General features: G+C 75.6%; 29 protein-coding genes, 3 pseudogenes and 1 riboswitch (2 of these 33 cut by a window edge). Of the genes and pseudogenes, 19 read left to right on the top strand and 13 right to left on the bottom strand.

Annotated features, from left to right (window positions below):
- Together ACFCY1_RS17940 and ACFCY1_RS17945 are read right to left on the bottom strand one after the other, a co-directional pair.
- Positions 1 to 4, bottom strand: partial view of an AAA family ATPase gene (locus ACFCY1_RS17940; RefSeq protein ID WP_375875159.1) — the beginning only. 2,720 nt of this gene lie to the left of the window's left edge; the window shows 4 of its 2,724 coding nt (coding positions 1-4); it begins with the start codon at positions 2 to 4; its stop codon lies off the left edge, out of view.
- 394 nt (positions 5 to 398) lie between these two features.
- Entirely contained in the window at positions 399 to 758 is a 360-nt protein-coding gene (locus ACFCY1_RS17945; protein ID WP_375875160.1) for a hypothetical protein, read from the bottom strand.
- Positions 759 to 1,178: 420 nt separating this feature from the next.
- Between ACFCY1_RS17945 and ACFCY1_RS17950 the strand changes: the two genes are divergently transcribed.
- The 3 genes from ACFCY1_RS17950 (at position 1,179) to ACFCY1_RS17960 (ending at position 4,247) form a co-directional block, all read left to right on the top strand.
- Positions 1,179 to 2,159, top strand: a complete 981-nt coding sequence (locus tag ACFCY1_RS17950) for a hypothetical protein (RefSeq protein ID WP_375875161.1) — start codon at positions 1,179 to 1,181, stop codon at positions 2,157 to 2,159.
- Between the two features lie 11 nt (positions 2,160 to 2,170).
- The gene (locus tag ACFCY1_RS17955) at positions 2,171 to 3,418 is read left to right on the top strand and encodes an ATP-grasp domain-containing protein (protein WP_375875162.1); all 1,248 of its coding nucleotides are present in this window, start codon (positions 2,171 to 2,173) and stop codon (positions 3,416 to 3,418) included.
- 250 nt (positions 3,419 to 3,668) lie between these two features.
- Positions 3,669 to 4,247: a hypothetical protein gene (locus ACFCY1_RS17960; RefSeq protein ID WP_375875163.1), complete on the top strand. Its 579-nt coding sequence runs from the start codon at positions 3,669 to 3,671 to the stop codon at positions 4,245 to 4,247.
- Positions 4,248 to 4,447: 200 nt separating this feature from the next.
- On the opposite strand, the gene ACFCY1_RS17965 is transcribed toward ACFCY1_RS17960, so the two are convergent.
- A complete protein-coding gene (locus tag ACFCY1_RS17965) occupies positions 4,448 to 4,882 on the bottom strand; it encodes a helix-turn-helix domain-containing protein (RefSeq protein WP_082345177.1) in 435 nt (144 codons plus the stop codon).
- A 125-nt stretch (positions 4,883 to 5,007) separates the two neighbouring features.
- Between ACFCY1_RS17965 and ACFCY1_RS17970 the strand changes: the two genes are divergently transcribed.
- The 7 genes from ACFCY1_RS17970 (at position 5,008) to ACFCY1_RS18000 (ending at position 14,440) form a co-directional block, all read left to right on the top strand.
- Positions 5,008 to 6,492: an MFS transporter gene (locus ACFCY1_RS17970; RefSeq protein WP_375875164.1), complete on the top strand. Its 1,485-nt coding sequence runs from the start codon at positions 5,008 to 5,010 to the stop codon at positions 6,490 to 6,492.
- A 371-nt stretch (positions 6,493 to 6,863) separates the two neighbouring features.
- The gene (locus tag ACFCY1_RS17975; protein WP_375875165.1) at positions 6,864 to 8,513 is read left to right on the top strand and encodes an ABC transporter substrate-binding protein; all 1,650 of its coding nucleotides are present in this window, start codon (positions 6,864 to 6,866) and stop codon (positions 8,511 to 8,513) included.
- A gap of 1 nt (position 8,514) precedes the next feature.
- Complete coding sequence (locus ACFCY1_RS17980; RefSeq protein ID WP_241852957.1) at positions 8,515 to 9,477, top strand: ABC transporter permease; 963 nt, start codon at positions 8,515 to 8,517, stop codon at positions 9,475 to 9,477.
- Complete coding sequence (locus ACFCY1_RS17985; RefSeq protein WP_375875166.1) at positions 9,474 to 10,331, top strand: ABC transporter permease; 858 nt, start codon at positions 9,474 to 9,476, stop codon at positions 10,329 to 10,331. Before ACFCY1_RS17980 ends, ACFCY1_RS17985 begins: the two co-directional genes overlap by 4 nt.
- Positions 10,328 to 12,190, top strand: a complete 1,863-nt coding sequence (locus ACFCY1_RS17990; protein WP_375875167.1) for a dipeptide ABC transporter ATP-binding protein — start codon at positions 10,328 to 10,330, stop codon at positions 12,188 to 12,190. Before ACFCY1_RS17985 ends, ACFCY1_RS17990 begins: the two co-directional genes overlap by 4 nt.
- Positions 12,187 to 13,377, top strand: a complete 1,191-nt coding sequence (locus ACFCY1_RS17995; RefSeq protein WP_375875168.1) for an acyl-CoA dehydrogenase family protein — start codon at positions 12,187 to 12,189, stop codon at positions 13,375 to 13,377. The genes ACFCY1_RS17990 and ACFCY1_RS17995 overlap by 4 nt, the downstream gene beginning before the upstream one ends.
- A gap of 25 nt (positions 13,378 to 13,402) precedes the next feature.
- Entirely contained in the window at positions 13,403 to 14,440 is a 1,038-nt protein-coding gene (locus tag ACFCY1_RS18000) for an LLM class flavin-dependent oxidoreductase (protein WP_074003437.1), read from the top strand.
- Here the strand turns inward: ACFCY1_RS18000 and ACFCY1_RS18005 are convergent.
- Together ACFCY1_RS18005 and ACFCY1_RS18010 are read right to left on the bottom strand one after the other, a co-directional pair.
- Positions 14,430 to 16,454: an AAA family ATPase gene (locus tag ACFCY1_RS18005; RefSeq protein ID WP_375875169.1), complete on the bottom strand. Its 2,025-nt coding sequence runs from the start codon at positions 16,452 to 16,454 to the stop codon at positions 14,430 to 14,432. The genes ACFCY1_RS18000 and ACFCY1_RS18005 overlap by 11 nt on opposite strands.
- A gap of 274 nt (positions 16,455 to 16,728) precedes the next feature.
- Positions 16,729 to 17,724, bottom strand: a pseudogene (locus ACFCY1_RS18010) (BTAD domain-containing putative transcriptional regulator); the annotation flags it as partial.
- Between the two features lie 459 nt (positions 17,725 to 18,183).
- Between ACFCY1_RS18010 and ACFCY1_RS18015 the strand changes: the two are divergent.
- Both ACFCY1_RS18015 and ACFCY1_RS18020 read left to right on the top strand, forming a co-directional pair.
- Positions 18,184 to 21,057, top strand: coding sequence for an AAA family ATPase (locus ACFCY1_RS18015; RefSeq protein WP_375875170.1), 2,874 nt, complete (start codon positions 18,184 to 18,186; stop codon positions 21,055 to 21,057).
- Positions 21,054 to 22,295 carry a 3-deoxy-7-phosphoheptulonate synthase gene (locus ACFCY1_RS18020; RefSeq protein ID WP_375875171.1) on the top strand — a complete coding sequence of 414 codons (1,242 nt, stop codon included), beginning with the start codon at positions 21,054 to 21,056 and terminating at the stop codon, positions 22,293 to 22,295. The genes ACFCY1_RS18015 and ACFCY1_RS18020 overlap by 4 nt, the downstream gene beginning before the upstream one ends.
- A 122-nt stretch (positions 22,296 to 22,417) precedes the next feature.
- Here ACFCY1_RS18020 and ACFCY1_RS18025 read toward each other — a convergent pair whose 3' ends face one another.
- The 8 genes and pseudogenes from ACFCY1_RS18025 to ACFCY1_RS18060 form a co-directional block, all read right to left on the bottom strand.
- Positions 22,418 to 24,043 carry a bifunctional 3-(3-hydroxy-phenyl)propionate/3-hydroxycinnamic acid hydroxylase gene (locus ACFCY1_RS18025; RefSeq protein ID WP_375875172.1) on the bottom strand — a complete coding sequence of 542 codons (1,626 nt, stop codon included), beginning with the start codon at positions 24,041 to 24,043 and terminating at the stop codon, positions 22,418 to 22,420.
- Positions 24,040 to 24,828, bottom strand: coding sequence for an arylamine N-acetyltransferase (locus ACFCY1_RS18030; RefSeq protein WP_375875173.1), 789 nt, complete (start codon positions 24,826 to 24,828; stop codon positions 24,040 to 24,042). Before ACFCY1_RS18030 ends, ACFCY1_RS18025 begins: the two co-directional genes overlap by 4 nt.
- A gap of 5 nt (positions 24,829 to 24,833) precedes the next feature.
- A pseudogene (locus tag ACFCY1_RS18035) lies at positions 24,834 to 28,169 on the bottom strand (type I polyketide synthase); the annotation flags it as partial.
- A gap of 30 nt (positions 28,170 to 28,199) precedes the next feature.
- A pseudogene (locus ACFCY1_RS18040) lies at positions 28,200 to 33,515 on the bottom strand (type I polyketide synthase); the annotation flags it as partial.
- A 35-nt stretch (positions 33,516 to 33,550) separates the two neighbouring features.
- Positions 33,551 to 47,260 (bottom strand): SDR family NAD(P)-dependent oxidoreductase, encoded by a 13,710-nt coding sequence (locus tag ACFCY1_RS18045; RefSeq protein ID WP_375875174.1) that lies wholly within the window; start codon positions 47,258 to 47,260, stop codon positions 33,551 to 33,553.
- Between the two features lie 447 nt (positions 47,261 to 47,707).
- Positions 47,708 to 48,424, bottom strand: coding sequence for an HAD-IA family hydrolase (locus ACFCY1_RS18050; RefSeq protein ID WP_375875175.1), 717 nt, complete (start codon positions 48,422 to 48,424; stop codon positions 47,708 to 47,710).
- Positions 48,425 to 48,595: 171 nt separating this feature from the next.
- Positions 48,596 to 49,702 (bottom strand): Gfo/Idh/MocA family protein, encoded by a 1,107-nt coding sequence (locus ACFCY1_RS18055; RefSeq protein ID WP_375875176.1) that lies wholly within the window; start codon positions 49,700 to 49,702, stop codon positions 48,596 to 48,598.
- Positions 49,703 to 49,710: 8 nt separating this feature from the next.
- Positions 49,711 to 50,877 (bottom strand): DegT/DnrJ/EryC1/StrS family aminotransferase, encoded by a 1,167-nt coding sequence (locus ACFCY1_RS18060; RefSeq protein WP_117486384.1) that lies wholly within the window; start codon positions 50,875 to 50,877, stop codon positions 49,711 to 49,713.
- Between the two features lie 162 nt (positions 50,878 to 51,039).
- Between ACFCY1_RS18060 and ACFCY1_RS18065 the strand changes: the two genes are divergently transcribed.
- The 7 genes from ACFCY1_RS18065 to ACFCY1_RS18095 form a co-directional block, all read left to right on the top strand.
- Positions 51,040 to 51,480 (top strand): type II 3-dehydroquinate dehydratase, encoded by a 441-nt coding sequence (locus ACFCY1_RS18065; RefSeq protein ID WP_074003444.1) that lies wholly within the window; start codon positions 51,040 to 51,042, stop codon positions 51,478 to 51,480.
- Positions 51,481 to 51,641: 161 nt separating this feature from the next.
- Positions 51,642 to 52,547, top strand: a complete 906-nt coding sequence (locus tag ACFCY1_RS18070) for an ROK family protein (protein WP_375875177.1) — start codon at positions 51,642 to 51,644, stop codon at positions 52,545 to 52,547.
- Between the two features lie 74 nt (positions 52,548 to 52,621).
- Complete coding sequence (locus ACFCY1_RS18075; protein WP_375875178.1) at positions 52,622 to 53,686, top strand: 3-dehydroquinate synthase family protein; 1,065 nt, start codon at positions 52,622 to 52,624, stop codon at positions 53,684 to 53,686.
- Position 53,687: 1 nt separating this feature from the next.
- A complete protein-coding gene (locus tag ACFCY1_RS18080; protein WP_375875179.1) occupies positions 53,688 to 54,557 on the top strand; it encodes a shikimate dehydrogenase family protein in 870 nt (289 codons plus the stop codon).
- Positions 54,558 to 54,669: 112 nt separating this feature from the next.
- Positions 54,670 to 54,876: riboswitch (cobalamin riboswitch) on the top strand.
- Between the two features lie 229 nt (positions 54,877 to 55,105).
- On the top strand, positions 55,106 to 55,975 hold the full coding sequence (locus tag ACFCY1_RS18085) for an ABC transporter substrate-binding protein (protein ID WP_375875180.1): 870 nt from the start codon (positions 55,106 to 55,108) through the stop codon (positions 55,973 to 55,975).
- Positions 55,972 to 57,051 (top strand): iron ABC transporter permease, encoded by a 1,080-nt coding sequence (locus tag ACFCY1_RS18090; RefSeq protein ID WP_074003446.1) that lies wholly within the window; start codon positions 55,972 to 55,974, stop codon positions 57,049 to 57,051. Before ACFCY1_RS18085 ends, ACFCY1_RS18090 begins: the two co-directional genes overlap by 4 nt.
- Positions 57,048 to 57,671 carry the 5' portion of an ABC transporter ATP-binding protein gene (locus ACFCY1_RS18095; protein ID WP_375875181.1) on the top strand. 192 nt of this gene lie beyond the right edge of the window, so only the first 624 of its 816 coding nucleotides appear in the window; its start codon is at positions 57,048 to 57,050; its stop codon lies beyond the right edge, outside the window. The genes ACFCY1_RS18090 and ACFCY1_RS18095 overlap by 4 nt, the downstream gene beginning before the upstream one ends.

Below are 57,671 nucleotides of genomic sequence, written 5' to 3' on the forward strand. Positions count from 1 at the left end.
GCATGGCACCTCCGGGGAGAGTTCCTCCCGGAGGAGCTGCACCCATCCTACGAAGGGCGGGGCCGGCCGAGTCGCACGGGTTCCGTCACGACCGGCGCGCGGCGGTCAGCCGGTGGCACGCGCGGTGGTGCGGGGCCCGGCACCACCGCGCCGTGTCACCTCAGCGTCCTGAAGGCGGCGCGGAGTTCTTCGGCCAGGAGCCGCGGCTGCTCCCGGGCGGCGAAGTGGCCGCCCCTGTCGACCTCGTTCCAGTGGACTCCTTGTGTCGGAACGGGATGTGAGGTGTTCCGCCCGCCGTCGGGCGTCACCGGCCTACCCCGGCGCCCCTCGTGACAGGGGGTTCGAGGCCTCCGTGCGAAGAGGTCGCCGAGGGCCGTACCGCCCTGGTCCGGGTGGCGTCAGGCCGGGACCACCCGGTAGCTCAGCACCGGCCACGGCAGGTTGAACTGGGCCAGCGAGCCGGTGGCCCACGGGGTGGCGCCGGAGCAGCCCGCGCCGGAGTACAGCACCACGGACGCGGAGCCGGAGGCGACCTGGACCGATCGGGCGGGTGCCGCCAGCGTGTGGCACGTGCCGAAGTCGTCGAGGTCGACCGCGGTCACCGCGCCGCTCCCGCCGGTGCCCGAGTAGAGGCGGGCGCCCGGCTGCAACGGAGGCCAGCCGGCGGCGTGCGCCGTTCCGGCACCGAGGCCGGTCAGGGCGGCGACGACCATCGCCGTGGCGGCCGAGCCGCGGAGCATGGCCCTGGGTGTGAACATGTGAATCACCTTTCCGTGTGTGATGGTGCCGCCGGAAGGACCGGGCCCGGTTCTGCGCCCGGAACACCCGGCCACTGCCGGCGACCGCTCCGGCGCTGTCGGACAGCGGGCTGCTGATGACGGGAGGCACAGACGGGGCGCCGCCTTCGGGGCGGGCGTGTGCTCTCCATCATCGGCTCGGTACTTCTGTTCCACATCGGTCATTTGACGGTACGTCCGCTCTGCCCCGGACTCCTCGCCCAGCCCGAACCAGGACCGCTCACCCCGGTCACGGCTCACCGCCCGACGCGGTCAACCGGTCGGCCCCCGCCGTCAGATGACCGATGTGCCGACGCGTGGCGGTGAAGCACGCTTGGACCCGCGGGCAACACCAACCCCAGCGCCGTCACGGCCCGTCGCGGCGGCCGGCAAGGAGAAGACGTGAACAGCAGCCAGCTCTTCGACGGTGTCGCACACCCCCGGCAGCACACCTCTCCCGCCCCCGGTCGCTCGGGCTCACCGCTGCGCGACTACGTCCTGCGCAGCCTTCCCGCCGCCCTCGACGACCTTTCGGCAGGGCACCTGACGTACCATCAACTTGCGGACTCCCAGGCGCAGATGCTCCGGAACATCACTCCGCAGTGCCTATCCGAGGACGACGAGCGGACCGCGCGTCTCCTCCAGCTCGATCTGCTCTTCCTGCTCAGCGGCTACGCGCCCGCGGGGCCGCAGGCCGCACCCCGCGCCCTGGCCGAGCTGATATCCGCCCAGTGCGGCAGGTTCCCCGCCCTGGATCCCCATCTGAGCTATGAGCTCCTGATCGACGTCAACTGCGAGGAACACCGGCGCAGCGGGGACATCCGGGTGTTCTCCGCGGGCCGGGACGCCCTTCTCGAACGGGACTTCTACCTCGGCCACCACCTCTCCGAACCATGGGCCAAGTCGGCCGCCTACGGCCTGCGCTCGCTGGTCCTGCCGACGGCCGCCGCCCGACCGGCCGCGGTCCTGGACGACGTCGTCGAGTACCTGTCCTACTTCCCCTCGTGGTCGCGGCCCGCCATCGCGCGGTGGCGCGGCGATTCCATCCGCGGGGCGAACGTGTCCCAGCGGCTGCGGGAGGGACGGCTGGTGCTCGACCGCGCGGGGCGCGCCCGGCTGGTCAGGGTGATCGACAAGTTCGTGGACTTCCGGATGGCGCACCTGGGCGTCACCCGGCACGCGCTCCCCGAGGCGTTCCGGGAGCGGACCGGGCTGACCCGTCGCGGTATCCGCGAGCAGGGCGGCGAACACGACATCCTGGACGGCCGGGACCCCGGCACGTCGGGGTTCAGCGTCCGGCACGTGCTCACCAATGCGGTGTACCGGCTCCTCGCGCTTCGCGCCTATCTCATCCACCCCGGCTCCGCTCCGGCCAACCAGTAGGCAGGCAACCGATGTCAGCATTCCGTGTCGCCGTCGTCGACGCGTTCGGCACGTCCTCCGGGTTCACCGGCGCCTTCGGCGCACTGGGCGGCGAGGTGATCCAGGTCCGGAGCACTCCCGCCCCTCCGGTCGGACTCGATCCGGTGGACGACCGGGCCTTCGGCCATGTGCTCGTCCACGACGGCGAGTTGGACGTCCTGACCGCACAACTCGCCGCGCTGGGGCCGGTCGCGGTCCTGGCCGGTCGCGAGACCGGGGTGGAGCTCGCCGACGCCCTCTCCGAGCGGCTGGGGCTGGCCTCCAACGGCACCGCCCTGAGCAGCGCGCGGCGCGACAAGTACGTGCAGATCGAAACGATCAAGGCTCAGGGCGTCCCCGGCATGCGGCAGCTGCGAACCGGTGACGAGGCCGAACTGCTGGCCTGGCACGAGGAACTGGGCGGGACCGTGGTCGTCAAACCCCTGCGCGGCTACTGGGGCGACGGCGTGTCGTTCTGCGACGCTCCGCAGGACTCGGTCGCCGCGCTGCGCGCGCTCCGCGACCGCCGCGTGGTGCTGGGCGAGCCGATCACCGAGGTCGTCGCCCAGGAGTACCTGGTGGGCGCCGAGTACATCGTGAACACGGTCAGTTGCGCGGGTGTGCACCAGCTGACCGACGCCTGGCGCACCGAGCGGATCCAGGCCAACGGGGTGCGGGACCTGGTGACCGCGCAGGTGCTGCTGCGCTGCGACGAACAGCCGGTCGGCGAGCTCTTCGGCTACGGCCGCCGGGTGCTGGACGCCCTCGGCATCCGGTACGGCGCGGCACACCTGGAGATCAAGCTGACCCCGGACGGCCCGCGACTGGTCGAGGTGGGTGCCCGCGTCTCGGGGCTGCCCTACTACACGGCCGAGGTCCTGGGCGAGGGCCAGCTGGAGTGGACCGTCGACGCCTACGTCCGGCCCGAGCGGTTCCGGGCCCGGGCGGGCCGGCCCTACCAACGGCAGCACGCGTTCGCCTGGGCGGCACTGGTCGCTCCGACTACGGGCCGACTGCGGGGCTACCGCGCGCTCGACCAGCTCGAGCAACTGGCGAGCTTCCACTCCCTCACCGAGCTGGTGAGGCCCGGTGACGCCATCACCTCAACCACCTACGACCGCGAGTATCCGGTCACTCTGACGCTCAGCCACCCGGTGGACGCCGTTCTGCAGCGCGACCTCAACACGGTGCGCTACCTGGACGGCCCCGGGATGTACGAGATCACCCCGGCGGCCGATTGACAGGTTCGCCGGCCGGCAGCCGGTCACCCCCGCCGACCACCGCGCCGAAGTACCGCAACTGGCGCAACTCCACACCCCTCATGCTACGACGGTAGGAGCCTGCGCCTACCCGCGATGTGATGGTTCTGTGCCCGATATCCGTTTTCTCCGGCACCCGGCACCTCCTGCTTCGGGGCCTCCTAAGTACATTTCATGCATTGGGAGTTGATGCTACTTTCCATGTACCGATGCAACTCAGGGAGGGGTTGAAGTGAAGGTCACGTTCATCCAGGTGGAGGGCACGGCAGAAGAGCTGGACGCGTCCGACGTGGGAAGGCAGCTCATTGCCGCGATGGGAGTGGGCCCGACACCCGCCAGCCGTGCCACCGCAGGGGAGGACGCGGCGGTCGGGGGCAGCCGGCAGTCGCTGCCGATTCCCGGCCTCGCGGCCGAGGGCCAGGCGGAGGTGAGGAAGATGCTGACCCGGAACCCCGCCGCGGAGCAGTTCATCTCGTTCCTCGAGGAGACGACGTCGTGGCCCAACGCCGCGCTGCACGGGGTCAAGCGGAAGACCCACCAGGAGGGAGAACCCCTCGACTACAGCGACTACCTGCGCCTGCGACGGCAGGGAAGCCAGCTCGGCGGGTTCGCGTACGTCCACGCCGACACCGGCGTGGTCAACCTGCGGCTCAACTACGACAGCGACGCCGCGGCCCTTCACGGCATCGCGCCGGACGCCTATCTCGTCCCCAAGGGCCACCGGGCCTACCGGGTGAGCGTGCAGATCACGGACGAGAACACGCTCCGCCAGGCACTCGAACTCGCCGAGATGGCCTACAAGCTGACGTAGCCCAGGATCGACGCGGTCAGGCCGAACCCTGATTCGCCACCAACGTCCGTGCTTCCTCCGGCAGTTCTTCGGACGCCGCCGCGCCGAACGGCTGGGGCCAGGACCCGGCGGGCCGCCTCCTGCCGGTCGACGCGGAGTATCCGGGCGAGCCCGTCGAGCATGATGACGGGCTCGCCCTTCGCATAGCGGAGGGCCTGGCCTCAGAGGTCCCCGGCGCCCGCCGCCAGCTGCTCCCGGTCGTAGGAGTCCCGCGAGAGGGCGATGGCGTCGCGGTGGCGTTCCGCCCAGGCGGTGAGGCCCTTGAGGGAGGCGTAGAGTTCGGCGGCCATCTCGGTGCCGCGGTACTCCACCTTGGGCGGCACGGTCGCGTAGACGGTGCGTTCGATCAGTCCGTCGCGTTCGAGGTTCCGCAGTGTCAGGGTGAGCATGCGGCGGCTGATTCCGGGTACGGACCGTTCGAGTTCGGTGAAGCGGACCGGGCCGTGGCTGAGGTTGAGCAGGATGCCGATCGCCCACTTGCCGCTGATCCGGTTGAGCGCCTCCAGGACGGTGCACGCCTCGCGGGCGGGGGCCGGGTCGTCGAGGCCGCCGGTCTCGTCGATGTCCTCGATCACATCGTTGTTCCCCAGGAACATGAAAGTGCCTCCTTACGGTGGACTTGATGGTCACACATGATGGTCGCTGTAACAAGAAGTGCCCTCAGGGAGCGCGGGCGCCACCGGGCGCCCCTCCCGGGCCATTCCCCCGAAGGACTGCTCCGATGACCACGCAAGCCCCGCCGTCCCTCCAGCCTTCCAGGTCACGCTGGTTGGCACTGGGGCTCCTCTGCACCGGCAACCTGATGATCATCCTCGACGGTTCGATCGTGACCGTCGCCCTCCCGACCATCCAGACCGACCTCGGCTTCACCCAGTCCGGCCTGGCCTGGGTGGTCAACGCCTACCTCATCGCCTTCGCCGGGCTGCTGCTGCTCTCCGGCCGGCTGGGCGACCTGCTGGGCGGCAAGCGCGTCTTCAGCGCGGGCCTGGGCCTGTTCACGGTGGCCTCGCTGGCCTGCGGCCTGTCCTCCTCCTCGACGGCGCTGGTGGTGTTCCGGTTCGTCCAGGGGGTCGGCGGGGCGCTCGCCTCGGCCGTCGTCCTGGGCATGATCATCACCCTGTTCCCCGACGCCGGCGAGCGCGCCAAGGCACTGGCGGCGTACGCGTTCGTCTCCGCGGCCGGCGCCTCGCTGGGCCTGATCCTGGGCGGCGTGCTGACGCAGAGCTTCAGCTGGCCGTGGGTGTTCTACGTCAACGTGCCGATCGGCCTGGTGGCGCTCGTGCTGACGCAGAGCGTGGTGCCGGGCGGGAAGGGGGCCGGGCTGCGCGAGGGCGCCGACCTGATCGGTTCGGTGCTCGCCACCGGCGGTCTGATGCTGCTGGTCTACACGATCATCAAGGCCGAGGAGTACACCTGGGGCGACGCCCGCACGCTGGGCCTGCTGGCCGGCTCGCTGGTACTGCTGGTCGGTTTCGTGATCCGCCAGGCGTACGCGGCCAAGCCCCTGCTGCCGCTGCACATCTTCCGCTCCCGGGCGGTCTCCGGCGCCAACGGCATCATGGTCCTGATGGTCGCCGGCCTGTTCGGCTACCAGTTCTGCACCGCGCTGTACTTCCAGAACGTCCTGGGCTACGACGCGCTGAAGACCGGGCTCGCCTTCCTGCCCGCGCCGGTCACCATCGCGATCGTCTCGCTGGGCTTCGCGGTCAAGCTGAACCAGAAGTTCGGGCCCCGCCGGGTGCTGGTCGTCGGCCTGCTGCTGGTGGCCGCGGCGCTCGCGCTGCTGGCCCGGGTGCCGAGCGACGGGAGCTTCCTCGCCGACATCGTGCCGCCGTTCGTGCTGCTCGGCCTCGGCTTCGGCGCGGCCATGCCGGCGCTGATCGGCCAGGCCATGTCGGTCACCTCGCCCAACGACGCCGGCATCGCCTCCGGCCTGGTGAACACCACCCAGCAGGTCGGCGCCTCGATCGGCACCGCCGTGCTCGCCACGGTGGCCGCCTCCCGCACCGCGACGCTGCTCGGCGAGGGCGACAGCAAGGTGGCGGCGCTCACCGGCGGCTTCCACCTCTCCTACGGGCTCAGCGCCCTGTTCGTGGCGGTCGGCGTCCTGGTGGCCGCCTTCGTCCTGCGCAGCCCCGCGGACGGCGCCGAGAGCGCCCCCGAGTCGGACCTCAAGTCTGCGGACACCCCCGTACCGCACGTTTGACGGTCCCCGTGCGGCCGTTCCGGAGGGCCTCCCGGAACGGCCGCACCACCCCGACGGCGCGCACCGCCGCCGGGGCCGCGCCGCACTCCGCACCACGTCGGAGCGCCGCGTCGGAGCACCACGTCGGAGCACACCGGCCGAGCACGCCGGCCGAGACACCGGCCGAGCACACCCACGAGGATCCCGCCGCGAAACCCGCGGGCCCCGGGAAAGGGCCCGCTTAGGGGGACGGTCAGGGGGGTCGGATCCGGACGGAGCCAGCAGACTCGTCGCATCGTCCGCGGCCGGGTCCATCAGCGTCTCCCCCGCGGGGTGGGCGGGCCTCACGCCGCCCACCGTTCCCCGCCTCGCGCAGGATCGAGAAAGAACCCATGTACACCAGACGCCGTTTCCTCCGTCTCCCGGTCACCCTGACCGCCGCCGCCGTCATCGGCCCCGCCGTCCTCACGGCCTGCTCCGACTCCTCCGCCCCGCCCTCCGCGAAGAGCGCCGGCGGCGGCACCCTGCGCTACGGCGCCGCCGTCGAACCCGACAGCTGGGACCCGCACGCCGCGTCCACCGCCGTCACCGGGCGGCTGCTGCGCCCGGTGCTGGAGTCGCTGGTCGCGATCGCTCCGGACGGGACCGTCAAGCCGTGGCTGGCCGAGTCGTGGACGGTCTCGCCCGACGGCCTCACCTACACCTTCACCCTGCGCACCGGCGTGACCTTCAGCGACGGCACCCCGTTCGACGCGGCGGCGGTGAAGGCGAACTTCGAGCACGTCACGGCGGCGAAGACGGCGTCCAAGCGGGCGGCCGGCCTGCTCGGCCCCTACCAGGAGACCGAGGTGGTCGACCCGCGCACGGTGGCCGTGCACCTGACGGCCCCCCACGCCTCGTTCCTCAACTCGGCGGGGAGCACCTTCCTCGGCTTCCACTCCCCCGTCGCGCTGCGCGACCACGCGGGCGACCTCTCCTCCGGCGGCGCGTTCGTCGTCGGCACCGGCCCGTTCACCTTCGAGTCGGTGACGCCGGGTCAGCAGGCGGTGTTCAAGCGCCGGTCCGACTACGACTGGGCCCCGCCGACCGCCGCCCACCAGGGGCCGGCGAAGCTGGAGAGCATCGTCGTGCTGCTGCTGAAGGAGGACGCCTCCCGGGTCGGCGCCCTGACGTCCGGTCAGGTCGACGCCGCCGAGCTGATCCCCGCCAACCGGCTGGCCGGCCTGCGCGGCCGCAACGGCGTCGAGGTGGTCCGCAAGGCGGTCCCCGGCGTCCCCTACACCTACTACCTCAACACCGCCCGCGCGCCGTTCGACGACCCGCGCACCCGGCAGGCCGTCCGGCACGCCATCGACTTCGCCGGGATCGTCAAGGGCGTCTTCCAGGGCGAGTACGAGCAGGCCTGGGGGCCGCTGGCGCCCTCCACCCCCGGCGCCGAGCCGTCGTTCGCCAAGCCGGCCTGGGAGTACAGCAAGGAGAAGGCGGAGAAGCTGCTGGACGAGGCCGGCTGGACCGGGCGGGACGCCGACGGCTACCGCACCAGGGACGGCAAGCGCCTCAGCGCCGAGCAGCCGTACGTGCAGACCTTCGTCTCGGCCCAGAACCACACCTTCGACGTGGGCGTGCAGGACGCGCTGAAGCAGGTCGGCATCGAGCTGAAGCTGGTGCCGCTGGACTCCGCGGGCTCCATCGGGCGCACCGGCAAGGGCGACTACGACGTGTTCGCCTTCGCCTGGCAGGGCTCCGACCCGGTCCTGCTGGGCAGTCTCTACCACTCCAAGTCCCAGTTCGGGGGCGGCGGGGCGAACGGCAGCCGGGTCAAGGACGCCGAGATCGACGGCTGGCTGGACGAGGCCGAGGCGACCGTGGACGCCGAGCGGCGCGCCGAGCTGTACCGCAAGGTCCAGCGGAAGATCGTCGAGCAGGCGTACTCCTTCCCGGCCTACATCGCCACCATGGACGTCGCCCGGCACGGCAAGGTGAACGGGCTGGTCCTGGACGTCGACGCCAACACCGACTTCTACGGCATCGGGGTGGCCTGAGGTGTCGAACAGTGCCCGGCACGTGCCGCCCTGGGCCAGGTTCGTCGCCCGGCGGCTCGCGGCGGGGCTGGTGGTGGTGTGGGGGACGCTCACGGTGACGTTCTTCGCCCTCCACCTCGCCCCCGGCGACATCGTGGACGGACTGATCGGGCCGGGCGCCGCCGGCACCCCGGCCCTGCGTGACCAGGTGATCGCCGAGAACGGCCTGAACGACCCGCTGCTCGTCCAGTACGGCCGCCAGCTCGCCCGGTTGGCGAGCGGCGGCCTCGGCTGGTCGTACCAGCTCAACGAGCCGATCGAGCGGCTGCTCGGCAGCCAGCTCGGCCCGACCGTCGAGCTGGCGGTGTCCGCGCTGGTCACCGCGCTGGTGCTGGCGGTGCTGGCGGCCACCCTGACGGCCGGCCGGGGCCGGGCGGTGCGCGCCGCCGCCGGTGTCGCCGAGCTGCTGATGGTGTCGATGCCCTCGTTCTGGCTGGGCATCATCCTGCTGACGGTGTTCTCCTACCGGCTGCACGCGCTGCCCTCGATCGGGGCGGACGGGCCGGCGGCGCTGGTGCTGCCGACGCTGGCGCTGGCGCTGCCGCTGGCCGGGGTGCTCGCCCAGGTGATCCGCCAGGAGCTGGAGAGCGCCGACGGCCGCCCGTTCGTGCTGACCGCGCGCTCGCGCGGCCTGGGCGCGACGGCGGTACTGCTGCGGCACACCCTGCGGCACGCGCTGCTGCCGCTGACCACGCTGGCCGGCTTCGTACTGGGCAGCCTGTTCGGCGGCGCGGTGCTGGTGGAGAACATCTTCACCCGGCCCGGCCTGGGCCGGGTGCTGGCCAACGCGGTCGGCTCGCGCGACCTGCCGGTGGTCAGCGCCCTGGTGGTCATCTCCAGCGCGGCGTTCGTGGTCATCAACACCCTGGTGGACGTGCTCCACCCGCTGATCGACCCCCGGCTGCGCGAGGGAGGAGCGGCATGAGCACCGTGACCGCCCTCCTCGACCGGCCGGCCGCGGCCGCCGCCCGCCGGGGCGCGCTGCTGCGCTCGCCCGCCCGCCTGGTGCCGCTGGTCCTGCTGGCCGCGGTGGCGCTCGTCCTGGCCTTCCCCGGGGTGTTCGCCACCCACTCCCCCGCGGCGACGGACGTCGCGGCGGCGCTGCGCCCGCCCGGTGCCGAGCACTGGCTGGGCACCGACCAACTCGGCCGGGACGTCTGGTCGCGGCTGGTGCACGGCACCCGGCTGTCGCTGCTGATCGCGGTCGGCGCGACGCTGATCGGGGTGGGCGGCGGCGCGCTGCTCGGCCTGGTCGCCGGCTGCGGCGGACGGCGCGTCGACTTCGTCCTGATGCGGCTGGTGGACGTGCTGCTGGGCTTCCCCGAACTGCTGCTCGCGCTGGTGGTGGTGGCGGTTCTGGGCGGCGGCACGGTCAACGTGGCGATCGCCATCGGCATCGCCGGGGTGCCCCACTACGCCCGGCTGGTGCGCGGCCAGGCACGGCTGGTGCTGCGCTCGGAGTACGTGGAGGCGGCGCGGGTGCTGGGGGTGCCGGCCTGGCGGTCGGTGCTGCGGCACGTGCTGCCGAACGTCGGCGGCCCGCTGGTGGTGCTGGCCTCCATCGGGCTGGGCTCGGCCATCATCTCGGGCTCCGGGCTCAGCCTGCTCGGCCTGGGCCCGGTCCCGCCGGAGGCGGACTGGGGCTCGATGGTCGCCGACGGCAAGGACTTCCTCCAGACGGCCTGGTGGATCTCGATCTCACCCGGCCTGGCCGTCTCGGTCGTGGTGGTCTGCACCACGCTGATCGGCCGTTCGCTGCAGCTGAGGGCGGTGCGATGACGACGACGACAACGGAAGCGACCGGTGCGGAGGCGACGGCCGGGGACACCGGTGCGCCGGTGCCGGGCCCGCTCGTGCGGGTGGAGGGACTGCGGGTGTCGTTCCCCGGCGCGCCGCGGCCCGCCGTGGACGGGGTGTCACTGGCCATCGGCCCCGGGGAGTGCGTGGCGCTGGTCGGCGAGTCCGGCTCGGGCAAGTCCGTCACCTCGCGTTCCCTCATCGGGCTGGCGGGCGCCAGGGCCCGGGTCTCCGCCCGGACCCTGGAGGTGGCAGGGACGGACACCGCCGGCTTCGGCGAACGGCAGTGGCGCGCGGTGCGCGGCCGGCGGGTCGCCGTGGTCTTCCAGGACGCGCTGACCGCGCTGGACCCGCTGCGCACCGTCGGCGCCGAGATCGCCGAGGCGGCCCGCCTCGGCGGCACCGCCGGCCCGGACGTCGGCGCCCGGGTGGTGGAACTGCTCACGGCGGTGGGCGTGCCGGAGCCGGAGGCCCGGCGCACCCAGTACCCGCACCAGCTCTCCGGCGGGCTGCGCCAGCGCGCGCTGATCGCCTCGGCGCTGGCCGCCGACGCCCCGCTGCTGATCGCCGACGAGCCGACCACGGCGCTGGACGCGATCGTCCAGGCACAGATCCTGGCGCTGCTCGGCCGGCTCAAGGACGAGGGCCGGGGACTGCTGCTGGTCAGTCACGACCTGGCGGTGGTGGCGCAGTTGGCGGACCGGGTGCTGGTGCTGCGGCGGGGCGAGGTGGTGGAGAGCGGGCCGACCGGCCGGGTGCTGTCCGCCCCGGAGCACCCGTACACCCGGATGCTGCTGGACGCGGTGCCCTCGGGCCGCCCGCCGGCCCGTCCCGCCCAGGCCCCGGCACCGGCCGAGGCACCGGACACCGAGGCACCGGACGCCGAGGAGGCGGCCCCGGTGCTGACCGGGCGCGGGCTGGTCAAGTCCTTCGCCCCGGGCGGGCCGAGGGCCCTCGACGAGGTCGGGTTCACCCTCCGGGCGGGCGAGGCGCTGGGCGTGGTCGGCGAGTCCGGCTCGGGCAAGACCACGCTGGCGCGGGTCGCGATGGGTCTGTCCCGTCCCGACGCCGGGGAGGTGCTGCTGCACGGGCGGCCCTGGTCGGCGCTGCCGGAGCGGCGGCGCCGGGCCTCGCGCTCGGCGATCCAGTTCGTCCAGCAGGACCCGTACGCCTCGGCGGACCCCCGGTTCACCGTGGCGCGGATCATCGGCGAGGCGCTGCCGGGACTGCGGCGCGCCGAGCGGGCCCGGCGGTGCGCGGAACTCCTCGACCAGGTCGGCCTGCCGGCCGAGCTGCTCTCCCGCCGGCCGCACCAGCTGTCCGGCGGTCAGCGCCAGCGGGTGGCCATCGCCCGGGCGTTGGCGGGCCGTCCGCGGGTGCTGGTCTGCGACGAGCCGGTCTCGGCGCTGGACGTCTCGGTGCAGGCGCAGGTGCTGGAGCTGCTGGACCGGCTGCGGCGCGAGCGGGGCATCGCCCTGCTGTTCATCACCCACGACCTGGCCGTGGTGCGGCAGGTCGCCGACCGGGTGCTGATCATGCGCGGCGGGTCGGTCGTCGAGGAGGGCGAGACCGAGCGGATCTTCGAGGCCCCCGCCCACCCGTACACCCGGGCCCTGCTGGACGCCGTCCTGCGGCTGCCCGGCTCGGACGGTGCGGACGGCGCGGGCAGTACGGGCAGTACGGGCAGTACGGACGGCTCGGGCAGGACGCACGGCGCCGACGTCACCGGCCGCGACGACCCCCGGCAGGACCCGCAGCAGGCCCCGGAGCAGAACACCGAGCAGGACACCGAACACGTCGCCGGGCAGGACGGCGAGCACGTCACGAAGTGGGAGACATGACTGACACGACGACGGACGCCGTCCCCGAGGCCGCCGAGGCGTGGCTGCGGCGGGCCGAGGAGGTCGCGGCGCTGCTGGCGCCCGGCGCCGCCCGGCGCGACCGCGAGGGCACCCCGCCGGTGCGGGAGATCCGGCTGCTGAAGGAGTCCGGCCTGGTGACCCTGCTGGGGCCGGTCGAGTACGGCGGGGCCGGCCAGGACTGGTCCACCGCGTTCCGGGTGGTGCGCACCGTCGCGGCGGCCGACGCCTCGGTGGGCGAGCTGCTGGCCCACCACTACGTGTGGGTGTCGATCGCCGAGTTCATCGGCACCGACGAGAAGATCCAGCACATCGCCGAGGTGTCGGCCCGGGCCCGGTGGTTCTACAGCGGGTCCTCGAAGCCCCGCTCGGCGCCCCTGGTGATCCAGGACACCGGCCGCGAGATGCTGTTCCACGGGCGGCTGGAGCGCGTCCTGGGCCACCCGGTGTCGGACATCACCATCCTGGAGGGCTTCCTGGAGGACGGCGACACCCCGATCAGCGCGCTCGCGATGACCGACCACCTGGGGCTGTCCTTCGAGCCCGGAGCCGAGGAGTTCGGGCTGCGGTCGCTGGCCGCCGGGACGGTGGTCGCCGACGGCGCGAACATCCCGTGGACCGGGGCGCTCGGCCACGTCGACAAGACCTTCGTGCCCCGGGTCTACAACACCTTCCTCACCCCGGCCTTCCAGCTCGCCCAGGCCAACGCGCTGATCGGCGCGGCCCGGGGCGCGCTGGACGCCGCCGCCCGGCACGCCCGCGAGCAGTGGTCGCAGGCGCCGCTGACCGAGGCCGCCGCCGCGGACGCGGCCCGGCACTACGGCGCCCTGGCCTCCGCGCTGTGGGCGGTGGAGGCGTTCGCCGACGCCGTCGGCGCCGAGGCGGACGCCCTGCACGCGCGGCGCCGCACGGTGACCGAGGAGGAGCGCGGCCGGCACGCCGTCCGGGTCGCGGCGCTGGCCGCGCAGGCCGGCGCGGCCGCCGACGCGGTCACCGCCGGCGTGCTCGGGGCGGCCTGCCCCGGCGGCGCCGAGGCCGCGGCCGGGCTGGACCGCTACTGGCGGGACACCCGGGCGCGGCGGGTGCACGAGGACGACCCGGGGCGCGCCCGCGTGGTGGGGCGCCACCTCCTGCACGGCGAAGTCCCCCGCCCCACCTGGTACGCGTGACACCCCGAGTAAGGAGCACCCCCGCATGACCAGCAGTTCCCCGACCGTCCCGCTGTCCGTCCTCGACATATCGTCCATCGACTCCGCCGGCAGCCCCGCCGAGACCCTGGTCGGCACCCGCCGGCTGGTGGCGGCCGCCGACGAGCTGGGCTACACCCGGTTCTGGGTGGCCGAGCACCACAACTCGCGCGGGATCGCCGGCTCCGTGCCGGCCGTCCTGCTGGCCGCGCTCGGCGAGCGGACCAGCCGGATCCGGATCGGCGCGGGCGGGGTGATCCTGCCCAACCACCCGCCGTACGCCGTCGCGGAGTCCTTCCGGACGCTGGCCGCGCTGTTCCCCGGCCGGGTGGACCTGGGCATCGGCCGCTCGGGCGCGGACCCGCTGCTCTCCCACGCGCTGCGCCGGGCGCCCGACGAGGACTTCCCGGCGGCGTTGGAGGAGCTGCTCGCCTTCGTCGACGGCGGCTTCCCGGACGGGCACGTCTACCAGCGGCTGGAGGCCCTGCCGGAGCCGCCGCGGCCTCCCCGACCGTGGCTGCTGGGTGCCAGTGTGCGCAGCGCCGTGGACGCGGGCCGGCGCGGGCTGCCGTACGCGTTCGCCCACCACTTCTTCAACTCGCGCGGCACCGAGGAGGCGCTGCGGGCGTACCGGCAGAGCTTCCGGCCCTCGGCCCGGGCCGAGCGGCCGCACGCGATCGTCACCGCCTACACGGTGTGCGGGGAGACCACGGAGCACGCGCGCCGGCTGACGGCGCCGGCGCTGTTCCCGGTGCTGCGGCTGAACGGCGCCTCGCCGATCGCGCCGCTGCCCACCGTCGAGGAGGCGGCGGCGTACCCGTGGACGGAGGCCGAGCGGGCCTCCGCCGACGCGCTGCTCAGCACCCAGGCGGTCGGTGACGCCGAGGAGGTCCGCCGGGCGCTGACGGACCTGCTGGAGCGCACCGGCGCGGACGAGCTGATGGTGACCAACAACGTCACCGACGTCGAGGAGAAGATCCGCTCGCTGGAACGCGTGCGGGACCTCGCCCCGGCGCTGCCCGTCCCCGCCGGGGTCAGCCGGTAACGGCCGGGCGGCGGCGATGGGCGCGGGCGCCGAGGCTGTCGCGGATGCGGCGGTGGTGGGTGACCAGCCAGACCCGCTCGGGCTCCCCGGGCGGGCAGCGGTCCAGGGCGTGGTCGAGACAGCTGACCGCGAGCGCGTCGTCGCCCGCGGCGGCGGCCCGGGCGGACGCCCCGACCAGGGCTTCCCAGGCACGGCGCTCCATCGCCTCCACCGGGGTGCCGTCCGCCTCGGCGAGCGCGATGGCGCGGTCGTGGTGGAAGGCCAGCAGCCCGGGGCGGGGCACGTCCAGCAGGGCGGCCCAGTCCGCCGCCCGCAGATGGCGTTCGACCAGGACGCGGCCGGGCAGCTGGGCGAGCGCGACATCACGGCTGACGGCGTACCGGAAGGCGTACTCGACGTCTCCGGGGACGCCGCTGCGGCGCACCCGGCGCAGCAGTTCGCGCGACTCCAGGAGCTCCAGGCTGCGGCCGACCTCCTCGGGGTCGCGCTGGCTGACGGCCTCGACCGCGCCGCGCCACAGCGTGCCGCCGACGACGGCGGCGTCGCGCAGCACCGAGCGGGTGGTGCGGTCGAGGCCGTCGAGCTGGGCGGCGGCGACGGCGAGGACGGCCGGCGGGTGGTCGGCGCCGGCGTCCGCCGCCCGCGCGTAGGCCTGGGCGAACAGCGGGTTGCCGTCGGCGAGGGCCGCGCGGCGGTCGTCGGCGGGCGTCGGGTGGCGGCGGCCGGAGGCGGCGCCGATCACGGTGGCGGTGGCCGCGGTGGACAGCGGTGCCACGTGCAGCAGGACCGAGCGGCGCTTGGCACACCCCCAGGAGGGCCTGGTGTGGAGCAGTTCGGAACGGGCGCCGACGATCAGCAGCAGGGCGACCGGGCCGAGCCGGACGGTGAGGTCCTCGACGAAGGAGCGGACGAAGTCGGCGGCGCGGTGGAGGTCGTCCAGGACGACCACCAGCGGGCGCTCGGCGGCCGCCTCCTCCAGGAACTGCCGCAGCGCGCCGAGGACTTCCTCCCGTGGGACGGCGCCGCCGTCCGGCCCCTCGGCGGAGGCGGCCGGGGCGGGCAGGCCGAGGCAGGCGGCGAGCGCGGTGACGATCGGTCCGGTGTCGGCGTGCGGGAGGAGCCCGCGCACGACGTTGGTCAGTGCGGGCAGGACGACGGCCGCCGGCGCGCCGGCGCGGATGCCCGTGTAGGCGCGGACCAGGCCGGCCAGCGGCTCGTAGGGGGTGTGGGCGTCGAAGGCCGGGGTGCCCGCGTGGAGCACCCGGGGCGCCGGCGGTCCGGCGCCGTCGCGCAGCGCGGCGGCGAACTCCCCGATCAGCCGGGTCTTGCCGATGCCGGGCTCGCCCAGCACCGTGACCAGGTACGGCAGTTGGCGGCGGACGCTGTCCTGGTAGGCGCCGCGCAGCAGGTTCAGCTCGTGGGTGCGCTCCAGGAACGGCGGTTCGGCGGGATGCCCGGACGGCCCGCGGCCGTCGCGACGGGCGGGCGCGGGGCGGTGGACGCCGGGGACGCCGGGGACCGGGGCGAAGCCGAGGTCGGCGCCGCCGGTCTCGACGGTGGCGTCGGCGGCCCACAGTTCCCCGCGGGGGACCTGCAACAGCAGGTGGTGGCAGGCGTCCAGGACCTCTCCGGTGACTTCCACGGGCTCGGGCGCGCTGTCGTCGTAGGTGACCACCACCTCGCCGGTGCCGACCACGAGGTGGGTGACCGGCCGGGTGGCGGCGGCCCCGCTGCCGGGCACCGGTCCGGCAGCGGTGGCCCCGGGGGCGGCCGGTCCGGGCGCCTCGAAGTGGCGGTGCAGGGCGAGGGCGGCGCGCAGGGCCCGCTCGGCGTCGTCCTCGTGGGCCCGGGGGACGCCGAAGACGACCAGCCACACCGAGCCGAAGGCGCGGCGCACGTGTCCGCCGAAGGGTGCCATCTCGCGCCGGATGTCGGCGGTCAGCTCCTTGACGGCGTGGTCGACGCGCTCGGGGGCGAGGGCGCCGCCTTCGGCCGTCCACTGGGCGCGGACCATGACGACGCTGGCCGCGCGCCGCTCGACCCGTTCCCAGGACGGGCGGAAGGCGTGCTCGGCGCCCGGGGCGTCGGCGGTCCCTGCGCGGCCTGCGCGGCTGTCGTCGGCGCGGTCGTCGGCGGGCGCGGGCGGGGCGGGGGCCGGCCGGGGGCGGGAAGTCCGCCGCGCCGCCCGGGGCGGTGGTGAGCCGCAGCGCCAGGGCCGGGTCGTGGCTGAGGATCGCGCGCTGGAGGCGTCGCAGGTCGCGGCCGGGCTCCAGGCCGAAGCGGTCGGCGAGCAGGTCCCGGGTGCGCCGGTAGCGGTCCAGCGCCTCGGACTGGCGCCCGCAGTTGTAGAGCACGACCATCAACTGGGCGACCAGGCGTTCCCGGGTCGGCTCGGCCTCCAGCATGGACTCCAGTTCGCCGATCAGCTCGCGGTCCCGCCCCATCGCCAACTCGGCCTGGATGCAGTCCTCGTGGACGGCGAGCCGGGTGCCCTGGAGGGCGGCCAGCTCGGGCCAGGTGAGCCCGGCGTCGCTCACGTCGGCGAGCACCGGACCGCGCCACAGGCCGAGGGCGCGGCGCAGCAGTTCCGAGGCCCGCGTCCAGTCGCCGGCCGCCAGTCGGGCCCGGCCCAATGTGACAAGCTCATGAAATTCCGTGAGATCGAGCTGTTCAGGCTCGATTCTGAGCACGTATCCGGGCACAGTGGTATTCAGCGCGGGTTTCCCGTCCGCCGGCTCCCCGACCGCCTGGAATGTGCGGCGCAGCCCGGCCACCGAGTTCTGCACCATTTTCCGCGCCGTGGACGGACGATCATCGCCCCAGAGTGCGGCGACTATCTCGTTGATACCCACCACGCTATTCGCGCGGAGCAGCAGAACACCGAGCAGGGCCCTCTGCTGCAAGCCGCGAATGGGCACGTCGGTGCCGTCGGAGAGCACTTCAAGCGGCCCCAGAACGTTGAATCGCACCCCTACCCCCTTGATTCCCTGCGATTCCGGAGAAAGCCATTCCGGAGAATGTGCCCGATGGTACATCAGATCGATCCGGGGCCTTCCGTTGACCGCACGTCGACTTCGATCTACGCTATCGATGGCGACCCCCCACCCGGTATTCCCCGAGGCGAATTCGCCGCCGCCGACCGGCCGGGCTGATTCGACGTCGCGGTGATCGGGCAGGCGTGCGGGCCACGGGGGCGTCGTAACGGCGCCGGCCTGCTGGACCGGCCGGCGTTGCCGGTGGATCCCCGTGGTCCGCGTGATCCCCGTGGACCGCGTGATCCGCATGGTCGAGACCCCGGCTCCGCTCCGTCCGCGACACCGCCTTCCGCCAGGACGCCCCCCGAGATCAGCACCGGCCACGGGCCCGGGAACACGGCGACCCCGCGCGACCCCGCGCGACCCCGCGATCAACGCCGTCCGCGATCAACACCCTCCGCGACCACGGCCGCACCGGCATCGCGGCCGGCCTCCGCCACGCCTCCGGTCGGCCCCTCACCCGCCCACTCGTCCTCCTCCACGCCCCTGAGCAGGGACGATGAAAGACCGTCAGGACCCTGGACCAGCCCTGCCCACCCGGCCGCCCCGGCGGCAGTGGCCCGCCCATGAGCGATCAGTTCCCGGGCGATGGGCGGGGTGTCCCCATGATGGGTTCGACCGGGAGCGGGTGGCCGTCGCCACCGCCCCGGGGGAGCCGCCGGGGACCGGCGGCCGGACGCCTACAAGAGACGAGGTCGGGGGTACCCGGTGCCTTCCCTGCTGGAACGTGACGCGCACATCGACAGACTCGACCACCTGCTCGCCGAATGTCTCGGCCGCGCGGGCCGGGTGGCACTGGTCGACGGACCCCTCGGCAGCGGCAAGAGCGAGCTGCTGCGGGTGTTCACCGCCCGGGCCGCCGAGCGCGGAGTCCTGGTCGTGGGCGCGGGCTGTTCCGCCCAGGAGCGGGACCTGCCCTTCGGGATCGCCGACCGGATCGCCCACTCCCCCGGCTGGCCCGCCAAGCACGCCGAGCGGCTGGCCGCGCTGGCCGACCCGGCCGTCCTCGCCGACCCGGCCGGGAGTGCCGGCGGCGCCGCCCTCAACGGCACTGCCCTCAACGGCAGCGCCCTCAACGGCACCGGCGCGGCCGGCGACCCGGCCGGCCCGCCGTCGCCCGCGCTGCTGCGCGCCTGCCGCGACCTGACCACCGCCCTGCTCGCGGCCGCCGCCGACACCCCGGTGCTGCTCTGCGTCGAGGACATCGGCCACGCCGACGAGGCGTCCCTGCACTTCCTGCGCCACCTCGTCCGCCACCTGCCGCAGAGCCGGGTGCTGCTGGTCCTCACCGACGGCAGCACCCCGTGGCCCGCGCGGCGCCGGCTGCACGCCGAACTGCTGCGCCACCCGCACGCGCACCGCCTCGCGCTGGCCCCGCTGTCCCGGGCCGGCGCGCTGCGCCTGGTCACCGAGGGCCTGGGCGAGGAGGACGCCCGTCACCGCGGCCCCGGCCTGGTGGACGTGGCCGGCGGCAACCCGCTGCTGCTGCACGCCCTCGTCGAGGAGCACCTCGACCGCGCCGACGAGCCCGAACCGCGCTACGGCCCGGCCCTGCTGAGCTGCCTCCACCGGGCCGGCCCCGGCGTGCTGCGGGTCGTCCAGGCCCAGGCCGTGCTCGGCGAGGAGGCCCCGGCCGAGGACGTGGCCCGGCTGCTGGGCGAGCGGGAGAGCGCCGACGCGGTCGCCCGGACCCGCGCCACGCTCACCGCCGCCGGACTGCTGGACGGCGAGGGACGGCTGCGCACCGCGGCCGCCCGCGCCGCCGTCCTGGAGGACCTCGCCCCGCACGAGCGCACCGAACTGCGGCTGCGGGCCGCCCAGTTGGCCCACGAGACGGGCAGCCCCGCCGCCGAGGTGGCCCGGCACCTGGTCGAGGCCGGGCGGGCGCCCGCGCCGTGGGCGGTCGCCGCGCTGACCGAGGCGGCCGAGCACGCCCTGCTCGACCACCGTCACCGCACCGCCGTCGCCTGCCTGAGCCTGGCCCACAAGGAGGCCGCCGAGGAGAACGACCGGGCGGTGCTCCGGCACCGGCTGGCGCAGGCCGAGTGGCAGCTCAACCCCTCGGCGGCGGCCCGGCACCTGGTGCCGCTCACCGCCGCGGTCCGGGCCGGGCACCTCGGGCTCGCCGAGGCGCTCGTCCTCGTCCGGTACCTGCTGTGGCACGGCCGCGGCGAGGAGGCGCTGGCCGTCCTGGACCTGCTGCGCGCCCGGACCGGACCGGCCGGACCGGCCTCCCCCGCCGAGACGGGCGCACTGCGCGACGTCGAGACCTGGCTCGCCTACACCCACCCGGGCCTGGCCCGGGGCCGCCGCGTCCCGGTGCTGCCCGCCGACCTGCGGCACACGGTCGCCCCGGACGTCGACCCGCAGCTGCGGGCCGCCGCCGCACTCGCCGGGGCGCTCACCCGGGGACGGGCCACGGAGACCGTCGACCACGCCCAGCAGGTGCTGCACGACGCCCACCTGCACGGCCGCACCGCGTGGGCCGAGGAGGCCGCGCTGCTCGCGCTGCGGGTGCTGCTCCAGGCCGGGCGCGCCGACACCGCGGCGGTCTGGAGCCAACGGCTGCTCGGCACCGCCGCGCGCCGCGAGGCCCCGACCGCGACGGCCCTGTACTCGGCGGCGCACGCCGAGGCGGCCCTGCGGCTCGGCGAGCCGACCACGGCGGCCGAGCACAGCCGGGCCGCGCTGACCCACCTCAGCCCCACCTCCTGGGGCATCGCGGTGGGCCTGCCGCTGGGCACGCTGGTCATCGCCGAGAGCCGCACCGGCGAGCACCGCTCGGCCGCCAAGCACCTCACCCACGCCGTCGGTGAGGCCATGTTCCAGAGCCTGTACGGGCTGCACTACCTGTTCGCCCGCGGCGAGCACTACCAGGCGACCCGGCACGGCCACGCGGCACTCGCCGACTTCCTGTCCTGCGGCGAACTGCTGCGCACCTGGGGCCTGGACGGCGCCGGGGTGGTGCCCTGGCGCACCCAGGCCGCCGACGCCTGGCTGCGGCTGGACAACCGGGACCGCGCCTGGCGGCTGATCCACGAACAGCTCAGCCGGGCCGACGCCGACCTGCCGCACAACCGCGGCCCGGCGCTGCGACTGCTCGCCGCGGCCGGGCCGGCCGGGCGGCGCGGCCCCCTGCTCACCGAGGCCGTCGACCTCACCGAGGCCTCCGGCGACCGCTACGAGCAGGTGCGGGTGCTCACCGACCTGAGCCGGGTGCACCAGGGCTCCGGCAACAGGCGCCGGGCCCGGCTGCTGCTGCGCCAGGCCCTGCACGTGGCGAACATGTGCGCCCTGCAGCCGCTCGTCCAGGAGCTGCTGTCGGTCTCGGCGGACCTCGGCGAGAGCGGCCCCGCCGCCGACGCACGGGAGCCGGGCGGGGTCGACGCGCTCACCGAGTCCGAGCGGCGGGTCGCCTCGCTCGCCGTACTCGGCTACACCAACCGCGAGATCGCCGGACGCCTGTACGTCACGGCGAGCACCGTGGAACAGCACCTCACCCGGGTCTACCGCAAGCTCGGGGTACGCCGACGCAAGGACCTGCCCGCCGATCTGTGGGCCAACCTGAGGAAGACGGGATGACGACGCCGATGACCACGCCGACCGCCACCAGCCTGACGGTGCACGACGGCACCGGGCCCGACCTCGCCCGGGCCCTGGCGGGCCTGACCGCCGGCCAGCAACCGCAGTGGCCCGATCAGGAACGGGTGCGCGAGGTGCGCGCCGCGCTCGGCGCCCTGCCGCCCCTGGTGGAGCCCGCCGCCGTGGACCGGCTCCGGGAGCGCCTGGCCGAGGCCGCGCTCGGCCGGGCCCTGGTCGTCCAGGGCGGGGACTGCGCCGAGACCTTCGCCGGCAACACCCCCGAGCACGTGCGCGCCAACCTGCACGCCCTGCTGCACTGCGCGACCCTGTTCGAGGTCGCCTCCGGCCTGCCGGTGGTGCCGGTCGGACGCGTCGCCGGGCAGTACGCCAAGCCGCGCTCCAGCCCGACGGGCCCGGACGGGCTGCCCTCCTACCGGGGCGACATCGTCAACGGCCTCGCGGCGACGGCCGAGGCCCGCACACCGGACCCGCGGCGGATGCTCACCGCGTACGACGGCGCCGGCGCAGCGCTCGACGTGCTGGACTCGGTGGCCGACGCGACCCGCACCGAGCTGTTCGCCGGTCACGAGGCCCTGCTGCTCGACTACGAGGTGCCGCTGGTGCGCGACGGGTACGCGCTGTCCGGCCACTTCCTGTGGATCGGCGAGCGGACCCGCGAACTCGACGGCGCGCACGTCGCCCTGGCCCGCCGGATCGCCAACCCGCTGGGCCTCAAGCTGGGCCCGTCCACCACCCCGGAGCAGGCCGTCGCCTACGCCGAGGCGCTGGACCCGGACCGCGTCCCCGGCCGGCTGACGCTGATCAGCCGGATGGGCGCGGACCGGGTGTCCGACGTGCTGCCGCCGCTGGTGGAGGCGGTGGCGGACGCGGGACACCCGGTGGTCTGGCTCTGCGACCCGATGCACGGCAACACCGAGACGGCGGCCGGCGGGCTGAAGACCCGCCGCTTCGACCGGATCGCCGCCGAGGTGAGCGGGTACTTCGCCGTGCACCGGGCGATAGGCAGCCACCCCGGCGGCCTGCACCTGGAGCTGACCGGCGACGACGTGACCGAGTGCCTCGGCGGTCGCGAGGACCTGCGCGAGGAGCAGCTCCCCGAGCGCTACCTGACCGGCTGCGACCCGCGGCTGAACGGGCGCCAGACCCTCGACCTGGCGCGCGTGGTGGCGGAGATCCTGCTGGAGCACTCCGCCAGGCGGGCGCCCGTGGCGGTCTGAGGACCGCCCACCCGGACCGACGGCCCGCTCCTCCACGCGGAGGGGGAGCGGGCCGTCAGCACGTGCGCGGGAGGGGGCGGTCAACTCCCCACGGGTTCAGGCGGGTTACGGCGGACGGGCCGTCAGGAGGCGAGGTCGGTTCGGAGCGCTTCGAGGAGCGCGGCCAGCTCCGTCCGGTCCACCGCCGCGCCGTAGACGTAGAAGTCCGGCCGGACCAGCACCGCGACCGCCCCGGCCTCGGCCAGGTACGGCAGGTACACCCCGTCGGTGTCGCCCACCGCGCCCGCCGGGGGCTCCTCGGCGGCGGCCGCGAGCACCCTCACCGCGTGGCCGCCGAGGTCGGCCAGCCAGGCGCGGTCCCCGGCGGTGAGCAGGCTCTCCGGCGGCTCGGTGGTGAGCAGCACGAAGCCGCGCCCCACCACGTCGTCGAAGAGCCCGGCGGGCCGGCCGGCCGCCGTCACCCGCCCCTGGACGACCAGGTCGCCGGCCGGGCCGCCGCCGTGCCGCAGGCCCGCCGTGAGCGGCTGGACCGGGGTGCGCGGCCTGGCCGCGCCGACCTCCGCGCCGCGCCGGGCGCGCTCCTGGGCGGCCAGCATGACGGTGTCGCGGTCGCGGGCCGCGGCCGGGTCGGTCTGGCAGATGACCCGGCCCAGGTCCATCGACATGGTGAGCGCGTGCCGCACGTGCTCGCGCCGCTCGGCGGTGTAGCTGTCGAGCAGCCCTTCGCCGGCCCGGCCGGTGAGCACCAGGTCCAGCTTCCAGGCGAGGTTGGCGGCGTCCCGGAGGCCCGAGCACATGCCCTGCCCGGCGAACGGCGGCATCAGGTGGGCGGCGTCCCCGGCGATCAGCACCCGGCCGCGTCGCCACTGGTCCGCGTAGCGCGCCTGGAAGGTGTAGACGGCGTGCCGCAGCAGGGTGGCGTTGCCGGGGTCGATGTCGAACAGCGAGAGCAGCTTCCAGACGTTGGCCTCGCCGCCGAACTCCTCGGGCGACTCGTGGTCGAGCCGCATGAACTCCCAGCGCCGGTGGCCCGGCCCGGCGGAGACGGCGGTGCGCGGCCGGGCCGGGTCGCAGACCTGGAGGTTGTTGGGGACGAACTCCCGGCCGTCGTGCGGGACGACGTCGCAGGTCAGCCAGTCGTTGAAGAACGCGAAGTCGGTGGCGGTCAGCCCGGCCTCCTCGCGCACCACGCTGTTGGCGCCGTCGCAGCCGATCACCCAGCGGGCGGTGAGCGGGCCGCCCGACGGGCCGGTCCGCGGTCCTTCGACCGTGAGCGTGACCGCGTCGCCTCGGTCGGCGAGTGCGGTCACCCGGTGGCCGCGCAGGACGCGCAGCGTGGGGTACCGCTCGCCGTGGGCGGCCAGCGCGGCCTCCAGGCCCGGCTGGTAGACGGCGCTGGAGTCGGGCCAGCCGGAGCGGCCGGCGTCCTCGACGTCCACCCGGAAGAGGGTCTGCCCGTCGGCGTTGTGCCAGACGTAGTCCCGGGAGGACTCGACGTGCTCGTCCAGGGCCGCGCCCACGCCGGTGGCGGCGAGGATGCGGGCGGACTCGCCGTCGAAGGAGACCGCCCGCGGCATCGGGTACGGCCGGGGGAAGCGCTCCAGCACGGTGACCCGGTGGCCGCGGGCGGCCAGCAGCAGGGCGGCGGTCTGGCCGACCGGCCCGTAGCCGACGATCGCGACGTCGGTGTCGAAGCCGTCGCCGTCTCCCACAGCGGCGGCGGTGGCGGTGTGGACGGGGGTGCTCATGCGGTGGCCGCGTCCTTCCGCAGGATCTCGGCGAGCACCCGGGCGTGCTCCTCCGGGTCGGCGAGGCCGCGCAGCCGCTCGGTGCCGTCCTCGACGACGACCAGGCGGGTGCCGATCAGGATCCGCTGGCCGCCCTCGAAGGCCCGGCCGCGCACCACGATGCCGGAGCCGGCCAGGGCCCGGGCGAACCGGTCCAGCTCCGGCGAGGGGACCAGCCAGTCCGCGAAGGCGCGCGGCCGCGCGTGGAACCGGTAGACGGCGCGCCAGTCGCCGACCCGGCCCCGGCGCTGCACCACGTGGTGGCCGGTGTCCGCGCGCACGACGCGGAAGTCGGTGCCGAACTGCGGCTGCACCTCGTCGGGCACCACCCGCAGCGGCTCCAGGTAGGACGGGCCGACGAAGCCGACGTCGACCAGCCAGAGGTCGCCGTCCAGCCGGACGAAGCCGAGGACGTGCTCCAGGTCCGGCCCGAAGCTGTCGTCCACCTGCCGGATCCCGGCCGAGAACAGCCCGGTCTCGTAGCCGAGTTCGCGCAGCAGCGCGAGGAAGAGCCCGTTCAGTTCGTAGCAGACGCCGCCCCGGCCGCCGAGCACGACGGCGTCGAACACGGCGTCGACGTCGATGTCGACGCCCGCCCACAGGGCCTCGCCGCGGGCGGTGTTGAGCGAGGAGTCGTACGGGATGGCGATCAGGTGGCGCCGGTGCAGCTCGCGCAGGGTGTCGGCGGTGGGGTCGAGCGGGCCGTCGTAGTCGAGGGCCTTGAGGTAGGCGGCGGTGTCGAACACGGCGGTCACTTCCCTTCGGTCCGCTGCTCGGCGGGCACGGTCTCGGACGCTTCGGTGTCGGTCAGTCCGGTCTCGGCGGAGCCGGTCTCGACGAGCAGGGAGAGGAGGTGGCCGGCGATCCGCTCCGGGGTGGGCTGGTCGAAGGCGAGCAGGGCGGGCAGTTCGAGCCCGGTGACGTTCTGGAGGCGGTTGCGCAGCTCGACGGCGGTCAGCGAGACGAAGCCGATGTCGAAGAAGACGGCGTCCGCCCCGATCTCGTCGGTGCCCTCGTGTCCGAGGACGGCCGCGACCTCCGTGCGGACCACGTCGACCAGCACGGCCAGGCGCTCCCCCGGGTCGGCGTCCGCCAGCCGGCGGGCGAGGACGGCGCCGGGCGCCTCCTCGGTGGTGGTGTCGGGCTCGGTCTCGGTGGCCATCGGGGAATCTCCTGCGGGGGTGGTCGTCACGGGCACCGACTCCAGCCAGTAGTGCCGGTGTTGGAAGGGGTAGGTCGGAAGCTCGGAGGCGGGGAGGGTGCCGGCGCCCGCGTAGGAGGCCGACCAGTCGACCTCCACGCCGCGGACGTGCAGCGCGGCGGCCGAGAGCAGGACGCGGTCCCAGCCGCCCTCGTCGCGCCGCAGGGTGCCGGTGACGGCCGCGTCGCGCACGGAGGCCGCCTCCAGGGCCTCGACGATGCCGTGGGCGAGTACGGGGTGGGCGCTGACCTCGACGAACGCCCGGTACTCGGCGGCGGCGAGGCTGTCGACGGCCTCGGCGAAGCGGACGGTCTGCCGCAGGTTGCGGTACCAGTACCCCGCGTCCAGCTCCGGACCCTCCAGCCAGCGGTTCTCGACGGTGGAGAGGAAGGGGATCGCGGCGGTCTGCGGCTTCACGGAGCCCAGCAGCTCGGCGAGTTCGGCCTCGATCGACTCCACATGCGAGGTGTGCGAGGCGTAGTCCACCGGGATCCGGCGGACCCGCACGCCCTGCTCCTCGTACGCGGCCACCAGGGTGTCGAGCGCGGCCGGGTCACCGGCGACGACCACCGAGGAGGGGCCGTTCACGGCCGCGAGCTCGACGCCCTCCGGCAGCGCGCTCGCCACCCGCTCCCGGGGAAGGCCGACCGAGACCATGCCGCCCCGGCCCGCCAGACCCCGCGCGATGGCCTGCGACCGCAGCGCCACCACGGCCGCCGCGTCGTCCAGGGAGAGGATTCCCGCGACATGCGCCGCCGCGATCTCGCCCTGGGAGTGACCGACCACCGCGTCAGGCACCACACCCAGCGACGCCCACAGGCGCGCCAGGCCGACGTTCACCGCGAACGACACCGGCTGCACCACGTCCACCCGCTCCAGCGAAGCGGCACCCGGCACCTGGTTCACCACATCCAGCAACGACCAGTCGACATAGGACGTCAAGGCCTTGTCGACCTCACCGAGCGCCTCCGCGAAGACCGCCGACTCGGCGAGCAGCCGACGACCCATCCCCGCCCACTGGGAACCCTGGCCCGGGAAGACGAAGACGGTCTGCCCGGCGACGTCCGCCGTGCCGGTGACCAGGGCGGGCGAGGCGGCGTCGCCCGCGAGCGCGGCCAGGCCGGTGCGGTGGCCGTCGAGCGCGTCGGCCACCACGACGGCGCGGTGCGCCAGCAGGGTCCGGGCCTCGGCCAGCGTCCGGGCCGCGTCGGCGGGTGCCGGGCCGCGTGCCTCGGTGTAGTCGAGCAGCCGCTCCGCCTGGGCGCGCAGGGCGCCGGTGGAAGCGGCGGACAGCAGCCAGGGGACGGCGGCGGCCTCGGGGGCGGTGGGCTCGGCGGCGGGCTTTGCGGCGGGCGCCTCCTCCAGGATGACGTGGGCGTTGGTGCCGCTCACCCCGAAGGCCGACACGGCGGCCCGGCGCGGGCGGTCGGCCGCCGGCCACGGCCGGGCCTCCGTCAGCAGCCGCACCTCCCCGACCGACCAGTCGACCTGGGTCGTCGGCGCGTCCACGTGGAGGGTCCGCGGCAGCACGCCGTGGCGCAGCGCCTCGACCATCTTGATCACGCCGGCGACGCCGGCGGCTGCCTGGGTGTGGCCGATGTTGGACTTCAACGACCCCAGCCAGAGCGGCCGTTCGGCCGGACGGCCCTGCCCGTAGGTGGCCAGCACCGCCTGCGCCTCGATCGGGTCGCCCAGCGGGGTGCCGGTGCCGTGGCCCTCGACGGCGTCGACGTCGGCGGCCGTCAGCCGGGCGTTGGCGAGCGCGGCCCGGATCACCCGCTGCTGAGCGGGCCCGTTGGGCGCGGTGAGACCGTTGGACGCGCCGTCCTGGTTGACGGCCGAACCCCGGACCACGGCCAGCACCTCGTGCCCCAGGCGCCGGGCGTCCGACAGCCGCTCCAGGACGAGGACGGCCACGCCCTCCGCCCAGCCGGTGCCGTCGGCGGCGTCCGCGAAGGCCTTGCAGCGCCCGTCGGTCGCCAGGCCGCGCTGCCGGGAGAACTCCACGAACGGCGAGGGCTGGGACATCACCGCGACGCCGCCGGCCAGCGCCAGCGTGGACTCGCCGCTGCGCAGCGACTGGGCGGCCAGGTGGACGGCGACCAGCGAGGAGGAGCAGGCGGTGTCGACGGTGATCGCGGGCCCCTCCAGGCCGAGCGTGTAGGCGACCCGGCCCGAGGCCACGGAGCCGGAGGTGCCGGTGGCGAGGAAGCCTTCGAGCCCGGCGGGCACGCTTCGCAGACCGGTGGCGTAGTCGTGGTACATGACGCCGGAGAACACGCCGACGGCCGTGCCGCGCAGGCCCGCCGGGTCCAGGCCGGCCCGCTCCAGGGCCTCCCAGGAGGTCTCCAGCAGGAGCCGCTGCTGCGGGTCCATGGCGAGCGCCTCGCGCGGCGAGATCCCGAAGAAGGCGGCGTCGAAGTCGGCGGCGCCGTGCAGGAATCCGCCCTCGCGGACGTAGGAGCGGCCGGCCCGGTCCGGGTCGGGGTCGAAGAGTCCGTCGAGGTCCCAGCCGCGGTCCTCGGGGAACTCGGCCACGCCGTCGCGTCCGTCGGCGACCAGCTGCCACAGGTCGGCCGGGGAGGCGACGTCGCCCGGCAGCCGGCAGGCCATCCCGACGATGGCGATCGGCTCACCGGCCGCCGCCTCCAACGCGGCCTTCTCGGAGGCGAGTTGTTCGTTGTCCTGGAGCGCGGCCCGCAGTGCCTCGACCAGCCTCGCCGTCTGGTCGAGGGCGGCCGCGCCGTCGTTGGTGGTGGTGGTCATGTCAGCCTTTCGGATGGTGCGCCGGGCGCCGAGCGCGGACGAACGGGCGCGGGTCGGTGAGCGCGGTGCGTCGGCTCGGTGGGTCCGCGCGGTCGGGTCGGGCGCGGACGGGTCGGGCACGGTCGGGTCGGGCACGGTCGGGTGGGCGGTTCAGCCGCGGCCGCGCAGGGCGCGGGCGACGAGGCCGTCGATGTCCAGGTCCGCGATGGCGGGCCCGTCCACGGGCGCCGGTCCCGCGTCCGGGCCGGCCGCGCGCGGCCCGGGGGTCACGGCCGCCGGGCCCGCCACCGGCTCCGGCAGCAGCTCGGACCGTAGGTGGCGGGCGAGCGCGAGCGGGGTCGGGTGGTCGAAGACCAGGGTCGCCGGGAGCCGGACGCCGGTCGCCCGGGCCAGCCGGTTGCGCAGCTGCACCGCGCCGAGCGAGTCGAACCCGGCCTCCTTGAAGGCCTGGGCGGCGGCGACGGCGTTCTTGGACGGGTGCCCGAGGACGGCGGCGGCGGCGGAGCGCACCAGGTCGAGGACCTCGCGGTGCTGCTCGCGCTCCGGCAGCGCGGCCAGCCGGGCGGCGAAGTCCGCCGCGTCGTCGGCGGGCGCTCCGGTGGCGGCGGTGCGCCGGGGCGTGCGGACCAGACCGCGCAGCAGCGGGTTCAACTCGCCGCCCGCCGCCTGCCCGCGCAGCGCCTCACGGTCCAACCGGGTCGGGACCAGCAGCGCCTCCGGAGAACGCAGCGCGGCGTCGAACAGCGCCAGCGCCTCCTCCGTCGCCAGGGCCTTGAGACCACCCCGCGCCAGCCGGGCCCGGTCCGCCTCGTCCAGGTGCCCGGTCAGCCCACTCGCCTGAGCCCACAGGCCCCAGGCCAGCGACACCGCCGGCAGACCGCGCTCACGACGCCACCCCGCCAGACCGTCCAGGAAACCGTTCGCCGACCCGTACAGGCTCTGCCCGGCGTTCCCGAACACACTGGCGCCGGAGGAGAAGAGGACGAAGGCCGCCAGGCCCAGGCCCTCGGTCGCCTCGTGCAGGTGCCAGGCCGCGTCCGCCTTCGGCGCGAACACCTCCCCCAGCCGCCCTGCGGGCTGCCCCTCGAACACACCGTCGGCCAGCGCACCGGCCGTGTGCACCACCGCCGTCAGCGGACGCCCCTCCGGAACCCGACGGACCAGGTCGTCGACCACCGAACGGTCCGACACATCGGCGGCCACCACCTCCACCTCGGCACCGAGCGCCTCGAGCCCGGCCACCAACTCCGCCGCACCCGGCGCCGCCCCACCACGACGACTCACCAGCACCAGCCGCCGCACCCCGTGCGACTCCACCAGATGCCGGGCCACCAACCCGCCCAACGTCCCCGTACCACCCGTCACCAGCACCGTCCCCGCCGGATCCAGGACGCCGTGCCCGTCGGCGGAGGCCGGAGCGGAGGCACGCGCCAGCCGCGGCACCACCACACCGCCGTCGCGCCAGAGCGCCTGGGTCTCGCCGGACGCCAGCAGGCCGCCCACCACCGACGGGTCCACCGCCGCGGCGGGGAAGCCCGTCCCTTCGCCGCCGAGGAGCACGATCCGGCCGGGCTGCTCCTGCTGGACCGAACGGACCAGCCCCCACACCGCGTTGACCGCCGGGTCCGCGTCCGGGGGCCCGGTCACGACCGCCAGCGGCGCCCCGCTCCGGGCGGGATCGGTGAGCCCCTGGTGCAGGAACTCCGAGACCCGGCCGACCAGCGCCCGGGCGCCCTCGGGCCCCTCGGCCGTCCCGGCGGTCAGGTCCAGCACCGCCGGGGCGGCGACACCAGCCGCGCCGGCGGGCAGGACGAGAGGCGTCCAGCCCACCTGGTAGAGGTGGTCGGTACCGGCCCCGCCGAGGCCGGCGAGCCGGTCGACCGGCACCTGCCGCAGCGACAGGGAGCCGACCGAGGCCACCGGTCCGCCGGTCGGGTCGGTGAGGACGAGCGAGAACGCGTGCGGGCCGGTCTGCCGGGCGTGCACCCGCAGAGCAGTGGGACGCGTGGCGAACAGGGCCACGTCGTTCCAGGCGAACGGCAGCAGGACGTGGCCCGGCTCCGGCTCGGCGATGCCCAGGAAGTTGGTGGCCTGCAGGGCGGCGTCCAGCAGCACCGGGTGGATGCCGAAGTCCTCGGCGGCCCGGCCGGCGGGCAGGGACACCTCGGCGTGCACCTCACCGTCGAGCCGCCAGACGGCCCGCAGCCCCCGGAACGCCGGTCCGTAGCCGAAGCCGCGGTCCGCCAGCCGCTCGTAGAAGCCGTCCAGGGCGACCGGCTCCGCGCCGGCCGGCGGCCACGCCTCGTAGTCGAACTCCGGTGCGGTCTCGGCCGCCAGGAAACCGGTGGCGTGCCTGGTCCAGGCACCGCCCTCGCCGTCCTCGGGCCGCGAGTACAGGGCGAACGGCCGCCGGCCGCCGGGGGCGTCGTCCTCCGGCGCGTCCACCCGCAGGTGCAACTGCAGGGCGCCGCGCCCGGGGACGAGCAGCGGGGCCTCGATCACCAGCTCCTCGACGGTGGGCGTGCCCGCCTCGTCGCCGGCCCGCGAGGCCAGCTCCAGCAGCGCGGCCCCCGGGGCGAGGACGGTGCCGGCGACGGCGTGGTCCGCGAGCCACGGGTGGTCCTTCGGGTCGAGCCGTCCGGTGAGGAGCGCCCCGCCCTCGGGCAGCTGCACCGCCGCGCCCAGCAGCGGGTGCCCGACGGGCGCCAGCCCGGCGGCGCCCACGTCGGTGGCGGGGCGGGTCTCCAGCCAGTAGCGCTGGTGCTGGAAGGGGTAGGTGGGCAGCTCGGAGGCGGGGAGGAGGGCGGCGTCCGGGTAGGCCGTGGACCAGTCCACGGACAGGCCGTGCACATGGAGTTCGGCGGCGGCGAGCAGGACGCGGTCCCAGCCGCCGTCCTCACGCCGCAGCGTGCCGGTGACGACGGTCGGCGCCTGGACAGCCTCCTCCAGGGCCTCGACGACGGCGTGCGCGAGCACGGGGTGGGCGCTGACCTCGACGAACGCCCGGAAGCCGTCACCGGCCAAGGTCCCGACGGCCTCGGCGAAGCGGACGGTCTGCCGCAGGTTGCGGTACCAGTACCCCGCGTCCAGCTCCGGGCCCTCCAGCCAGCGGCCCTCGACGGTGGAGAGGAACGGGACGACGGCCGGCTGAGGCTTCACCGCGCCGAGCAGCTCGGCGAGTTCGGCCTCGATCGACTCCACGTGCGAGGTGTGCGAGGCGTAGTCCACCGGAATCCGGCGCACCCGCACGCCCTGCTCCTCGTACGCGACGACGAGCGTGTCCAGTCCCGCCGGGTCACCGGCGACGACCACCGAGGACGGGCCGTTCACGGCCGCGACCTCGACCCCGGCGGGGAGCCGGTCGGCCACCTCGGCGAGCGGCAGCCCGACCGACACCATCCCGCCGCGTCCGGCCAGACCTCGGGCGATGGCCTGCGACCGCAACGCCACCACAGCGGCGGCGTCGTCCAGCGAGAGGATGCCCGCGACGTGCGCCGCCGCGATCTCCCCCTGCGAGTGGCCCACCACCGCCTCCGGCACCACACCCAGCGACGCCCACAGGCGCGCCAGGCCGACGTTCACCGCGAACGACACCGGCTGCACCACGTCCACCCGCTCCAGCGAGGCGGCACCCGGCACCTGGTTCACCACATCCAGCAACGACCAGTCGACATAAGCCCTCAGAGCCTTGTCGACCTCACCGAGCGCCTCCGCGAACACCGCCGACTCCGCGAGCAGCCGACGCCCCATCCCCACCCACTGGGAACCCTGACCCGGGAAGACGAACACCGACCGACCGCTCACCTCCGCCCGACCGGAGACGACACCCGCCGCCTCCTCCCCCCGTGCCACCGCGTCCAGCGCCGCCACCGTGTCCGCGCGGTCGGCGGCCACCACCACGGCGCGCTGCTCCAGCGCGGCCCGCGCGGTGACGAGGGTGCGGGCGGTACGGGCCAGGCCGGTGTCCGGCTGCTCGGCCAGGAGCCGGCCCCAGGCGCCGGCCTGGGCCCGCAGGGCGTCCTCGGAGGCGGCCGACAGCACCAACGGCAGTGCGGCACCGGTCGGTTCGGCCTCCGGCTGCGGGGCGTCCCCGGCCGGGGCCTGCTCCAGGATCACGTGGGCGTTGGTGCCGCTGACGCCGAAGGAGGAGACGGCGGCCCGGCGCGGCCGGTCGACCTCCGGCCAGTCGCGGCGTTCGGTGAGGAGCGCGACCGCGCCCGAGTCCCAGTCGACCTTCGAGGTGGGCGTGTCGATGTGCAGACTCTTCGGCAGCACGCCGTGCCGCAGCGCCTCCACCATCTTGATGACCCCGGCCGCTCCGGCCGCCGCCTGGGTGTGGCCGATGTTGGACTTCAACGACCCCAGCCAGAGCGGCTGTTCGGCCGGACGGCCCTGCCCGTACGTGGCCAGCACCGCCTGCGCCTCGATCGGGTCGCCCAGCGAGGTCCCCGTCCCGTGGCCCTCGACGGCGTCGACGTCCGCCGCCGTCAGCCGGGCGTTGGCGAGGGCCGCCCGGATCACCCGCTCCTGCGAGGGGCCGTTCGGGGCGGTGAGGCCATTGGACGCGCCGTCCTGGTTGACGGCCGAACCCCGGACCACGGCCAGCACCTCGTGCCCCAGACGACGGGCGTCCGACAGCCGCTCCAGCAGGAGGACGGCGACACCCTCAGCGAGCCCGGTCCCGTCGGCGCCGTCCGCGTACGCCTTGCAGCGGCTGTCGCGCGCCAGGCCGCGCTGGGTGGCGAAGTCGACGAACACCTCTGGCGTGGCCATCACGGCGACACCGCCGGCCAGCGCCAGCGTGCACTCGCCGTCGCGCAGCGCCTGCGCGGCCAGGTGGACGGCGACCAGCGAGGAGGAGCAGGCGGTGTCCACCGTCACCGACGGGCCTTCGAGACCGAGGGTGTAGGAGACCCGGCCGGAGGCGACGGAGCCCGAGTTGCCGATCCCGAAGTACCCCTCCAGGCCTTCCGGGAGGTTGAGCACGTGGTGCGCGTAGTCGTGGTACATCAGGCCCGCGTAGACGCCGACCGGCTGCCCCTTGAGCGAGGCCGGGTCGATGCCGGCCCGCTCCAGGGCCTCCCAGGAGGCCTCCAGCAGCAGCCGCTGCTGCGGGTCCGTCGCCAGCGCCTCGCGCGGGGAGATCCCGAAGAGCGCGGCGTCGAAGCCGCCCGGGTCGGCTAGGAAGCCGCCCTCCTCGGCGTAGGTCTTCCCGGCGGCGTCCGGGTCGGGGTCGTACAGGCCGTCCACGTCCCACCCCCGGTCGCGGGGGAACGGGGCCATGGCGTCGGTGCCGTCGTGGACCAGGCGCCACAGGTCGGCCGGGGAGGCGACGCCGCCGGGCAGCCGGCAGGCCATCCCGACGATGGCGATCGGCTCGGTGCGCCGGGCCTCGACGTCGCGCAGGCGGCGCCTGGTCTGCTGGAGGTCGGCCGTGACGCGCTTGAGGTAGTCGCGCAGCTTGTCGTCGTTCGACATGGGGTTCTTCCTCGTATCCGTCATCAGGAAAGGCCGAGTTCGTTGTCGATCAGGTCGAAGAGCTCGTCGTCCGAGGCGGCGCCCAGGTCGACGCCCTCGGCCTCGGGCTCCTCGCCCGACTCCGCCCAGCGGGCGGTGAGGGCCTCCAGCCGGGCGGCCACCTGGGCGCGCAGTCCGTCGGGCGCCCCGGACGCGCCGGCCGTCCCGGCCGTGGCCGCCAACGCCTGCTCCAGCCGGTCGAGTTCGAGCAGGACGGGCGGCACGGCCACCGAGCCCGCCAGGCCCAGCCGGTCCCGCAGGTGCTCGGCGACGGCGGCCGGGGTCGGGTGGTCGAAGACCAGGGTCGCCGGGAGCCGGACACCGGTGGCCTCGGTGAGGCTGGTACGGATCCGCAGCGAGGTCAGCGAGTCGAAGCCGACGTCCTTGAACGCCTGAGCGGGCTTCACCGTCTCGTCGATGCTCTGGCCGAGCACCTTGGCCGCGCTGGCCCGGACCAGGTCCAGGAGCAGCCGGAGCTGTTCGGCCTCGCCCACCGCGGAGAGCCTGCGGAACAGGACCTCACGGCCGTCGCCGGCCGGTGCTCCGGCGGTGGCGGCGGTGCGGCGGGGGGTGCGGACCAGGCCGCGCAGCAGCGGGTTCAGTTCGCCGCCCGCCGCCTGCCCGCGCAGCGCTTCGCGGTCCAACCGGGTCGGGACCAGCAGCGCCTCCGAAGAACGCAGCGCGGCATCGAACAGCGCCAGCGCCTCCTCCGTCGCCATGGCCGCCAGGCCGCCCCGGGCCAGCCGGGCCCGATCGGCCTCGTCCAGGTGGCCGGTCAGCCCACTGGCCTGAGCCCACAGGCCCCAGGCCAGTGAGACCGCCGGCAGGCCCCGCTCACGGCGCCACCCGGCCAGACCGTCCAGGAAACCGTTCGCCGACCCGTACAGGCTCTGCCCGGCACTGCCGAACACGCCCGCGCCGGAGGAGAAGAGGACGAAGGCCGCGAGACCCAGGCCCTCGGTCGCCTCGTGCAGGTGCCAGGCCGCGTCCGCCTTCGGGGCGAACACCTCCCCCAGCTCCTCCGCCGACCGCGTCTCGAAGACGCCGTCGGCCAGCGCGCCGGCGGTGTGCACCACCGCCGTCAGCGGGCGCTCCGCCGGGACCCGACGGACCAGGTCGTCGACCACCGAACGGTCCGACACATCGGCGGCCACCACCTCCACCTCGGCACCGAGCGCCTCGAGTCCGGCCACCAACTCCGCCGCACCCGGCGCCGCCACGCCGCGGCGACTCACCAACAGCAGCCGCCGCACCCCGTGCGACTCCACCAGATGCCGGGCCACCAACCCGCCCAGCGTCCCCGTGCCACCGGTCACCAGCACCGTCCCCGCCGGATCCAGAACCCCCTGCCCGTCAGCCGAGTCCTGGACGGAGGCACGCGCCAGGCGCGGCACCACCGCGGTCCCGTCGCGCCACGCGACATGGGGTTCACCGGACGCGAGCGCGTCGGCCACCAGTGAGGCGGGCACCGCCGAGCCGTCGGTGTCCACCAGGACGATCCGGCCCGGGTGTTCGAGCTGCGCGGTGCGGACCAGGCCCCGGACGGCGGCCGCCGCCGGGTCCCCGGCGCCGTGCGCGGTCAGGACCGCGAGCGGGCCGGCGGAGTCACCGGCCAGGTGCTCCTGGATCCCGCCGAGCGCGGCGCCGACGAGTGCCCGGGCCGCCCGCGGCACCGACAGCCCCTCGGGGACGCGGGTCAGGTCGAGCACATCGTCCCCGGACGGGCGGTCCGCCGCCCGCGGCAGGTCGGCGGGCGCCCAGTCGACGCGGTACAGGTGCTCGGCGGCGGTGTCCCGGGCGGCGGACAGCCGCTCGGGCGCCACCGGCCGCAGGACCAGCGCCCCGACGGCACCGACGGGCCGGCCGACCGGGTCGGTCAGTGCGAAGGAGACGCTGTCCGGGCCCTCCCGGCGGGAGTGCACCCGCAGCGCGGTGGCCCCGGACGCGTACAGGGCCACGTCGTTCCAGGCGAACGGCAGCAGTACCTCCCCCGGTCCGGCCACCGGCGCCGCGCCCAGGTTGGCGGACTGCAGGGCCGCGTCCAGCAGGGCCGGGTGCAGTCCGAACCGCCCGGCGGAGTCCGTCAGTTCCTCCGGCAGCGCGACCTCGGCGAACACCTCCTCGCCCGACCGCCAGGCGGCCCGCAGGCCCCGGAACGCGTCGCCGTACTCGTAACCCGCCTCGGCCAGCCGCTCGTAGAAGCCGTCCAGGGCGACCGGCTCCGCGCCGGCCGGCGGCCACGCCTCGTAGCCGAACTCCGGTGCGGTCTCGGCCGCCAGGAAGCCGGTGGCGTGCCGGGTCCACACGCCGCCCTCCGCGTCCTCGGGCCGCGAGTGCACGTGGACGGCCCGGCGGTCGTCGTCGGCGGTGGCCGGGTCGACCGTGACACGGACCTGGAGGCCACCGCGCTCGGGCAGGATCCCGGGCGCCTCGACGACCAGCTCGTCGAGTCGGCCGAGACCGGTCCGCTCCCCCGCCCGCAGGGCGAGTTCGAGGAAGGCCGCGCCGGGCAGCAGGACCGTCCCGGAGACGGCGTGGCCGGCCAGCCACGGGTGCGATCGGATCGACAGCCGCCCGGTGAACACCTCTCCCCCGTCCGGCAGTTCGACCAGGGTGCCGAGCAGCGGGTGCTCGGCGGCGGCGACCCCGAACGCGGTCACGTCACCCGTGGCGGCCACGGGCTCCAGCCAGAAGCGCTGGTGCTGGAAGGCGTAGGTGGGCAGTTCGGAGGGACGGACGGTGCCGGCTCCGGCGTGGGCCGTGGACCAGTCCACGGACAGGCCGTGCACGTGGAGTTCGGCGGCGGCGAGCAGGACGCGGTCCCAGCCGCCGTCCTCACGGCGCAGGGTCCCGGTGACGACGGTCGGCGCCTGAACGGCCTCCTCCAGGGCCTCGACGATGCCGTGGGCGAGCACGGGGTGTGCGCTGACCTCGACGAACGCCCGGAAACCGTCACCCGCCAGGGTCTCGACGGCGTCGGCGAAGCGGACGGTCTGCCGCAGGTTGCGGTACCAGTACCCGGCATCCAGCTCCGGGCCCTCCAGCCAGCGGCCCTCGACGGTGGAGAGGAAGGGGATCGTAGCGGTCTGGGGCTTCACGGAGCCGAGCAGCTCGGCGAGTTCAGCCTCGATCGACTCCACGTGCGAGGTGTGCGAGGCGTAGTCGACGGCGATCCGCCGCACGCGCACGCCCTGCTCCTCGTACGCGACGACGAGCGTGTCCAGACCCGCCGGGTCACCGGCCACCACCACCGAGGACGGGCCGTTCACCGCCGCGACCTCGACCCCGGCGGGGAGCCGGTCGGCCACCTCGGCGAGCGGCAGCCCGACCGAGACCATCCCGCCGCGTCCGGCCAGGCCCCGCGCGATGGCCTGCGACCGCAGCGCCACCACCGCCGCCGCGTCCTCCAGCGAGAGGATGCCCGCGACGTGCGCCGCCGCGATCTCGCCCTGGGAGTGGCCGACCACCGCGTCAGGGATGACGCCCAGCGACGCCCACAGGCGCGCCAGGCCGACGTTCACCGCGAACGACACCGGCTGCACCACGTCCACCCGCTCCAACGAGGCGGCACCCGGCACCTGGTTCACCACATCCAGCAACGACCAGTCGACATAGGGCTTCAAGGCCCTGTCGACCTCACCGAGAGCCTCCGCGAAGACCACGGACTCGGCCAGCAGCCGACGCCCCATCCCGGCCCACTGGGAACCCTGACCCGGGAAGACGAACACCGACCGACCGCTCACCTCCGCCCGGCCGGACACCAGCCCGGCCGCGGCCTCCCCCTCGGCCAGGGCCCGCAGGGCGGCGACGAGCGCGGCCCGGTCGGCGCCGACGGCCACGGCACGCTCGGTGAACCGGGTGCGCGCGGTGACGAGCGCCCGGGCGGTGGCGGCGAGGTCCGGCGCCGGCTGCCCCTCCGCGAAGGCCACCAGCCGCGCGGCCTGCTGACGCAGCGCCGCCTCCGAGGCGGCCGAGACCACCCAGGGGACCACGTTCTCCCCTGCGTCGGCGGGCGTTGCGGCTCCGTCGATGGGCTCGGCGCCGCCGGCCGGCTCCGCCTGCTCCAGGATCACGTGCGCGTTCGTCCCGCTCACACCGAACGCCGAGACGCCGGCCCGGCGCGGGCGGTCGGCCTCCGGCCAGGCCCGCTGCTCGGTGAGCAGGGCGATGCCGCCCGAGGACCAGTCGATGTGCGAGGAGGGCGCGTCGATGTGGAGGGTCTGCGGCAGCACGCCGTGGCGCAGCGCCTCGACCATCTTGATCACGCCCGCCGCACCGGCGGCGGCCTGGGTGTGGCCGATGTTGGACTTCACCGACCCGAGCCAGAGCGGCTGTTCGGCCGGACGGTCCTTGCCGTAGGTGGCGAGCAGGGCGTGTGCCTCGATCGGGTCGCCGAGCGGGGTGCCGGTGCCGTGCGCCTCGACGGCGTCGACGTCGGCGGCCGTCAGGCGGGCGTTGGCGAGCGCGGCCCGGATGACCCGCTCCTGCGAGGGACCGTTCGGGGCGGTCAGACCGTTGGACGCACCGTCCTGGTTGACGGCCGAACCCCGGACCACGGCCAGCACCTCGTGCCCCAACCGCCGGGCGTCGGAGAGCCGTTCGAGCAACAGCAGGCCCACGCCCTCGGACATCCCGAACCCGTCGGCGGCGTCGGCGAAGGCCTTGCTCCGGCCGTCGGCGGCGAGGCCGCGCTGCCGGGAGAAGCCGACCAGGCCTTCGAGCGTGGACATCACCGAGGCGCCGCCGGCCAGGGCCAGCGTGCACTCCCCGGCGCGGAGCGCCTGGGCGGCGAGGTGCAGGGCGACCAGCGAGGAGGAGCAGGCGGTGTCGACGGTGATCGCGGGCCCTTCGAGGCCGAGGGCGTAGGAGAGGCGGCCGGAGAGCACGCTGCCCGCGTTGCCGGTGACCAGGTAGCCCTCGTCGGCGGCGCCGCCGGTGCCCTGGGTGCCGTAGTCCTGGCCGTGGGTGCCGATGAAGACGCCGGTCGGGGTGGCGCGCAGGGCGGTGGGGTCGAGTCCGGCGCGCTCCAGGGTCTCCCAGGCGACTTCGAGCAGCAGGCGCTGCTGCGGGTCCATCGCCAGGGCCTCGCGCGGGTTGATGCCGAAGAAGGCGGCGTCGAAGTCGGCGATGCCGGGCAGGAATCCGCCGCCGCGCACGTAGGTGCGGCCGGGGGCGTCGGGGTCGGGGTCGTAGCTGCCGTCGAGGTCCCAGCCCCGGTCGGCGGGCAGGCCGGTGACGGCGTCGCCGCCGGCGGCGACGAAGCGCCAGAGGTCCTCGCCGGAGTCGAGGCCGCCGGGGAAGCGGCAGCCGACGGCGACGATCGCGATCGGGTCGTCCTCGGTCCCGGCGGCCTGTGCCACGGGGGCGGCGGGGGCGGCGGGGGCCGGTTCCTCGCCGACGAGTTCGGTCGCGAGGTGGGCGGCGAGGGCCTTGGGCGTCGGGTAGTTGAACACCAGGGTGGCGGGCAGGCGCAGGCCGGTGGCGGTGCCGAGGGCGTTGCGGAGTTCGACGGCGGTGAGCGAGTCGATGCCGAGTTCCTTGAACGCCTTGTCGACGTCCAGTGCCGCGGCCGAGCCGTGGCCGAGGACGGCGGCGGCGGTGTCGCGGACGAGGGCGGTCAGCAGTTCGTCGCGGTCGGCGGCGGAGAGTCCGGCGAGCCGCCGGGCGAGGGTGCCGGCGCCGTCCGCGGCGGTGCGGGCGGCGGCCCGGCGCAGAGCGCGGGGTGCGCGGGCGGCGGGTGCCAGGTCGCGCAGCAGCGGCGGGAGGTCCTCGGTGCGGACGCCGGTGACGTCGAGCCTGATCGGCACCACGGCCGCGGGCTCGCCGGTGAGCGCGGCGTCCAGGAGGGCGAGGCCCTGGTCGGCGGAGAGGGGGCGGGTGCCGACCCGGGCCATCCGGGCGAGGTCGGTGTCGCTCAGGCGGCCGCCCATGCCGGCGGCCTCGGCCCACAGGCCCCAGGCGAGCGACACGGCGGGCAGTCCGAGCGAGCGCCGGTGGGCGGCCAGGCCGTCGAGGAAGGCGTTGCCGGCCGCGTAGTTGCCCTGGCCGGAGCCGCCGAGGACGCCGGAGGCGGAGGAGTAGAGCGCGAAGGCGGCCAGGTCGAGGCCGGCGGTGAGCTCGTGCAGGTGCCAGGCGGCGTCGACCTTCGGGCGCAGCACGCTGTGCCACTTGGCGGCGTCCAGCGCTTCGATGACGCCGTCGTCGACGATCCCGGCGACGTGGACGACGCCGGTCAGCCGGTCGGCGAGGGTGTCGACGACGGCGGCCAGCGCGGTGCGGTCGGCGGTGTCGACGGCCTCGGCGCGGACCAGGGTGCCGTGCGCGGCGAGTTCTTCGAGCAGGTCGGCGGGTACGGCGGAGCGGGAGAGGAGCACGAGTTCCGCGACGCGGTGGACCGCCGCGAGGTGACGGGCCACCAGGCGGCCCAGGCCGCCGTTGGCGCCGGTGACCAGGACGGTGCCGCCGGCCAGCGGGGACGGCGCGTCCTGCGCGGGGGCGGGCCGGGCGGCCGGGCGGCGCAGGCGGGCGACCAGCCGTCGCCCGTCGCGCAGCGCCAGCTGCGGTTCGTCGTCCGGTGCGGCGGCCACCGCCCGGGCGGCGTCGGCCGGGTCGTCGGCCTCGACGAGGACGAAGCGGCCGGGGTTCTCCGACTGGGCGGTGCGCACCAGGCCCCGGACGGGTTCCTGGACGAGTTCGCCGCGCCGGGTGACGACGACGAGCCGGGAGTCGGCCGTCCGGTCGTCGGCCAGCCAGGCCTGGAGCGCCCGCAGGACGTCGTGGCCGACGGCGTGGGCGCGCTCGGGCACGGTGTCGGAGGGCGCGCCCACACCGGCGGGCAGGACCACGAGGGGCGGCAGAGCGCCGTCCTCGGGCAGGTCGCCGTAAAAGGTCCAGTCGGCGGGCGCGTCGGCGGCCTCGGGTGCGGGGACCCAGTCGACCTCGAACAGGGCCGCGTCGTCCGCCGGACCGGCGGTGAGGCCGCGCGGGTCCACCGGCCGCACGGTGAGGGCCTCGACGTCCACGACGGGGGCGCCGGTGTCGTCGGCGGCCCGGATGGTGAGGGTGTCGGGGCCGACGGGGGTGACGACCACGCGCAGCGCCTCGGCGCCGGTGGCGTGCAGGCGCACGCCGGCCCAGGAGAAGGCGAGCCTGGGCACGTCGGCGCCGGGGAGGAGGCCGGCCTCGCCGAGCGGGTGGAGGGCGGCGTCCAGCAGGGCGGGGTGCAGGCCGTAGGCGGCGGCGTCGGTGGTGGTGTCGGGGAGGCGGAGCTGGGCGTAGAGGCGGCCGTCGGCGAGCCAGGCGGCCTCGACGGCGTGGAACGCGGGGCCGTAGGCGACGGTGAGCCGGTCGTAGAGGCCGTCGGTGTCGAGCGGGCGGGCTCCGGCGGGCGGCCAGACCGTCAGGTCGTCGGCGGTGGCGGGCTCCGGGCCCTCGGGGGCGAGCGTTCCGGTGGCGTTGGCGTGCCACGGCAGGCCGGGGCCGGTGCGGGTGAGCAGCCGGACGGCGCGGCGGCCGTCCTCGGCCTCGCCGACGTGGACCTGGAGGTCGAGGCCGCCGCCGTCCGGGACGACGAGCGGGGCGGAGACGGTCAGTTCCTCGACCGTGGGCGTGCCGAGCCGGTGGCCGACGTGGGCGAGGGCGTCGAGCAGCGCGGTGCCGGGCAGCAGCGTCGCGCCGCCGACCCGGTGGTCGGCCAGCCAGGGCAGGGTGCGTTCGGTGATCCGGCCGGTGAAGACGGCGCCTTCCTCGGTGCCGAGCAGCAGTTCGGTCTCCAGCAGCGGGTGGCCGGCCTTGTCCAGGCCGACGGCGGCGAGGTCGCCGGCGGAGTGGCCCGGCCGGAGCCAGTAGCGCTGGTGCTGGAAGGGGTAGGTGGGCAGCTCGGAGGCGGGGAGGAGGGCGGCGTCCGGGAAGGCCGTGGACCAGTCCACGGGCAGGCCGCGGACGTGGAGTTCGGCGGCGGCGAGCAGGACGCGGTCCCAGCCGCCGTCCTCGCGCCGCAGGGTCCCGGTGACGACGGTCGGCGCCTGGACGGCCTCCTCCAGGGCCTCGACGACGGCGTGCGCGAGCACGGGGTGGGCGCTGACCTCGACGAACGCCCGGAAGCCGTCACCGGCCAGGGTCTCGACGGCGTCGGCGAAGCGGACGGTCTGCCGCAGGTTGCGGTACCAGTACCCCGCGTCCAGCTCCGGACCCTCCAGCCAGCGGCCCTCGACCGTCGACAGGAACGGGACGACGGCCGGCTGCGGCTTCACCGAACCCAGCAGCTCGGCGAGTTCGGCCTCGATGGACTCGACGTGGGCGGTGTGGGAGGCGTAGTCGACGGGGATCCGGCGCACCCGGGCGCCGCGCTCCTCGAAGGCGGCCACCACGGTGTCGAGGCCGGCCGGGTCACCGGCGACGACGACCGAGGAGGGGCCGTTGACGGCGGCGACCTCGACCCCGGCGGGGAGCCGGTCGGCCACCTCGGCGAGCGGCAGCCCGATCGACACCATGCCGCCGCGTCCGGCCAGGCCCCGCGCGATGGCCTGCGACCGCAGCGCCACCACAGCGGCGGCGTCGTCCAGCGAGAGGATGCCCGCGACGTGCGCCGCCGCGATCTCCCCCTGCGAGTGGCCGACCACCGCGTCCGGCACCACACCCAGCGAGGACCACAGCCGCGCCAAACCGACGTTCACCGCGAACGACACCGGCTGCACCACATCCACCCGCTCCAACGAAGCGGCACCCGGCACCTGGTTCACCACATCCAGCAACGACCAGTCGACATGGGGCTCCAGCGCCTCCGCGGCCTCCTCCAGAGCCCGCGCGAACACCGCGGACTCGGCGAGCAGCCGACGGCCCATCCCGGCCCACTGGGAACCCTGACCCGGAAAGACGAACACCGACCGACCACTCACCTCCGCCCGACCGGACACCAGCCCGGCCGTGGCCTCCCCCTCGGCCAGGGCCCGCAGCCCGCTCAGCGCCCGCGCCCGGTCGGCGGCGACCACGACGGCCCGCCGTTCCAGCGCGGCCCGGGAGCCGGCGAGCGCGCGGGCGACGGCCGGCGCCTCGGCGAGGGGCCTGGCCTCGGTGAACCCGGCGATCCGTTCGGCCTGTTCGCGCAGGGCCTCGGGGGAACGGGCGGAGAGCAGCCAGGGCACCGGGGTGCCGGAGCCGGCGTCGGGTTCGCCGTCGAGTCCGGCGGGCACCGCCCGGTGCGCCGGCTCCTGGGCGGGGGCCTGCTCCAGGACGACGTGGGCGTTGGTGCCGCTGACGCCGAAGGAGGAGACGGCGGCCCGGCGCGGCCGGTCGACCTCGGGCCAGGCCCGTTCCTCGGTGAGCAGGGCGACCGCGCCGGACTCCCAGTCCACCTTGGTGCTGGGCGCGTCGATGTGCAGGCTCTTCGGCAGCACGCCGTGCCGCAGCGCCTCCACCATCTTGATCACGCCGGCGACACCGGCGGCGGCCTGGGCGTGGCCGATGTTGGACTTCAACGACCCCAGCCAGAGCGGCTGTTCGGCCGGACGGCCCTGCCCGTACGTGGCCAGCACCGCCTGCGCCTCGATCGGGTCGCCCAGCGAGGTCCCCGTCCCGTGCCCCTCGACGGCGTCGACGTCCGCGGGTGTCAGCCCGGCGTTGGCGAGGGCGGCGAGGATCACCCGCTCCTGCGAGGGACCGTTCGGGGCGGTCAGACCGTTGGACGCGCCGTCCTGGTTGACGGCCGAACCCCGGACGACCGCCAGCACCTCGTGCCCCAGCCGCCGGGCGTCCGACAGCCGCTCCAGCAGCACCAGGCCCACGCCCTCGGCCCAGGCGGTGCCGTCGGCGCCGTCCGCGTAGGCGCGGGCCCGGCCGTCGGCGGAGAGCGCGCGCTGGCGGGAGAACTCGACGAAGGAGGTGGGCCGGGCCATGATCGCGGCGCCACCGGCCAGGGCGAGCGTGCACTCGCCGTCGCGCAGCGCCTGCGCGGCCAGGTGCAGGGCCACCAGGGAGGAGGAGCAGGCGGTGTCCACCGTCACCGACGGGCCTTCGAGGCCGAGGGTGTAGGAGATGCGGCCGGAGGCGACCGAGCCGGCGTTGCCGGTGCCCAGGTAGCCCTCCAGGCCGTCCGGGACCTCGGCGAGGTCGGTGGCGTAGTCGTGGTACATCAGGCCCGCGTAGACGCCGACCGGCTGCCCCTTGAGCGAGGTCGGGTCGATGCCCGCGCGCTCCAGCAGTTCCCAGGAGGTCTCCAGCAGCAGCCGCTGCTGCGGGTCCGTCGCGAGCGCCTCGCGCGGGGAGATCCCGAAGAAGGCGGCGTCGAACTCGCCCGCGTCGTGCAGGAATCCACCGTGGCGGGCGTAGGAGGTGCCGGGGACGGCCGGGTCCGGGTCGTAGAGGGCGTCGAGGTCCCAGCCGCGGTCGGCGGGGAAGGGGGTGATCGCGTCGGTGCCCTCGGTGACCAGCCGCCACAGGTCGGCCGGGGAGGCGACGCCGCCGGGCAGCCGGCAGGCGGCGCCGACGATGACGACGGGGTCCTCGGCGGGCGGCACGGTGCGCGGTACGGGCGCGGGCCGGGCGGCGGTGGCCGGACGGCCGGTCAGCGCGTTCACCAGGAAGGCCGCGACGGCGGTCGGGTTGGGGTGGTCGAAGGCGAGGGTGGCGGGCAGCCGCAGGCCGGTGGCGGCGGTGAGGCGGCCGCGCAGTTCGACGGCGGTGGCGGAGGTGAAGCCGAGGTCCTTGAACGGGCCGTCGGGGCGGATCGGGTCGGGGCCGTCGCCGGCCAGCCCGGCGGTCTCCGCGAGGACGAGGTCGAGCAGCTCGCGCTGCCGGTCGGCGGCCGGGCGGCCGGCCAGGCGGCGGCGCAGCGCGGCGGCGGTCGCGGTGTCCGGGGCGCTCGGGCCGGCCGGGGTGTCGATGAGGTCGCGCAGCAGGGCCGGGACGTCCTGCGGGGCGAGGGCGTCCAGCCCTTCGGGGTCGAGCCGGAGCAGCAGCAGGGAGGTGTGGTCGGCCAGGTGGGCGGCGTCGAAGGCGGCGGCGCTCTCCTGAGCGGTGAGCCGGCCGAGGCCGGGCGGCACGGGGCGTCCGTCCCCGTCGGCGGGGCCGGTGATGAGGGCGAGGCCGGGCAGGCCGTGGCGGCTGCGGTGGTGGGCGAGGGCGTCGAGGAACGCCGCGGCGGCGGCCTCCCCGGGGGCGCCGGGGGTGCCGAGCGGTCCGACGGTGGGGGTGTGCACGACGAAGGCGGACAGCTCGGTGCCGGCGGTCAGTTCGTGCAGGTTGACGGCGGCGGCGAGGGCGGCGCCGAGGCCGGGGAAGGCCGCGCCGGGGGTGTGGACGACGGCGTTGAAGCGCGTGCCCGGGCCGGCCAGCCAGTCGGCGAGGGCGTCGCGGTCGGCGAGGTCGAGGGCGCTGAGGGTGGTCTCGGCGCCGGCGGCGGTGAGCCGCCCGGCGAGTTCGGCGGCGGCCCGGTCGGCGGGGCCGTGGGGGCTGGTGAGCAGGATCCGGCGCACGCCGCGTCCGGCCACCAGGTGGTGGGCGACGGCGGCGGCGGCCGGCCCGTCGGCGCCGGTGACCAGGACGGTGCGGCACGGGTCGAAGCGGGCGCCGGGCTCGCCGTGGGCGAGCGCGGCGGACACCCGGGCGGCGCGCGGGCGCAGCGCCACGCCGGAGCGGACGACGAGTTCGGGTTCGCCGGAGGCGACGGCGGTGGCCAGGGCGTCGGCGGCGTTCTCCTCCGCGTCGAGGTCGACCAGCAGGAACCGGCCGGGGTTCGCCACCCGGGCGGCGCGGACCACGCCGCGCAGCGCGGCCTGGACGAGGTCGGTGGCGCCGCCGGGGCCGGCGGCGCCCCGGGTGACGACGACCAGCGCGGTGTCGGCGAGCCGTTCCTCGGCGAGCCAGGCGGTGAGCTGCCCGTCGAGGGCGCGCACGGCCTCCTCGACGTCGGCGGCGAGCGGCCCGGGGGTGCGCAGGCCGGCGCCGACACCGAGCACGGCGACGTCGGGCAGCGGGCCGGCCGCGGCCAGCGCGGCCGGGTCGGGGTGGGCGGCGGCGCCGAGGGCGTCGGCGAGGCCGAAGGCGTCCGCGCCGAGCACCGCCCAGGTGCCGGCGGCGGAGCGGGCGCCGGGGACGGAGGAGAGCGGCAGCCAGTCGACGCGGAACAGGTGCTCGTAGTGGCTGCCGCCGGCGGCCCGCAGCCGGGCGGGCGCGTCGAGCAGCACGTGCCGGGTGATCTTGCCGGAGGCGGTGCGCGGGATGCGCTCCGTCTCGTACAGCTCCTCGGGGACCTTGAAGTAGGAGAGCCGTTCCCGGCAGGCGGCCAGCAGGGCCTCCGGGTCGAGGCCGCCGGGGCCGGGCACCAGGAAGGCCACCGGCACCTCGCCGAGCACCTCGTGGGGCTTGCCGACGACGGCGACGTCCGCGACGCCGGGCACGCCGCGCAGCACCTCCTCGACCTCGGCCGGGTGGATGTTCTCGCCGCCGCGGATGATGAGTTCCTTGATCCGGCCGGTGATGGTGAAGTAGCCGGAGCCGTCCCGCCGGGCGAGGTCGCCGGTGTGGTACCAACCGCCGCGCAGCGCCTGCTCGGTGGCCTCGGGCTGGTTGTGGTAGCCGAGCATCACGCTCGGGCCGCGCACCCAGACCTCGCCCTCCTCGCCGTCGGCGGCGTCCAGGCCGGTCTCGACGTCGACCAGGCGCACGCCCAGGCCGGGGACGGGCAGGCCGCAGGAGCCCTCGACGCGGGCGCCGGTGGGCCAGTTGACGGTGATCGAGCCGCAGGTCTCGGTGGAGCCGTAAGCGTCGATGAGCGGCGCGCCGAACGCCTCCTCGAAGGAGCGCCGCAGCGCGGCGGTGGTCATGGCGCCGCCGACCAGGCACATCCGCAGGGCCGGCGCGGTGAAGCCGTCCTCCCGGGCGGCGCGCACCAGCTGCTGGTACATGGTGGGCACGCCGGCCAGGAAGGTCGCGGACTCCTCGCGGACGGCCTCCAGGACGTCCCGCGCGGCGAAGCCGTCGAGGATGCGGGCGGTGGCGCCGACCGCGGTGACGCTCAGCACGCAGGCGATGTGGGAGAGGCTGTGGAACAGCGGCAGCGGCCAGACCACCCGGTCCTCGGCGCTCAGGCCGGGCACCGGCACGTAGCAGGCGGCGACCGACCAGAGGCAGTTGCGCTGGGTGGACAGCACGCCCTTGGGCCGGCCGGTGGTGCCGGAGGTGTAGAGCATCCAGGCGGGGTCGTCGAGGCCGAGGTCGTCGCGCGCCGGGGTGGCGGGGTCGGTGCCGGCCAGGGTCTCGAAGGAGAGGGTGCCGGCCGGGACGGGGCCCTCGCCGGTGACGATCACCCGCAGGTCGGCCCGGCCGCGGGCGAGGGCGTCCAGGCCGGCGGCGCGGGCGGCGTCGGTGATGACGACGCGGGCGCCGCTGTCGTCCAGCAGGTGGGTGAGTTCGGCCTCGGTGGCGTGGGGGTTGAGCGGGACGCCGATGGCGCCGGCGCGCAGGATGCCGAAGTAGGCCTCCACCACCTCGACGCTGTTGCCGAGCAGGATCGCGGCCCGGTCGCCGGGCTGGAGGCGCAGGTCGGCGAGGTGGCCGGCGATCCGGCCGGTGCGGGCGTGGAGCTCGCCGTAGGTCACGCCGCGGACGGCGTCGCGGAACGCGGTCTTGTCCGAGCTGTCGCGGGCGTGCTCGGCCAGCAGTTCGGGCAGCGGCCGGATCAGCTCGGTGCGCAACATGCCGTCACTTCCTTGGGTCGGTTCAGGGTCGGTTCAGGGTTGGTTCGGGGTTGGTTCGGGGTCTATTCCGGTCGGCCCGGTTCGGGCCTCGGGCGGGGCATTCGATTTCCGCCCGGCACCGGGGGTGGGCGGCGGCGGAATGGGGCTTGCATTTCCTGGCCGGAATGTCGCGGTACGGGGCCGGCGCAATTGCCGGGCGGCCTTTCCGGGGCGGCCGTACGCGAATTCCCGCCGGTCACAGTCTCGTGCGGCGGGGGCTCCGGGCCGCCCCTATCCGACCCCCTATACGGGCCCTAATCACGGTGGACGGGGCAGGGGCGACGGGCACGGCCGCGGCTGAGCGGTAGGTGGGAACGGCGCCGCCCCGCCGGGCGTGGGCGCGGCGGGGCGGGGCGGGGAGGGCGGCCCGGCCGGTGGGGCGGCCGGGTGGGGCGGGCTCGCGGCCGGTCAGTGGGCCGGGACGGGTTCGGGCAGCAGGGCGAGCAGGTCGTCGGGCCGGCGCAGCACCGCGTCGGGCCGTTCGGCGAGCAGCGCCGCCTCGTCGCTCTCGCCCCACAGCACGGCGATCGCGCCGACCCCGGCGCCCCGGGCGCTCGCCAGGTCGGTGACGGCGTCGCCGACCATGACGGTCCGTTCGGCCGGCACGTCGAGCAGTTCCAGGGCGCGCAGCACGATGTCGGGCGCGGGCTTGGCCCGGGGGACCTCGTCGGAGCCGAGCACGTGGTCGAAGTGGTGCAGCAGGCCGAGCTGGTCGAGCAGCGAGCGGGCCCGGGGGCCGCTCTTGCCGGTGGCCACGGCCAGCCGGATGCCGCGCCGGTTGAGGTCGACGAGCAGCTCCCGCACCCCGGCGTGCACGGTGACCTGGGGGGCGAGCCGGTAGCTCTCCCGGACGAAGGGCTCCTCCAGGGCGAGCGGCAGCCCCATGATCCGCATGATGTCCGGGAAGTAGCGGCCGAGGTGGCGGCAGTACTCCTCGAACGGCGGGTTGCCGTCGCCGACCACCTCCTCGTAGGCGGTGAGGAACGCCCGGCGCATCACGTCGAAGCTGTCGACGATGACGCCGTCGAGGTCGAAGACCACCGCGCGCAGCGGGGGGAAGGCGGCGAGCGCGTGGCCGTCGGGCCCGGTGGTCGGTGCGGTGGCTGCGAGCTGGTCGATCGGCATGGGATCTCCATGGGACGAGGGGCTGCCCGGACGGGTGACCGGGCCTGGCGCCCCGGGGCCGACGGGATGGGCACGGCCTCCGGGGCCGGGGCACGGGGCTGCTCGGGTGGAGCCGCGGCTCGGCGGGGAACGGCGGGAACGGCGGGGACGGCAGTCGGACCCCGACGACGGTCAGACGGCGAGCGCCGCGGCCTCGTCGGCGAGCCGCGGCCGCGGGGCGCGGGCCGCCGCGTAGAGCCGCTCGATGACCGAGATGGTGTGGTGGGCGCGCTTCACGGCCGCGCCGCGCGAGGCCGGGTCGGCGAGCACGGCGGGCAGCTCGTCGAGCTGACGCACGTACTCGGTGCCGACGTTCTCCCCGGGCAGCGGGACGTCGGTGGTGACGCCGTCGCGGGTCCGGGTGAGGCGCGGGACCCGGCGGTTCGGGCTGAAGCCGAAGGTGCACTCCAGGGTCGCGGAACCGGTGGCGCCCTCCACGGTGATCCGGGTGGTGTCGACGGACTCGTGGGAGGCCCAGCTCGCCCGCACCGCCACCGAGACGCCGGTGTCGGTGAGCAGGAAGCCGCGGGCGGTGTCCTCGACGTCGCCCGCGCCGTCCGGCCCCTCGGTGCCGCGCCAGCCGGCGCCGCGCCTGCCGTCGTTGACGAAGTCGGCGGAGAGCGAGCCGAGCACCGACGGGAACCGGACGTCGCCGCCGAGCACGGCCTGGGCCGTGTCCAGCAGGTGCCAGCCGAGGTCGACCAGGGCACCGCCGCCGGAGAGCCGCCGGCTGGTGAACCACCCCCCGGCGTCGGGGACACCGCTGGCGCGGACCCAGGCGAGGTCGACGTGCCGGATCGGGCCGAGGTCCGCCGCCAGTTCGGTGAGGGCGGCGACGTCCGGCCGGTAGCGGGCGGCGCTGCCCGCCAGCAGGACGGTCCCGCCGGCGCGTTCGGCGGCGGCCAGCCGGTCCGCCTCGGCGGAGCTGAGGCAGACCGGCTTCTCCAGGAACACCGGGATGCCGCGGGCGAGCAGGCGTTCGGCCACGGGGGTGTGCAGGTGGTTGGGCACCGCGACGACCGCGAGGTCGACGTCGGGGCCGAGCAGGTCGGCGTCGGCGAGGAGCGCGGCGCCGGCCGGCACGTGCTCCGCGCCGCCGGGGCCGGGCTCGACGACGGCGGTGACCCGGTAGGCCCGGTGGGCCGTCAGCCGGGGCAGCCAGATGGTGCGGCCCGCCCAGCCGAGGCCGACGACGGCCACCCGCACCGGGGCGTCCGGCCCCCGTCCGGCGGTGCTCACCCGCGCGTTCACACCGCGGCCAGGGCGTCGGCGATGATCTGCGCGGTGTCCTCTATCGCCCGCTCGCTCGCGAGGAGGGTGCGGTGGTGCAGCCAGATGCCGTCGGCGGTGAGCGCCTCGCTGTTGGGGCAGGCCTTGGCCAGCGCGTCGACGGTGGTGTCGGGCGCGGCCGACTCCCAGAAGCCGTCCGAGCGGTAGATGGCGCGGAAGACCACGAAGGCGGGCAGGCCGCGCGCGATCAGGTCGTCGACCAGGGCGTTGCGCCGGTCCTCGCCAAGGCCGGGCACCCGGAACATCGCCATGTAGTGCGGCACGCGGTCGGCCCGCTCGTCGTGGCCCTGCGGCACCACGCCGGGGATCTCCGTCAGCAGGCTCTTGAGCAGCTTGGCGCGCTCCTCGCGGACGCTGATCTGGCCGTCCAGGCGGGCGAGCTGGGCGCGCAGCACGCTCGCGGAGAACTCGTTGAGCCGGAAGTTGGAGCCGGAGGTCTGGTGGTAGTACTTCCGGTCCGTCGGCGGGCGGCCGCAGCTGTGCCGCAGGAACGCCTCGTCGTACTGGGCGGTCTCCGGGAAGGTGACGGCGCCGCCCTCGCCGGCCGTCATCAGCTTGCCGTTCTGGAAGCTGAACGCGGCGATCGAGCCCAGCTCGCCGACCCGGCGGCCGCGCCAGCGGGCGCCGTGGGCGTGCGCGGCGTCCTGCACGATCGAGACGCCCGAGTCGGCGGCGAGCTTGTCGAGGGCGTCCAGGTCGGCGATCTGGCCGGCGATGTGGACGGGCATGATCGCCCGGGTCCGCGGCGTGATCGCGGCGGCGGCCGCCTCGGGGCTCAGGTTGTAGGTGTCGAGGTCGATGTCGACCGGCACCGCGGTGGCGCCGAGCCGCTGGGCGGCCTGGGAGGAGGAGATGAACGTGAACGCGGGCACGATGACCTCGGTGCCCGGGCCGACACCGAGCAGCTGGAGGGCGATCTCCAGCGCGTGGGTGCCGTTGGTGACGGCGAGCGCCTTGGCGGCGCCGTGGTAGTCGGCGAACTCCTGCTCGAAGGTGTCGACCTCCTTGCCGCCCATCCGCCACCACTGGCCCTGCTCCAGGGCCCTGAGCAGTCCTTCGCGCTCGGCATCGTCGTACTGGGGCCAGACCGGGAACTCCGGGGCCGGACGTCCTTGGGCACTCATGATTCCGCGCAGCCTTTCCTGTCGGGGGGACCGTGGAACGGGACGCTAACCCAGGAAATCCGGCCCGTCATCTCCCCTACGCACCCCCCTACAAAGCCCTTGTCCTGCAGTTCGGCAACCCGCTCCGGGTTCGTCCGGGGAATTCGCTGCTATAACCGGAATATGAGCGAACTGCTATTGCTGAACGGCCCCAATCTCGGGATTCTCGGCCGCCGCGAGCCGGAGGTCTACGGCACCGACACCCTGGCCGACATCGAGGCCGCGGTCGCCGCCGAGGTGGCCGGCCGGGGCTGGAAGGTGGTCTCCGTCCAGCGCGAGTCCGAGGGCCAGCTGATCGAGGCGGTGCAGGACGCCTGGGACGGCTCCGTCGGGGCGATCGTCAACCCGGGCGCGCTGATGATCGCCGGCTGGGGCCTGCGCGACGCGCTCGCCGCCTACCCGCGGCCGTTCGTCGAGGTGCACCTGTCCAACGTCTGGGCGCGCGAGTCCTTCCGGCACGAGTCGGTACTGGCGCCGATCGCCTCGGGCGTGATCGTCGGGCTCGGCGCGCTCGGCTACCGGCTCGCCGCGCAGGCGCTGCTGGCGAAGGTCCCGGCGTCCTGATGGGCTTCGCGACGGGCGCCCCGGCAGGGGGCACCACGACGACGACGCGGGCCGCGGCGGCGCCGGGTCCCGCGGTTCAGGCTCCGACGGCTCAGGGCCCCGCGGCTCAGGGCCCAACGCCGCAGGCCCCGACGGCTCAGGCCCCGACGGCCGCCCGGGGCGTGCTCGGCATCGACATCGGCGGCACCAAGGTGGCGCTGCGCGCCGAGGACGGCCCGCCCGGCGGGCCGGTCCGCACCGAGGAGGCCGTGCTGCGCTGGCCCGGTGCCCGGGTGGCCGGCGCCTACGCCGACTGGACGGCGCTGGCCGGCACGGTCGCCGACCTGCGCGAGCGCTGGGAGGGCGACTTCGCGGCGGTCGGGGTGGCCGTGCCCGCGACCCTCGGCCCGGACGGCCGGGTGCTCGCCTGGCCCGGCCGCCCCGACTGGCGCGGCTTCGACCTCGTCCCGGCGCTGCGGCGGCTCTTCCCCGCCGCCGCCCTGGCCTGGGCGGACGACGGTGACCTCGCCGCGCTCGCCGAGGCGGTGCACGCCGGGTCCGGGCACGTGGTCTACCTGGGTGTCGGGACGGGCGTCGGCGGCGGTGTCGTGCACGGGGGCGCGCCGCTGCCGGGCCAGGGGCGCGGCTCCTGCGAGGCGGGCCACCTGATCGTCGACCGCCGGGGCCCGGTCTGCGACTGCGGGCGGCGCGGCTGCCTGCAGGCCACCGCCTCCGGTCCCGCGACCCTGCGGCGCGCGGAACTGCTGCGCGGCGCGCCGGTCGAGTACCCGGAGCTGCGGTCCGGGCTGGCCGAGGGCGCGCCGTGGGCGGTGGAGGCCGTCGAGGAGACCTGCGCCGCGCTGGCGGCCGCGGCCGTGTCGCTCGGCGAGCTGTTCCACCCCGAACTGACCGTGCTGGGCGGCGGGTTCGCCGACGGGCTGCCCGGCTTCACGGCGCGGGTGGAGGCGCACGCCGCCGCGCTGGCCCGCCCCGGCGGCCCGGCCCCCGCGATCCGGACGGCCGTGCTCGGCGGGCTGTCCTCGCTGCACGGCGCCCTCGCGCTGGCGCGGCTGCAGCCCGCTGCCTGAAGCGCACCCGGCCACACCCCCATCGAGCGACACCGCACCGCACACCATCTCACCGACCAGCCCTGGGAGCCGAGTTGACCACGACAGAAACCCTCGTCCGCACGGACGGCGGGCTGCGGCGCATCGACGTGGAGCTGGGTGAGCGCGGCTACCCGGTGCTGATCGGCCCCGGCGCCCGCCACCGGCTGGCCGGGGTGCTCGCGGGGATCGGCGCCCGCCGGGTCGCGGTGGTCAGCGCCCGGCCCGCCGAGTGGCTGCCCGACACCGGCCTCGACACCCTGGTGGTGGAGGCGAAGGACGGCGAGGAGGGCAAGTCCCTCGCCTGGGTGGCCGAACTGTGCAGCCGCTTCACCGCGTTCGGCCTGGGCCGGGCGGACGCCGTGGTCTCCTGCGGCGGCGGCACCACCACCGACGCGGTCGGGCTCGCCGCCGCGCTGTACCACCGGGGCGTGCCCGTGGTGCACCTGCCCACCTCGCTGCTGGCCCAGGTCGACGCGAGCGTCGGCGGCAAGACGGCGGTGAACCTCCCGGAGGGCAAGAACCTGGTGGGCGCGTACTGGCAGCCGTCCGCCGTGCTCTGCGACACCGACTACCTCGACACCCTCCCGCCGCGCGAACGCGTCAACGGCTACGGGGAGATCGCCCGCTGCCACTTCATCGGCGCCGGGGACCTCCGCCACCTGCCCCTGCCCGAGCAGATCGCCGCGAGCGTCGCCCGCAAGGCCGCCGTGGTGGCCGCCGACGAGCGCGACACCGGGCTGCGGCACATCCTCAACTACGGCCACACCCTGGGCCACGCGCTGGAACGCGCCACCGACTTCCGGCTGCGCCACGGCGAGGCGGTCGGCGTCGGCACGGTCTTCGCCGGCTGGCTGGCGGGGGCGCTCGGCCGGATCGGCCCCGAGCGGGTCGCCGAGCACCACGAGGTGGTCGCCCACTACGGGCTGCCGACCGCACTGCCGCCGGAGGTCGGCACCGGGGCGCTGATCGCCCTCATGCGGCTGGACAAGAAGGCCGTCGACGGGCTCTCCTTCGTCCTGGACGGCCCGCGCGGCGCCGAACTCGTCAGCGACGTCCCCGAGCCGCTGGTCGCCCGCACGCTGGACGCCATGCCGCGCGCCGCCGCAGGGGAGGCCTGAGATGTCCCTTCACCCCGACCTGCCGACCCCCGACCTGCCGACCCCCGACGCGCCGACACCCGACGCGCCGGCCGCCCGCCCGCCGATCTCCGGCCGCACCCGGCTGTTCGCGGTGCTCGGCGACCCGGTCGCACAGGCCAAGGCGCCCGCCCTGCTCAACCCGCTGTTCGCGGCGAGCGGCGTGGACGCCGTGCTCGTCCCCGTGCACGCCCCGGCGGACCGGCTGGACGAGGTCGTCCGCGGGCTGAAGGCCGTCGCCAACCTGGACGGGCTGCTGGTCACCGTCCCGCACAAGCTGGCGATGTGCGGGCACGCCGACGAACTCAGCGACGCCGCCGCCCTGTTGGGCAGCACCAACGCGCTGCGCCGCGAGCCGGACGGCCGCTGGTACGGCGACAACTTCGACGGCGCCGGGTTCGTCCGGGGCCTGGCCGCCGCCGGGCACCACCCGGCCGGGCTGCGGGTGGCACTGGCCGGCGCCGGAGGCGCGGGGCTCGCCATCGCCGCCGCCCTGCTCGCCGAAGGGGCCGCCGCACTCACCGTCACCGATCCCGACGGGGGCCGGGTGGACGCCCTGCTGGAGCGGCTCGGCACCCGCTGGCCCGGCCGCGTGGCCGCCGCCCCGCGCCCGCCCGCCGGCGTCGACCTCGCGGTCAACGCCACCCCGCTGGGCCTGGACCCGGCCGACCCGCTCCCCTTCGACCCGGCCCCACTGGCGCCCGGCGCGCTGGTCGCCGACATCATCATGACGCCCGCCGAGACCCCGCTGCTGCGCACCGCCGCCGCCCTCGGCCTCGCCACCCACCCCGGCATCCACATGCTCGCCGAGCAACTGCCGCTCTACCGCTCCTTCTTTCGCCTTCCGGGGTGATCCCCCGTGCCTCCGGAGCCGGCCGACCCCGTGGCCGCTCCCTCCCCCCATCCCCGCAAAGGATCCAAACGATCATCCCACCGGCCGGTCGCCACCGACCTGACCACGCCTGATACCGTGCCATCGCCGTGGTGTTCGGGAAACCGGTCTGAGTCCGGTGCGGCCCTCGCCACTGTTGCCGCGGAGTTCCGCGGCCCTCGCTGACCGGCTTTCGCCAGCGGTCAGGGCCACTGGGCGGGCTGGGAGAGCCGCTCGGGAAGGTCGGTCGCGGCGTGTTGATGCGGAAGCCAGGAGACCGGCCACGGCGCGACATGTTCCACGAGGGTTTTGGAGAACACGTGCCCAGCGGTCAGCCGTACCCGCATCCGGTCCGATCCATACGTTCCATGCGCTCCGCGCGCTCCATACGTCCCGTACGTCCCACAGGTCCGACACGCGTCGGCCGGGCCGTCACGGCCCTGCTGTTCGTCGGTGTGGTCGGAGGCTGCGCGGGCGCCCCCGCGCCCGTCGCGTCCGGCGGGGCGACCGGAAGCGCCGCGCCGGTCAGCGTGGACAACTGCGGGACCACCGTGACGGTCGGCGCGCCGCCCGAGCGGCTGGTGACGCTCAACCAGGGTGCCACCGAGGTGGCCCTGGCCCTCGGGCTGGAGTCCCGCATGGCCGGTACCGCCTACCTCGACGACTCCGTCCCGGAGAAGTGGAAGGCCGCCTACGACTCCGTCCCGGTGCTCTCCAAGAAGTACCCGACGAAGGAGAACCTCCTCGCGGCCCGTCCCGACTTCCTGTACGCCTCCTACTCCAGCGCGTTCACCGACAAGGTCGCGGGCACCCGGGAGGAGCTGCGCGGCCAGGGCGTCCCGTCGTACCTGTCCCCGTTCGGCTGCTCGGACAAGAACCAGGTGCCGCCGACGACCTGGCAGGCGGCGTGGGGCGAGCTGAACGACGTCGCCAAGGTCTTCGGCGTCCCGGAGCGGGCCGCCGCGATCCAGCGGCAGCAGGAGCAGCAGCTGGCGCAGTTCACGGCGACGGCCGCGGGCAAGGGCCTGAAGGTCCTGTGGTTCGACTCGGACACCAAGACGCCGTACGTCGGCACCGGCCAGGGCGGCCCCCAACTCGTGCTCGACGCCGTGGGCGCCCGCAACGTCTTCGGGGACCTGCCCGGCAGCTGGCAGAACGTGAGCTGGGAGAAGGTCGTCGCGGCGGACCCGGACGCCATCGTGGTCGCGGACGCCGACTGGGACACCGCCCAGTCCAAGATCGACTACCTGGAGAACGACCCGGTCCTGAGCAAGCTCACCGCCGTGCAGCGCAAGGCCTTCGTGACGGTGCCGTTCTCCGAGTCGACCCCCGGCGTGCTGCTCGCCGACGGTGCCGCCCGGGTGTCCGACGGGCTGGGCCGACTGCACCCGGCTTCATGACCACCGCGCCCCACCCCGTCGTGCGGCCCGCTGGTCCGGGCCGCGCGACGGCGGCCCTGGCCGTCGCCGCGGCCCTGCTCCTGAGCACCCTGCTCCTCGGCCTGGCCGTGGGCTCGCAGCACGAGTCGGTCGGAACGGTGATCGAGGTCGTGGCGCGCCGTCTCGGGCTGGGCGACCCGCCTGTGACGCTGCTGGACGACCAGATCGTCTGGCAGCTGCGGCTGCCCCGGGTGCTGGGAGCGGCCGCCACCGGCGCCGGCCTCGCGGTCTGCGGCGCGGTGCTGCAGACGCTGACCGGGAACGACCTGGCCGATCCCTTCCTGCTCGGGATCTCGGACGGAGCCGCCGCCGGCGCGGTCACCGTGATCGTCCTCGGCGTCGGCGTGACCGGCGCCGTGGGCACCGGCGCGGTGGCGACGGCGGCCTTCGCCGGCGCCCTGCTCGCCGCCGCCGTCGTCCTGGCCCTGGCCGGCGCCCGAACCCGGTCGCTGCCCACCGCCCGGACCGTGCTCGCCGGCATCGCGGTCGGCCAGATGTGCGGGGCCTACACCTCGTTCGTGGTGATGGTCCTCGGGGACCGCGACGCGGCGCGCGGTGTCATGGAGTGGACGCTGGGCTCGGTCGCCGGCGTGCGGTGGCCCACCGCCGTCTTCCTGCTGGCGGTCGCGCTGGTGGGTGTCACGGTCCTGGCCTCCTCGGCCCGCGACCTGGACGCCTTCGCCTTCGGCGAGACCGCCGCCCGCTCCCTCGGCGTCCACGTCGAGCGCACCCGCTGGGTCCTCGTCGCCACCGCCGCGCTGGTGACCGCGTGCCTGGTCGCCAACACCGGCGTCATCGGGTTCCTCGGCCTGGTCGTCCCGCACGTGGTCCGCCTCGTCTGCGGCCCGCGCCACGCCCTCCTGCTGCCCGTGTCGGCGCTGGTCGGCGCGTCCCTCCTGGTGGGCAGCGACGTCGTGGCGCGCTCGGTCCTCCCCGACCGGGAGATCCCCGTCGGCGTCGTCACGGCCGGGCTCGGAGCGCCGTTCTTCGCCTGGCTGCTGTGGCGCCAGGGGCGGGCCGACGGGAGGGCGCAGTGACGACGACGCCTGTCGGGCTGCGCGCGGAGGGACTCGGTGTCCGCGTCGGCGGAGCCACCCTGCTGGACGCGGTCTCGATCGCCTTCCGCCCCGGCCGGATCACGGGCCTGCTCGGGCCCAACGGCGCCGGGAAGACCACCCTGCTGCGCGCGGTCGCCGGACTGACCCGGCCGAGCGCGGGCCGGGTCCTGCTGGACGGCGAGGACCTCCACGCGCTCACGGCCCGCCGGCGGGCACGACGGGTGGCCTTCATGGAGCAGCAGGCGGACACCCGGCTGTCGCTGCCGGTCCGTCAGGTCATCGAGCTCGGACGCACGCCGCACCGCGGCCGCTGGCCCGTGCCGACGGACACCGCCGCCGACGCCCACGAGCGGTCCGTGGTCGCCGACGCCGTCGCCGCGGCCGACGTCGGCCACCTGCTCGACCGGTCCTGGCCGACGCTGTCGGGCGGCGAGCGGCAGCGGGTCCAGCTCGCGCGGGCGCTGGCGCAGGAGCCGGACGTGCTGCTGCTCGACGAGCCCACCAACCACCTCGACCTGCGCCACCAACTCGGCTTCCTCGAAACCGTCCGCGGGCTGGGCATCACCACCGTCGCCGCGCTGCACGACCTCGAACTCGCC

Source organism: Kitasatospora sp. NPDC056273, assembly GCF_042268845.1.
GTDB lineage: Bacteria > Actinomycetota > Actinomycetes > Streptomycetales > Streptomycetaceae > Kitasatospora.

Bases quoted from the DNA above. Each gene is read 5' to 3' on its own strand.
- ACFCY1_RS18060 (WP_117486384.1), bottom strand. From the start codon at position 50,877: ATGAGTGCCCAAGGACGTCCGGCCCCGGAGTTCCCGGTCTGGCCCCAG.
- ACFCY1_RS17995 (WP_375875168.1), top strand. From the start codon at position 12,187: ATGACTGACACGACGACGGACGCCGTCCCCGAGGCCGCCGAGGCGTGG.
- ACFCY1_RS17955 (WP_375875162.1), top strand. From the start codon at position 2,171: ATGTCAGCATTCCGTGTCGCCGTCGTCGACGCGTTCGGCACGTCCTCC.
- ACFCY1_RS17985 (WP_375875166.1), top strand. From the start codon at position 9,474: ATGAGCACCGTGACCGCCCTCCTCGACCGGCCGGCCGCGGCCGCCGCC.
- ACFCY1_RS18045 (WP_375875174.1), bottom strand. From the start codon at position 47,260: ATGTTGCGCACCGAGCTGATCCGGCCGCTGCCCGAACTGCTGGCCGAG.
- ACFCY1_RS18005 (WP_375875169.1), bottom strand. From the start codon at position 16,454: ATGGTCCGCGCCCAGTGGACGGCCGAAGGCGGCGCCCTCGCCCCCGAG.
- ACFCY1_RS17990 (WP_375875167.1), top strand. From the start codon at position 10,328: ATGACGACGACGACAACGGAAGCGACCGGTGCGGAGGCGACGGCCGGG.
- ACFCY1_RS18090 (WP_074003446.1), top strand. From the start codon at position 55,972: ATGACCACCGCGCCCCACCCCGTCGTGCGGCCCGCTGGTCCGGGCCGC.
- ACFCY1_RS17945 (WP_375875160.1), bottom strand. From the start codon at position 758: ATGTTCACACCCAGGGCCATGCTCCGCGGCTCGGCCGCCACGGCGATG.
- ACFCY1_RS18080 (WP_375875179.1), top strand. From the start codon at position 53,688: ATGTCCCTTCACCCCGACCTGCCGACCCCCGACCTGCCGACCCCCGAC.
- ACFCY1_RS17965 (WP_082345177.1), bottom strand. From the start codon at position 4,882: ATGTTCCTGGGGAACAACGATGTGATCGAGGACATCGACGAGACCGGC.
- ACFCY1_RS17975 (WP_375875165.1), top strand. From the start codon at position 6,864: ATGTACACCAGACGCCGTTTCCTCCGTCTCCCGGTCACCCTGACCGCC.
- ACFCY1_RS18065 (WP_074003444.1), top strand. From the start codon at position 51,040: ATGAGCGAACTGCTATTGCTGAACGGCCCCAATCTCGGGATTCTCGGC.
- ACFCY1_RS18050 (WP_375875175.1), bottom strand. From the start codon at position 48,424: ATGCCGATCGACCAGCTCGCAGCCACCGCACCGACCACCGGGCCCGAC.
- ACFCY1_RS18020 (WP_375875171.1), top strand. From the start codon at position 21,054: ATGACGACGCCGATGACCACGCCGACCGCCACCAGCCTGACGGTGCAC.
- ACFCY1_RS18000 (WP_074003437.1), top strand. From the start codon at position 13,403: ATGACCAGCAGTTCCCCGACCGTCCCGCTGTCCGTCCTCGACATATCG.
- ACFCY1_RS17970 (WP_375875164.1), top strand. From the start codon at position 5,008: ATGACCACGCAAGCCCCGCCGTCCCTCCAGCCTTCCAGGTCACGCTGG.
- ACFCY1_RS18025 (WP_375875172.1), bottom strand. From the start codon at position 24,043: ATGAGCACCCCCGTCCACACCGCCACCGCCGCCGCTGTGGGAGACGGC.